General features: G+C 40.5%; 62 protein-coding genes, 6 tRNA genes and 2 pseudogenes (2 of these 70 running past the window's edge). 15 read left to right on the top strand and 55 right to left on the bottom strand.

Translation table 11 applies throughout. The annotated features are described in order from the left end of the window. From AC1D69_RS04565 to AC1D69_RS04555, 3 genes are all read right to left on the bottom strand, one after another. Positions 1-2,093 carry the 5' portion of a DUF8725 domain-containing protein gene (locus tag AC1D69_RS04565; RefSeq protein WP_495454965.1) on the bottom strand. It extends 274 nt beyond the left edge of the window, so the window shows 2,093 of its 2,367 coding nt (coding positions 1-2,093); the start codon lies at positions 2,091-2,093; its stop codon lies beyond the left edge, outside the window. Positions 2,094-2,327: 234 nt separating this feature from the next. Continuing rightward, positions 2,328-3,224, bottom strand: a complete 897-nt coding sequence (gene purU, locus AC1D69_RS04560) for a formyltetrahydrofolate deformylase (RefSeq protein ID WP_495454964.1) — start codon at positions 3,222-3,224, stop codon at positions 2,328-2,330. Positions 3,225-3,277: 53 nt separating this feature from the next. Further along, entirely contained in the window at positions 3,278-4,399 is a 1,122-nt protein-coding gene (locus AC1D69_RS04555; RefSeq protein WP_495454963.1) for a deoxyribonuclease IV, read from the bottom strand. A 150-nt stretch (positions 4,400-4,549) separates the two neighbouring features. Here AC1D69_RS04555 and AC1D69_RS04550 point away from each other — a divergent pair, with 150 nt between their 5' ends. Continuing rightward, entirely contained in the window at positions 4,550-5,020 is a 471-nt protein-coding gene (locus tag AC1D69_RS04550) for a DUF2621 domain-containing protein (RefSeq protein ID WP_495454962.1), read from the top strand. A 123-nt stretch (positions 5,021-5,143) separates the two neighbouring features. Beyond that, positions 5,144-6,040, top strand: a complete 897-nt coding sequence (locus tag AC1D69_RS04545) for a TIGR01777 family oxidoreductase (protein WP_495454961.1) — start codon at positions 5,144-5,146, stop codon at positions 6,038-6,040. On the opposite strand, the gene AC1D69_RS04540 is transcribed toward AC1D69_RS04545, so the two are convergent. The 13 genes from AC1D69_RS04540 to AC1D69_RS04480 form a co-directional block, all read right to left on the bottom strand. Next, the gene (locus AC1D69_RS04540; RefSeq protein WP_495454960.1) at positions 6,025-7,914 is read right to left on the bottom strand and encodes a DUF6382 domain-containing protein; all 1,890 of its coding nucleotides are present in this window, start codon (positions 7,912-7,914) and stop codon (positions 6,025-6,027) included. The genes AC1D69_RS04545 and AC1D69_RS04540 overlap by 16 nt on opposite strands. A 43-nt stretch (positions 7,915-7,957) precedes the next feature. Next, positions 7,958-8,467, bottom strand: a complete 510-nt coding sequence (locus AC1D69_RS04535) for an A24 family peptidase (RefSeq protein ID WP_495454959.1) — start codon at positions 8,465-8,467, stop codon at positions 7,958-7,960. 30 nt (positions 8,468-8,497) lie between these two features. Beyond that, the gene (locus AC1D69_RS04530; protein WP_495454958.1) at positions 8,498-9,469 is read right to left on the bottom strand and encodes a pilus assembly protein; all 972 of its coding nucleotides are present in this window, start codon (positions 9,467-9,469) and stop codon (positions 8,498-8,500) included. After that, the gene (locus tag AC1D69_RS04525) at positions 9,438-11,756 is read right to left on the bottom strand and encodes a TadE/TadG family type IV pilus assembly protein (protein WP_495454957.1); all 2,319 of its coding nucleotides are present in this window, start codon (positions 11,754-11,756) and stop codon (positions 9,438-9,440) included. The genes AC1D69_RS04530 and AC1D69_RS04525 overlap by 32 nt, the downstream gene beginning before the upstream one ends. A gap of 81 nt (positions 11,757-11,837) precedes the next feature. Beyond that, positions 11,838-12,503 carry a TadE family protein gene (locus AC1D69_RS04520; RefSeq protein WP_495454956.1) on the bottom strand — a complete coding sequence of 222 codons (666 nt, stop codon included), beginning with the start codon at positions 12,501-12,503 and terminating at the stop codon, positions 11,838-11,840. After that, a complete protein-coding gene (locus AC1D69_RS04515) occupies positions 12,493-12,687 on the bottom strand; it encodes a Flp1 family type IVb pilin (RefSeq protein ID WP_495454955.1) in 195 nt (64 codons plus the stop codon). Before AC1D69_RS04515 ends, AC1D69_RS04520 begins: the two co-directional genes overlap by 11 nt. 13 nt (positions 12,688-12,700) lie before the next feature. Further along, positions 12,701-13,573, bottom strand: coding sequence for a type II secretion system F family protein (locus AC1D69_RS04510; RefSeq protein ID WP_495454954.1), 873 nt, complete (start codon positions 13,571-13,573; stop codon positions 12,701-12,703). 13 nt (positions 13,574-13,586) lie between these two features. Next, positions 13,587-14,417, bottom strand: a complete 831-nt coding sequence (locus AC1D69_RS04505) for a type II secretion system F family protein (protein WP_495455291.1) — start codon at positions 14,415-14,417, stop codon at positions 13,587-13,589. A gap of 5 nt (positions 14,418-14,422) precedes the next feature. After that, positions 14,423-15,676, bottom strand: coding sequence for a TadA family conjugal transfer-associated ATPase (locus AC1D69_RS04500; protein ID WP_495454953.1), 1,254 nt, complete (start codon positions 15,674-15,676; stop codon positions 14,423-14,425). Beyond that, the gene (locus AC1D69_RS04495; RefSeq protein WP_495454952.1) at positions 15,669-16,829 is read right to left on the bottom strand and encodes a nucleotide-binding protein; all 1,161 of its coding nucleotides are present in this window, start codon (positions 16,827-16,829) and stop codon (positions 15,669-15,671) included. The genes AC1D69_RS04500 and AC1D69_RS04495 overlap by 8 nt, the downstream gene beginning before the upstream one ends. A gap of 201 nt (positions 16,830-17,030) precedes the next feature. Beyond that, positions 17,031-17,306 (bottom strand): hypothetical protein, encoded by a 276-nt coding sequence (locus AC1D69_RS04490; RefSeq protein WP_495454951.1) that lies wholly within the window; start codon positions 17,304-17,306, stop codon positions 17,031-17,033. Between the two features lie 19 nt (positions 17,307-17,325). Beyond that, positions 17,326-17,772: a thiol-disulfide oxidoreductase DCC family protein gene (locus AC1D69_RS04485; protein ID WP_495454950.1), complete on the bottom strand. Its 447-nt coding sequence runs from the start codon at positions 17,770-17,772 to the stop codon at positions 17,326-17,328. A 125-nt stretch (positions 17,773-17,897) separates the two neighbouring features. Continuing rightward, the gene (locus tag AC1D69_RS04480) at positions 17,898-18,176 is read right to left on the bottom strand and encodes a hypothetical protein (protein ID WP_495454949.1); all 279 of its coding nucleotides are present in this window, start codon (positions 18,174-18,176) and stop codon (positions 17,898-17,900) included. A gap of 259 nt (positions 18,177-18,435) precedes the next feature. Here AC1D69_RS04480 and AC1D69_RS04475 point away from each other — a divergent pair, with 259 nt between their 5' ends. Continuing rightward, a complete protein-coding gene (locus AC1D69_RS04475) occupies positions 18,436-19,779 on the top strand; it encodes an Nramp family divalent metal transporter (protein WP_495454948.1) in 1,344 nt (447 codons plus the stop codon). Positions 19,780-19,909: 130 nt separating this feature from the next. Here AC1D69_RS04475 and AC1D69_RS04470 read toward each other — a convergent pair. Further along, a tRNA-Leu gene (locus tag AC1D69_RS04470) sits at positions 19,910-19,992 on the bottom strand. A 301-nt stretch (positions 19,993-20,293) separates the two neighbouring features. Here AC1D69_RS04470 and AC1D69_RS04465 point away from each other — a divergent pair. Beyond that, a complete protein-coding gene (locus AC1D69_RS04465) occupies positions 20,294-20,932 on the top strand; it encodes an urease accessory protein UreF (protein WP_495454947.1) in 639 nt (212 codons plus the stop codon). An 85-nt stretch (positions 20,933-21,017) separates the two neighbouring features. Here the strand turns inward: AC1D69_RS04465 and AC1D69_RS04460 are convergent, their stop codons facing one another. Continuing rightward, entirely contained in the window at positions 21,018-21,377 is a 360-nt protein-coding gene (locus tag AC1D69_RS04460; protein ID WP_495454946.1) for a helix-turn-helix domain-containing protein, read from the bottom strand. Between the two features lie 168 nt (positions 21,378-21,545). Here AC1D69_RS04460 and AC1D69_RS04455 point away from each other — a divergent pair, with 168 nt between their 5' ends. The 3 genes from AC1D69_RS04455 to AC1D69_RS04445 all read left to right on the top strand — a co-directional run bounded on the left by AC1D69_RS04455 (position 21,546) and on the right by AC1D69_RS04445 (position 23,953). Then, positions 21,546-22,175 (top strand): nitrogen regulation protein NR(II), encoded by a 630-nt coding sequence (locus tag AC1D69_RS04455; protein ID WP_495454945.1) that lies wholly within the window; start codon positions 21,546-21,548, stop codon positions 22,173-22,175. A 105-nt stretch (positions 22,176-22,280) separates the two neighbouring features. After that, on the top strand, positions 22,281-22,736 hold the full coding sequence (locus tag AC1D69_RS04450; RefSeq protein WP_495454944.1) for a MarR family winged helix-turn-helix transcriptional regulator: 456 nt from the start codon (positions 22,281-22,283) through the stop codon (positions 22,734-22,736). Between the two features lie 14 nt (positions 22,737-22,750). Beyond that, the gene (locus AC1D69_RS04445) at positions 22,751-23,953 is read left to right on the top strand and encodes an MFS transporter (protein WP_495454943.1); all 1,203 of its coding nucleotides are present in this window, start codon (positions 22,751-22,753) and stop codon (positions 23,951-23,953) included. A gap of 139 nt (positions 23,954-24,092) precedes the next feature. On the opposite strand, the gene AC1D69_RS04440 is transcribed toward AC1D69_RS04445, so the two are convergent. From AC1D69_RS04440 to AC1D69_RS04415, 6 genes are all read right to left on the bottom strand, one after another. After that, positions 24,093-24,175, bottom strand: a tRNA-Leu gene (locus AC1D69_RS04440). An 11-nt stretch (positions 24,176-24,186) separates the two neighbouring features. Then, positions 24,187-24,259 (bottom strand) — tRNA-Lys (locus AC1D69_RS04435). A 45-nt stretch (positions 24,260-24,304) separates the two neighbouring features. Beyond that, positions 24,305-24,379: transfer RNA gene (locus tag AC1D69_RS04430), tRNA-Glu, on the bottom strand. 140 nt (positions 24,380-24,519) lie between these two features. After that, a tRNA-Ser gene (locus AC1D69_RS04425) sits at positions 24,520-24,611 on the bottom strand. A 10-nt stretch (positions 24,612-24,621) separates the two neighbouring features. After that, positions 24,622-24,697 (bottom strand) — tRNA-Asn (locus tag AC1D69_RS04420). A gap of 30 nt (positions 24,698-24,727) precedes the next feature. After that, positions 24,728-25,219: a SprT family protein gene (locus AC1D69_RS04415; protein ID WP_495454942.1), complete on the bottom strand. Its 492-nt coding sequence runs from the start codon at positions 25,217-25,219 to the stop codon at positions 24,728-24,730. 162 nt (positions 25,220-25,381) lie between these two features. Between AC1D69_RS04415 and AC1D69_RS04410 the strand changes: the two genes are divergently transcribed. Both AC1D69_RS04410 and cmpA read left to right on the top strand, forming a co-directional pair. After that, positions 25,382-25,732: a hydrolase/acyltransferase gene (locus tag AC1D69_RS04410; protein WP_495454941.1), complete on the top strand. Its 351-nt coding sequence runs from the start codon at positions 25,382-25,384 to the stop codon at positions 25,730-25,732. A gap of 81 nt (positions 25,733-25,813) precedes the next feature. After that, positions 25,814-25,945: a cortex morphogenetic protein CmpA gene (cmpA, locus tag AC1D69_RS04405; protein WP_495454940.1), complete on the top strand. Its 132-nt coding sequence runs from the start codon at positions 25,814-25,816 to the stop codon at positions 25,943-25,945. 97 nt (positions 25,946-26,042) lie between these two features. On the opposite strand, the gene AC1D69_RS04400 is transcribed toward cmpA, so the two are convergent. From AC1D69_RS04400 to AC1D69_RS04375, 6 genes are all read right to left on the bottom strand, one after another. Continuing rightward, positions 26,043-28,217 (bottom strand): Tex family protein, encoded by a 2,175-nt coding sequence (locus AC1D69_RS04400; protein ID WP_495455290.1) that lies wholly within the window; start codon positions 28,215-28,217, stop codon positions 26,043-26,045. 311 nt (positions 28,218-28,528) lie between these two features. Beyond that, positions 28,529-30,718: an alpha-galactosidase gene (locus tag AC1D69_RS04395; protein WP_495454939.1), complete on the bottom strand. Its 2,190-nt coding sequence runs from the start codon at positions 30,716-30,718 to the stop codon at positions 28,529-28,531. Positions 30,719-30,916: 198 nt separating this feature from the next. Beyond that, on the bottom strand, positions 30,917-31,267 hold the full coding sequence (locus tag AC1D69_RS04390) for a type II toxin-antitoxin system PemK/MazF family toxin (RefSeq protein ID WP_068527880.1): 351 nt from the start codon (positions 31,265-31,267) through the stop codon (positions 30,917-30,919). Between the two features lie 3 nt (positions 31,268-31,270). Then, entirely contained in the window at positions 31,271-31,552 is a 282-nt protein-coding gene (locus AC1D69_RS04385) for a CopG family ribbon-helix-helix protein (RefSeq protein WP_068528371.1), read from the bottom strand. Positions 31,553-31,774: 222 nt separating this feature from the next. Continuing rightward, positions 31,775-32,959, bottom strand: a complete 1,185-nt coding sequence (alr, locus tag AC1D69_RS04380) for an alanine racemase (RefSeq protein WP_495454938.1) — start codon at positions 32,957-32,959, stop codon at positions 31,775-31,777. A 307-nt stretch (positions 32,960-33,266) separates the two neighbouring features. After that, positions 33,267-34,364 carry a LolA family protein gene (locus tag AC1D69_RS04375; protein WP_495454937.1) on the bottom strand — a complete coding sequence of 366 codons (1,098 nt, stop codon included), beginning with the start codon at positions 34,362-34,364 and terminating at the stop codon, positions 33,267-33,269. Positions 34,365-34,561: 197 nt separating this feature from the next. Here AC1D69_RS04375 and AC1D69_RS04370 point away from each other — a divergent pair, with 197 nt between their 5' ends. Then, the gene (locus AC1D69_RS04370) at positions 34,562-34,816 is read left to right on the top strand and encodes a hypothetical protein (RefSeq protein WP_495454936.1); all 255 of its coding nucleotides are present in this window, start codon (positions 34,562-34,564) and stop codon (positions 34,814-34,816) included. A gap of 48 nt (positions 34,817-34,864) precedes the next feature. On the opposite strand, the gene AC1D69_RS04365 is transcribed toward AC1D69_RS04370, so the two are convergent. The 7 genes and pseudogenes from AC1D69_RS04365 to AC1D69_RS04335 form a co-directional block, all read right to left on the bottom strand. After that, the gene (locus AC1D69_RS04365) at positions 34,865-36,268 is read right to left on the bottom strand and encodes an NAD-dependent malic enzyme (RefSeq protein WP_495454935.1); all 1,404 of its coding nucleotides are present in this window, start codon (positions 36,266-36,268) and stop codon (positions 34,865-34,867) included. A 316-nt stretch (positions 36,269-36,584) separates the two neighbouring features. Further along, entirely contained in the window at positions 36,585-36,767 is a 183-nt protein-coding gene (locus AC1D69_RS04360; RefSeq protein ID WP_495454934.1) for a hypothetical protein, read from the bottom strand. Positions 36,768-36,862: 95 nt separating this feature from the next. Then, positions 36,863-37,081 carry a hypothetical protein gene (locus AC1D69_RS04355; RefSeq protein ID WP_495454933.1) on the bottom strand — a complete coding sequence of 73 codons (219 nt, stop codon included), beginning with the start codon at positions 37,079-37,081 and terminating at the stop codon, positions 36,863-36,865. A 156-nt stretch (positions 37,082-37,237) separates the two neighbouring features. Beyond that, positions 37,238-37,378, bottom strand: a pseudogene (locus tag AC1D69_RS04350) (ABC transporter permease); the annotation flags it as partial. Between the two features lie 15 nt (positions 37,379-37,393). Then, positions 37,394-37,882: a glutathione peroxidase gene (locus AC1D69_RS04345; RefSeq protein ID WP_495454932.1), complete on the bottom strand. Its 489-nt coding sequence runs from the start codon at positions 37,880-37,882 to the stop codon at positions 37,394-37,396. Positions 37,883-37,916: 34 nt separating this feature from the next. Continuing rightward, a complete protein-coding gene (locus AC1D69_RS04340) occupies positions 37,917-38,351 on the bottom strand; it encodes a MarR family winged helix-turn-helix transcriptional regulator (RefSeq protein WP_495454931.1) in 435 nt (144 codons plus the stop codon). Positions 38,352-38,533: 182 nt separating this feature from the next. Next, positions 38,534-38,821 (bottom strand): hypothetical protein, encoded by a 288-nt coding sequence (locus tag AC1D69_RS04335; RefSeq protein ID WP_495454930.1) that lies wholly within the window; start codon positions 38,819-38,821, stop codon positions 38,534-38,536. 121 nt (positions 38,822-38,942) lie between these two features. Between AC1D69_RS04335 and AC1D69_RS04330 the strand changes: the two genes are divergently transcribed. Both AC1D69_RS04330 and AC1D69_RS04325 read left to right on the top strand, forming a co-directional pair. Beyond that, the gene (locus AC1D69_RS04330) at positions 38,943-40,838 is read left to right on the top strand and encodes an alpha/beta hydrolase family protein (RefSeq protein ID WP_495454929.1); all 1,896 of its coding nucleotides are present in this window, start codon (positions 38,943-38,945) and stop codon (positions 40,836-40,838) included. A 35-nt stretch (positions 40,839-40,873) separates the two neighbouring features. Continuing rightward, positions 40,874-41,104, top strand: a complete 231-nt coding sequence (locus AC1D69_RS04325) for a hypothetical protein (RefSeq protein ID WP_495454928.1) — start codon at positions 40,874-40,876, stop codon at positions 41,102-41,104. A 54-nt stretch (positions 41,105-41,158) separates the two neighbouring features. Here AC1D69_RS04325 and AC1D69_RS04320 read toward each other — a convergent pair whose 3' ends face one another. From AC1D69_RS04320 to AC1D69_RS04280, 9 genes are all read right to left on the bottom strand, one after another. Further along, positions 41,159-42,073 carry a sensor histidine kinase gene (locus AC1D69_RS04320; protein WP_495454927.1) on the bottom strand — a complete coding sequence of 305 codons (915 nt, stop codon included), beginning with the start codon at positions 42,071-42,073 and terminating at the stop codon, positions 41,159-41,161. Between the two features lie 21 nt (positions 42,074-42,094). Further along, the gene (locus AC1D69_RS04315; protein ID WP_495454926.1) at positions 42,095-42,904 is read right to left on the bottom strand and encodes an ABC transporter permease; all 810 of its coding nucleotides are present in this window, start codon (positions 42,902-42,904) and stop codon (positions 42,095-42,097) included. A 4-nt stretch (positions 42,905-42,908) separates the two neighbouring features. Beyond that, positions 42,909-43,832, bottom strand: coding sequence for an ATP-binding cassette domain-containing protein (locus tag AC1D69_RS04310; protein ID WP_495454925.1), 924 nt, complete (start codon positions 43,830-43,832; stop codon positions 42,909-42,911). A gap of 95 nt (positions 43,833-43,927) precedes the next feature. Next, complete coding sequence (locus AC1D69_RS04305; protein WP_495454924.1) at positions 43,928-44,626, bottom strand: response regulator transcription factor; 699 nt, start codon at positions 44,624-44,626, stop codon at positions 43,928-43,930. Positions 44,627-44,756: 130 nt separating this feature from the next. Then, positions 44,757-45,449 (bottom strand): ABC transporter permease, encoded by a 693-nt coding sequence (locus AC1D69_RS04300; RefSeq protein WP_495454923.1) that lies wholly within the window; start codon positions 45,447-45,449, stop codon positions 44,757-44,759. Then, positions 45,442-46,365 (bottom strand): ABC transporter ATP-binding protein, encoded by a 924-nt coding sequence (locus AC1D69_RS04295; RefSeq protein ID WP_495454922.1) that lies wholly within the window; start codon positions 46,363-46,365, stop codon positions 45,442-45,444. The genes AC1D69_RS04300 and AC1D69_RS04295 overlap by 8 nt, the downstream gene beginning before the upstream one ends. Before the next feature lie 100 nt (positions 46,366-46,465). Beyond that, positions 46,466-47,401, bottom strand: coding sequence for a sensor histidine kinase (locus AC1D69_RS04290; protein WP_495454921.1), 936 nt, complete (start codon positions 47,399-47,401; stop codon positions 46,466-46,468). A gap of 1 nt (position 47,402) precedes the next feature. After that, entirely contained in the window at positions 47,403-48,053 is a 651-nt protein-coding gene (locus AC1D69_RS04285; protein ID WP_495455289.1) for a response regulator transcription factor, read from the bottom strand. A 214-nt stretch (positions 48,054-48,267) separates the two neighbouring features. Further along, positions 48,268-48,549, bottom strand: a complete 282-nt coding sequence (locus AC1D69_RS04280; RefSeq protein WP_495454920.1) for a YesK family protein — start codon at positions 48,547-48,549, stop codon at positions 48,268-48,270. Between the two features lie 174 nt (positions 48,550-48,723). Here AC1D69_RS04280 and AC1D69_RS04275 point away from each other — a divergent pair, with 174 nt between their 5' ends. From AC1D69_RS04275 to AC1D69_RS04265, 3 genes and pseudogenes are all read left to right on the top strand, one after another. Then, positions 48,724-48,942 (top strand): hypothetical protein, encoded by a 219-nt coding sequence (locus AC1D69_RS04275; protein WP_495454919.1) that lies wholly within the window; start codon positions 48,724-48,726, stop codon positions 48,940-48,942. A gap of 51 nt (positions 48,943-48,993) precedes the next feature. Beyond that, positions 48,994-49,806 (top strand): annotated as a pseudogene (locus AC1D69_RS04270) (glycosyl hydrolase). A gap of 267 nt (positions 49,807-50,073) precedes the next feature. Further along, a complete protein-coding gene (locus AC1D69_RS04265) occupies positions 50,074-51,489 on the top strand; it encodes a helix-turn-helix domain-containing protein (RefSeq protein ID WP_495454918.1) in 1,416 nt (471 codons plus the stop codon). Between the two features lie 127 nt (positions 51,490-51,616). Here AC1D69_RS04265 and AC1D69_RS04260 read toward each other — a convergent pair whose 3' ends face one another. From AC1D69_RS04260 to kduI, 9 genes are all read right to left on the bottom strand, one after another. After that, on the bottom strand, positions 51,617-52,381 hold the full coding sequence (locus AC1D69_RS04260; RefSeq protein ID WP_495454917.1) for a DUF6081 family protein: 765 nt from the start codon (positions 52,379-52,381) through the stop codon (positions 51,617-51,619). Between the two features lie 33 nt (positions 52,382-52,414). Next, a complete protein-coding gene (locus tag AC1D69_RS04255) occupies positions 52,415-53,341 on the bottom strand; it encodes a prenyltransferase (RefSeq protein ID WP_495454916.1) in 927 nt (308 codons plus the stop codon). A 207-nt stretch (positions 53,342-53,548) separates the two neighbouring features. Then, complete coding sequence (locus AC1D69_RS04250; protein ID WP_495454915.1) at positions 53,549-54,082, bottom strand: GNAT family N-acetyltransferase; 534 nt, start codon at positions 54,080-54,082, stop codon at positions 53,549-53,551. Between the two features lie 98 nt (positions 54,083-54,180). After that, entirely contained in the window at positions 54,181-54,288 is a 108-nt protein-coding gene (locus AC1D69_RS04245; RefSeq protein WP_495454914.1) for a YjcZ family sporulation protein, read from the bottom strand. A 99-nt stretch (positions 54,289-54,387) separates the two neighbouring features. Beyond that, the gene (locus AC1D69_RS04240) at positions 54,388-55,062 is read right to left on the bottom strand and encodes a hypothetical protein (RefSeq protein WP_495454913.1); all 675 of its coding nucleotides are present in this window, start codon (positions 55,060-55,062) and stop codon (positions 54,388-54,390) included. Between the two features lie 118 nt (positions 55,063-55,180). After that, complete coding sequence (locus AC1D69_RS04235) at positions 55,181-55,630, bottom strand: NanQ anomerase/TabA/YiaL family protein (protein ID WP_495454912.1); 450 nt, start codon at positions 55,628-55,630, stop codon at positions 55,181-55,183. 12 nt (positions 55,631-55,642) lie between these two features. Then, entirely contained in the window at positions 55,643-56,419 is a 777-nt protein-coding gene (gene kduD, locus AC1D69_RS04230) for a 2-dehydro-3-deoxy-D-gluconate 5-dehydrogenase KduD (RefSeq protein ID WP_495454911.1), read from the bottom strand. 33 nt (positions 56,420-56,452) lie between these two features. Further along, positions 56,453-57,100 carry a bifunctional 2-keto-4-hydroxyglutarate aldolase/2-keto-3-deoxy-6-phosphogluconate aldolase gene (locus AC1D69_RS04225; RefSeq protein WP_495454910.1) on the bottom strand — a complete coding sequence of 216 codons (648 nt, stop codon included), beginning with the start codon at positions 57,098-57,100 and terminating at the stop codon, positions 56,453-56,455. Between the two features lie 31 nt (positions 57,101-57,131). Further along, positions 57,132-57,671 carry the 3' portion of a 5-dehydro-4-deoxy-D-glucuronate isomerase gene (gene kduI / locus AC1D69_RS04220; protein WP_495454909.1) on the bottom strand. 291 nt of this gene lie beyond the right edge of the window, so the window shows 540 of its 831 coding nt (coding positions 292-831); the start codon falls outside the window, past its right edge — the gene reads right to left on this strand; it ends in the stop codon at positions 57,132-57,134.

The following is a 57,671-nucleotide window of genomic DNA, read 5'->3' as shown; positions in this document are numbered from 1 at the left end:
AATGAAGCTACCCCCTGAGACATGTTGATCATCCCATTAGGATCTTGGTTCCACGAACCCGCATTCACTTGTGTCATGTTCGGACTAATATAACCAAACGGAATGTTGACCGTACCACTATGAATCAGATCAATCGTCACAGGCTGTGTCCATAAGTTCAATTGATTGCTGGAAATGGTTATCCCATCATGCGTGTATGTTAAAATAGGATCCTTGCTCCAAGCAATAATGTACGAACCTTGCGCATACCAAGAGGTATACGGTACATAATTCGATAACAACTCTCGTTCACGATTAAAATTATCGCCGTTGTTGTTCGAATACGGAAATAGAAGAGTTCCGAGTCCCCCTCCCATTAAATTAAGATTCTTTCCGTTCGTTGATTTAAGAATGTTACTCTTCTCGTTCTTACTTAAATCTCCAAGTTCATATACTTTCGCTCCCACCACCAATACCACTTTCGTCAGATCACTCGTTGTTTCGTTAATGACCTCTCCTTCGACGGTACCTTGGTCATTTAGTGATAAAGAAACCTTTACTTGCCCGACCTGGCGATTGTCACTTTGCTCTGCCCACATTTTGGCAAGAGACCACTGTGGCATATTTAAAAGATCTACCTTTGTTTTTTCATTACTCACTTCTATAAAGCTATTATTCGCAGAGCTAGTCCCCAACCCGCTATCTCGTTGCAATCTGATGTGCGTATTTTTGGGAAACTCAAGTGTATAATCCCCACTACTTGGGGTGAAAAATGCCGTTGCACTTGTCGTTGTGGAACTACCTTTTCCATTTAATTCAAGAATGTTCAACGTATGAGCCAGCTCTTTCGTCTTATCTGCGGACCCTACGGTGTAGACTGTTCCACTCGCTATGATTGCTATTAGTGGAATGATCCACCAAGCCCATTCTCGCTTATCTACTTTTCGCAGTATCCAATACAATATGGGCGCGACAATTACAACATAGATCAATAACATCCATACTAATCCACTAAAACCAGGCATTTTGAGAGAAGGAAAATAATTAAGAATATATCCAAGATTATTTAATTGGTTCTCTGGTGACATGCCATACTGGTTGTTTAGTGGAAGATCACTTTTCAGAAGATTAGCCCATACTTTAGGATGTCCATTCCAAGATGCAATGGGTGTCATCGCTAGGTCATAAGCTGCATATAGGACGTCACCTTGCTCGATCTGACGAGATACGAACAAAGGCTTATCGTCAGCACGATATAAGACTTGACTCTCCTCTAATGGTATTGCATTTGATAATGTGAGATTTCCCTCTAAGTTAAGTGGTTTACCCCCAAGTGCAACGATTTCTGGAAGTGAAGATACGGAAAAGGTACCCTCATATTGAACAGGTACTATATCTGCAAATGCAGCCGCTGTCTTAGGATATCCAGCCCCACCGGCAAGAACCATTGTGCCTCCAGACTTTACCCAACCCGATATTCCACTAATCTGTGACTTACTAAGCGTATCCGATGAGAAGCGATTAATGACTAGTATATCCAACCCATCCAGTAACATCGGATCCTCTGAAATTTCAGACGCCTTCATCGGAACGATATTGAGATCATACCCATCACTACGGAGCACATTCATGAAATTCATAGTATCTGGATCGTCAGACAATACACCTATGATGGTACCACTCGCAGGATTACCCACTATATAGGAATTGTCTGATGCAAAAGGTATGATTTTCCCATCCTCGACAGAATCTTTATAGAACCTAATCTGATTATTATCCTTGGTATACATCATTCCTGGAATGCCCATAACCACTTCTTTAGGTGTGTCTTTAGGTAGTTCTACATGCTGTACGTAAGATGCAGCACTCATGTAATTATCACTGTTCTGAAGAACAATATCTCCAGAAATGTCAGTATCACTTGTTAACGTGATCTTAAGTGGATTCCACTTGCTTGCCTTCATTTTCCCATTGTAACCAATCTCCGTTTTTAAAGTGATGGACGGCCCATCCGCATACACATCATTTGGAACAACAATCCATGCCTGCAGGAGCAACGACAACCCTAATAAGGGCAGAATCAACATTTTTATGTACCTATTATTTACAGACAAAATCTACATTCCCCTCTCTTAACAATATATCTCTACTTATTGACGTGATGAGAGATCAAATAGTTTACACTTTTCCAAAAATGAATTTCACCAAACAATCATAAACGGCTCGCCGTCCTTTAGCGGTGAAGAAACGTTTAGCGGTGAAATACATAAATATGGTATATGTGTATGGTAACACAAAAAATCCCGCACCAATGGGTCGGGATCTCAGTTAACAAGGTTTCTTATTAATTAATTAAATACAACGGTTTTATTCTCATGGACCAAAATCCGATCTTCTATATGCCATTTCACAGCTCTCGCTAGAACTACACGCTCTATGGTTCGACCAATTCTTTTCAATTCTCTAACATCATCCCGATGACTAACACGCTGTACATCCTGCTCGATGATTGGACCTCCATCAAGTTCTTCTGTCACATAATGCGCAGTAGCTCCGATGATTTTGACACCACGTTGGTAGGCTTGAGAATAGGGTTTACCTCCTACAAAAGCAGGAAGGAACGAGTGGTGAATATTAATAATACGATTACGATAGTGTTGAATAAAGGTAGGTGAGATAATCTGCATGTAGCGAGCAAGAATGATCACATCTATATCATCCCCAATCACTTCTAGTTGACGTAACTCCGCTTCCTTCTTCGTATCTGCGGTAACGGGAATCAGATGATAGGTAATTCCGAAAGATTCAACGTATTCTTTCATATCTGGATGATTACTAATGACCATCGCAATTTCCCCATCTAGATCTCCGGCTTGCCATTGCCATAGAAGTTCAACTAAGCAATGATCCTCTTTAGATACAAAGATCGCGATCTTCTTCTTCCGATTCACATTATGAATTTGCCAATCCATCTCGAACTTTGAGGCAACCTCTTGGAATTGCTCTTCCAATTCTGGTAACCTCTGTTCCAGATCAGCCAAGTCGAATTCAATTCGCATGAAGAACATCCCACCCGAAGGATCCATCGTGTACTGATCCGATTGAACAATATTCGCTCCATGTTGATGCAAGAAATGAGAGACGGCAGCTACAATTCCTGGTCCATCAGGACATGAAATAAGCATTCTAGCACGTTGTTTATGTGGATTCTCTGACAAAGCAGCGCTTTTTGTGTGTACTTCCATGTGAATGACTAACCTCTTTTCCCCTTCAATTTCACATCTGTTATATCTGTAGACTAGCTCAGAATATCCTTACCTGCTAAGCATGCGATGATCCGCTGATTAATTGCTTCTTCAGTTAGATCAGGAAACAGATCTGCTTGAAGAACCATGTCATATAAACGTTCTAACGGTTCACGTGGATCCGCCTTTTTGGCCTTCGCATCTGTCTTCAACAAGTTCCAAATATCTAATACAAATTCACGAGGATTCAGATCTTGTGCTGCGAAGAACGCATGAAGTTTCTCTACTTGACTTAAAAATTCAATTCCAAAACGTTCAGTCACATTCCCACGTAACATAGCGATTTCAATTTCATACATTGGCCGTTGTTTCTTCACATCTTTACCAATCCAAGGTGTCTCCAGAATAAAAGGTAACCCTTGTAACCGTTCATGATGTACTATGCGGTTAATCGTATCAAAGCCAATAAACCCGCTACCCACAGGCGTATGGCGATCCTTGCCTGCCCCGCGTGGATTCTTACTATCATTTAAATGGATGACACCCAATCGGGATATCCCAATGATTCTGTCAAATTCATCAAGTACACCGTCTAAATCACCGACAATATCGTATCCTGCATCATGAATATGACAGGTATCCATACATATCGTTAAACGTTCATTATATTTTACTTTATCAATAATTCGAGCTAACTCCTCGAAGCTGCGTCCAATTTCCGTCCCTTTACCAGCCATGGTCTCCAAAGCAATATGAACATCTGTCTCATTCGTGCCTTCTAACACATCGTTTAACCCATCTGCAATACGTTGGATCCCGTAATCGGCATCCATATCTGTATATGCTCCCGGATGTAATACAATATTCTTCACACCAATTGCGTGAGTACGACGAATTTCTTCCTGTAGGAAGTTAATTGCCAGCTCATACGTATTGGCCTTGTACGATCCTAAATTAACAATGTAAGGTGCATGAACAACAATCTCTTCGACACTGTTCTTCTGCATAAGCTCCTTACCTTCTTCAAGAAACATAGAATCGATCGGTTTACGGCGTGTATTTTGTGGTGCACCCGTATATACCATAAACGAACTAGCTCCATAGGTATTTGCTTCTTTAGCTGCACTCAATAGACCCTTGTCCGAAAAAGATACATGGGAACCAATTTTCAACATGCTGAATCCCCCTTTATCACGAATAACCTTTATATTAACTTGAATATCGAAAAAAATCTAGAAATGGGTTATAATCATAAAAACGTAAACTTCTTATATTTTTCAAACTAATGATTAAAATAGTGATTAATTTCATTGAGGTGATCATATATGTACACCACACTTGTGGTCAGTTTGTTATTAACCAGTACACCTAACAGGTGGTTTATGAACTCCATTGCCTTCTGGACAGTCGTAATGTTGGGAGCCATGTGTATCGGTGGATTCTTCATGTTGCGTAAGTTTCTGAAGGTACTTCCCAAAGCAGATGGAAAGTCCAAATTGGATTGGCAGAATTATTGGGTGGAGCAAAGCCGTCCGATGTGGAACGACGAATCCAAGGCTTTTCTAGACATGTTAGTTAGTCCCGTACCCACGGCATTTCGAGATATAGCCAAACATTCCATCGCAGCTGAGATTGGTAAGATAGCTATTGAGAGTGACGCTACCGAGGTTACGCAAGATCATTGCATTCAAGGATACATAGTTGCAACACCTAAGCGAGACAATAAATTTCTCATGAAATTTTTAACGAAGAATCAGATTGATTACAAGAAGTATGAGCATCTCCTGAACAGATAATCATGATATCAACAAGTCACTTCGCCAATAAGACCACACAATTGAAATGATTCATTTCTGATTCATTTCAATTGTGTGGTCTTTGTGTATAAAAGATACATTAAACCAAAGGAGTTCATGTTCATGAAGATTGCTATTTGTGGAGGAACCGGCTTTATTGGACAATCATTAATTAAGCATTGGATAACACAAGGACATCATATCATCATCATTACTCGACAGGTCCCCTCTCATACTACAGTGACAAACAAACAACTAGAATACATCACTTGGAATCAAATAAACCAAGACCCCGAGATACTTGAGAACTTAGATGCACTGATTAACTTGGCAGGAGCATCTCTGAGTCAGAAGTGGACGAATCCAGCCAAACAGCGCATTATTGAATCTCGACTAACCACGGTCTCGGCAGTCAATAAATTAATCTCCCGTTTAAACACTAAACCGGCTGTCGTCATTCAGGCATCAGCCGTTGCAATCTACGGTACTTCACTAGAAGAAACATTTGAAGAGACTTCACCAACACATGTTATGGACTTTCCCTCAGGGGTTGTACAACAATGGGAAGAGACCGCAGATCTTATTGTTGGAGTACGGCTAGTCAAGTTACGGATTAGTGTTGTTCTTGGAAACGATGGTGGCGCCTACCCAATGATGCGGCTTCCCTTCAAACTCGGCGTAGGTGGGAGAATTGGTAGTGGCCAGCAATGGATGTCTTGGATTCACATCTTGGATATGGTGAGGCTAATTGAATTCTGCATCCTCAACCCTAATATCGAAGGAGCTGTTAATGCATCTGCACCAGATCCTGTCACGAACGACCAATTCGGTAGAGCCGTTGCTGCTATACACCATCGCCACTATTGGTTCCCCATTCCTAGCTTTCTCTTAAAGGGAATCGTGGGTGAGTTATCACTTATTCTGTTAGAAGGGCAACGTGTCATCCCAAGTAAAGCACTTCAGCACGGATTTGTATTCAGATATCCTGAAATCCAGGGAGCTATTCAGGATCTCAAATGATACGTATACTCACCCTTAATGATTGTAAATATATCCCCATCACGAAGAGGATACTCTTTGTATGCAATCATAGGCTCCTTATTCAATAAGGTACCATTCTTAGATCCCAAATCTTTAAGAACATACCCTTCATTCCCCTTCGAGATCTCCACATGGGCTCTGGATGTTCCTGATGTAACCTCTACAAACTGGGCAACATCAGCAGCCCTTCCAATAATGAAATGAGGAAGATTTAATACAATGGGTGTGGGCAATACTTCACCATAGGATGACTCTTCACGGAGTAACCCACTCTGTCCTATTTCTCTTCGTTCTAGATAGGGATATGATGATTGAGATGGACTCTTTCTATCCGCAGAAGAATGATGATCTGGTTTCAGTAGGACTGTAGCATTGGCCCTAGGAGAAGACAACATTTCCGTTCTTTGTCCTAGCTGGGCATAGTAGTCACCCCTATCATCTTCATTATTTTCAGTTGCAGCAGCGGTCATGGTCGAACTTGAAATCAGTTCCCCACTTAATCCCGATATAAATCTCGAACTCGAGACCGTGCCCGTGCCCGTGCCCGTGCCCGCTTGATTGTGTTCTGATGTTGGGTGATCTGGGAACTCCCATTTAGTACGTGAAGGCTCTGGTTCTCGATCCTTTCCTTCCCCTCCGAAGAATCCCGTTAATCGTTCTACTTGAAATGAAGAACCCACCTTACGAGCTGGACGATAATCTTCCAGTTCTTCAGAATATGGATCAAACAAGGGAACCGACTCGGATAAGATCTGCTCTCTCCTCCCAAGAATCCGGAGTTTACCCTTCCAACCCAACCATGCAATAGCTCCCAAGAGAGCGGTGATAAGAATGCAAACAACTAGCATGCCTGTCCCTTGATGAGTCATATAGAGAAACCGCCATATAATAGCACATGTTACCAAACACCCAAGTGCTATATAGGTAGTCATTGAGGAAGTTTCATGTTCTTCCTGTTCTTGATCGATATCATCCGATCCTCCATTCTTCATATGATCATTATTTCTCCAAGATTGCTCTATATCTATTGGAGATATTACTGGGGGCATTGCAGGAACCTTTCGAACGAGTTCTTGTTCTCCTCTTGATACGAATGGCGCACGGTGAACCATATCCTTCGGAGCAGCAGATGCCCTTCGTTTGTGATCATGATCTGGCGCATGCGAGGATCCTTGAAGGATGATATTAGACTGATGGCTTGGTGCACTAGAAGGATGGAATTCAGACAGATCGTTATTTATGAGTGTAGACTGATATGAAGCATGCTGCCCTACCTCTGAGATTAAGTTTAAGAGCAGACCTTTTAATCCAGTCCATGTAAATTCTTCAACTACACTCACATAATGAAGCAATGATTGAATACCATTACCTTGCAATTCAGATACAGATGCCATAAGTCTTGTTATTAACTGCTGTAGAGAAGCGTGAGTAGCCTCTGCATTCTTCACAGATGGAATGGGTATATAAGTCAGATATACTGCCCCCATATGGAAGGGCCCCTCGATAAATATATAATCTTCTTGAAGTATGTATTGCTCTGGATCTAACATATATAATTTACTATCTTCTAAAGTACTTACAATTTGCAATAATAGGCCGTAGTACTCATTCAACGTTAATTTATCGCTTTTAAGTAAATGGGTAAGCATTTTTTTATTGGTAATTTCATATTGGAGACTTACTTTGAAATTTACTTCCTTCATATGAAGAGGCAACAGATGTGGCACTTTGGCTGCAGAGATCATATTGGTCTGAACTCTACTTAATTCAGATGAAGGAATGCCCTCCGGACTGCTCAGAACCATATAATTGCCACCGTTTTGAATGAAATCACGACTTAACCCAAACAACATACTCACCTCATTCTATTAGGGTAATGTATTTAGATAGACTTAATTACAGTCTATATAGAAAAGCACATAGGATACCAGGAACAACTGCCAGCATAAATGGAAACCGAATCTGCTCCTTGTTCATCTTACTCAACAGGGCAGTATCCTTAAGAATAAATAAGCCTACAATGACATGGAATACCTTTCGGAGACGTACAAGTGTCTCTCTACGCCATAAGAGTATGGCAATTCCAATGAGCCCTGCAAATATTATTGAATACAATAAGGTCTGAATCGTGAACAATGTTCCTGTCCAAGCACCAATGCCGCCGAATAGTTTCACATCACCCGCTCCAACAGCTCCTAACCAATACATCACTAACAGGATGCCAAATCCGACTCCCAGTCCTTTCCCAGTGAACATTAACCCACTCCAACCAGCATCGATGAAGTGGAATAGTATGCCGCACAACATGGCTGGAATGGTCAACACGTTTGGAATTTTCATTGATTTAATATCTGTAATGAAAGCAGTAGCCACGAGTAATCCACATCCTGCAAAAGCAATCTCCATTCCTCTTCTTCCTCCTGTCCTTATGATGAATTATCTCAGATCAACGACGGTAAACATGACTTCAACTCGTTGTCCATCCTCTGTCGTTATAATAAATGGCCATGTACCCGGTGTTGTATTCGTACCGACGAACCATTCCCATTCAATATAACCATCTCCATCCGCCTGACTCCATCCCAGATACTTTGCTGTACTCTGACCAGTTTTATAAAATACAGATAATTGTGCCGTAGCATGAGGAGCTACCTTCACCTTTACCCTGGCTTTCTTCCCGACAATGGCCGGATCAGGCTTCTCTAGGACTTCAATAGATGTTGAAGTATCATCTCCATCTGTACCATCTTTTACGGATTCAGATGTATCTCCAATCCACAGACGTTCTTGCGCTTTCGCTTGTATTACGATTTTTTTATTGATGAATGGGACTTTCATGGGCAGTTCATAACTAACCTCAATGCCGAAATATGGATTGCTTCTAGTCTTCATATCAGGAAGATAAATATTAGACACATGAATACGATCAACGCTTAAGAATTCACTCTGTATGAAGGGCTTAAGCAAAGGTCTAACCACAGGATCAAGCACGGCTTCGGATGCAGCATTCTTTATTTTCTGTAATGGCTCATCTCCCATTGCTACAGCATCCATCATCCATTGATTGAATGGAGCTGGAAGTGAACTACTATACTGGGATGCCCAATCCGTCACAGACAATTTAGGTATGACCCAATTCCCCGTTAACTTAGAGTCTTGGCTCTCCTCTGACGAAGGATTTCCTTGCTCCACTACTAAGGAAATGGGATACATATAAGATGAGACCATCTTGACCGCATCGGATACGGTACTTTGAAGGGCCGTTGAGATCAATGTCATCTGAATCATATAAATGAGGAAAATAACGAAAAAGATAAAGAAGGGAAACACTAACGCAGCTTCAAGAACCATGCTTCCTTGTTCTTTGTTCCTTCTCCTAATAGGAAAAATCCGCTTTTTTGATAGCATAATAACGGCTTCCTTCCACTTTATCTTCACTCGAACCGAACATCTTTAAGATTCCTGGAAGGAACCATACCTGCATTCCAATCCGAACCTCTCCTGAGGAGTATGTCGCCCTCTCTGCGGGATTAATTCCCGTATTGAAGCGAATAAGTGAGAGCATGCGTGACATTTTATTCTCATTATTACTATGAATAAATAGAAATACCCTCAGATAATCGCGGTAAGTCATCTGCACCTTTAAGTATGCTGACAACTCTACGGATCCTTTCACACACAATTGAATCATGTCCGCTATTGCCAACTCAATTCCGTAGAGCAAGGAAGCAGCTAGAATTAACAAGGGATTTCCCAATTTGCTACTCTTCACTAACCCCTCCATCGTGCGTATCGCCAGTCTCGTACCAAATATTTCTGCATATGCGGCTGATACGTTACCAACCGGATTATGAAATCCATACAGAATGTACTCCAACTCTTGATTATGAACACTAAGCTGTTCTACTACATCATCCCCTACTGAACTATCAGGTTGACTGACTATGCTTCCTAATTGAGAAATATCAAAGTGTTGAAAATAGAGTGCCGCATATTCATTCTGGTAGAATTCATCTTGTAATCCAGACATCATCCCACCCATTGAACCAAACAACCCATCCATGTTATCCATAGCTGATGCACCAGCATCATAAGGATCATTATCCAATGGAGCTCCCTTATAAGAATCGCCGGCCGTTTGTCTATTGAAGGATATACTTTCATCGTAATATTGTTGCAACGTACGATATTCCTCCATATGGCCTTTGGCCTTGTCTTCTAATTCATTTATTTTATTTAGTACATTAGCAGCGTCCTTTAACTTCGCTTTCGATTTCTTCTCCGTCGCCTTACGCTCCTGATCCGAAGAGCGGTTCTCCTCCAATTCCCTCTTTTCTTCATCAAGGATGTTCCCTGAACCTGAAATAGAATATTTCCGTAAGTAGGTATCTGCTTGTTCACGTGTCTGAATAGCGATAGACTTCATCTGGCTGCTTGAAGTTCCTCCCATCACCGAAGTAAAGGATGTGATTTGCTTATCCAAAGATCCATATTGGTTTGTCTGAATCTCGATTTCATTCTTTAAATCTTGTAGAAATACTTCCGGTAGTAGTAATTTCTCAGTCTGTCCTCTAATCTGTTTAATAGTTTCTGAATCCTCATTACTTAATTCCTTTGCACTTCCTGGAGTCTTCTCACGAGATACTTGATCGTACCCTTCGTTCTGAGCACGATTCTCTGACTCTCTAATGACTTGTTTCATTTGTTCATTCATCTGATAAGCTTCTTCCCACGACTCTAGTGCTTGGGGCAACAGGATTTGATGATCTACACGCGAAGAATTCTGAATTCTAGAAACATTAGTTATTACACCAGAAGATCCCTGACGATATTCATGAATCATTGCTGCGTATGAGTCAATTAAATCGTCATTGTCGTCGTTATCATCATTGTCATCATTGTCATCATTGTCATCATCATTTTCTTCGTTATCGTCGTTTACACTTTTACCTGAATTGCTATTACTTTGTCTTTCCGCAATTAATCGTTCTAGCTCATCCACCTTATTAACATAATCATCATACTGAGCTGCTATATCCTCTCCAGAATGGACACCACCACCCAATGATTGATTAGAAATGTATGTAGAAGACTGACTCATAATTAGACTAGATAGCTGTTCTGTACTCTTTACCGCCTTTTTTTGCTTTACGATCATCTCATCTAAGGCATCTTCCCTTTTGTCATATAACTTCTGAAGTTTTTTCAACACATCCACAGTGTTAGATGCTTCTTTCATCGATTGAGACAATGGTTTAAACTTGTTTACTATTTCTAACGTGAAATCAATGGGAGCCTTGTATTTCATTTCTTCACCAATCTGGTGATTAAATATGTCATATTCCCCAAGCATCCGCTCCATATGTAAAGAGGACGTATCTAATTCTAGTGGAAGTATTGAAAAGGCATCTCCCCGATCACCATGATCCATACTGCCATTCAGAACCCCCGACATAATCTGATCTCCGTCACTCTCTCCATAAGCAAATAAACCGTATTCTTGCTGTAATTCTGGTTCATAGGCAGACATCACAGAGCGAACTGCGGACCGAACTAGACGCTCACTCTGAACCTTCATTGCAGCAATTCTCGCATAATCAATGAATAAAGCGACAAAAGTAAATACAATAGCTAAGATCAGTATGAGAAAAATAGACACCGAGCCCCTCTGATCCGTATGCCACTTACCGAACATATTGAATTCCCCCCTTTCCCTATCTAATTTAACTTGTGATACTGGCATATCGATTAGCGTTAACTCTGAAACCCTAATCCTCTACTTCTTCTTTGATCCGTACTTATTCAATACTTCAGCAGCATCGTCCTTATTTGTAGCAATTCCGCCTGATCCTTTGAATTTAGCAGCATAATATCGCATGAAATCAACCGTTCGTATAAATTCAACAGGTTCAACAATGACCGATTGTGCGTTTGCCTCTAACTTAGATCCCCCAGAGAGTATCTGCGTTATGGAAGGTAAATGAATCAATTGTTCTAATTCAGTACTCACTTTACGTTGCAATAATGTGTTCTGATACGTGACCTCACCCTGCATATTCCCTGTTACTAGCTTACTTATTTTCGATAATTTAATAGCTGGAAGTGCTCCAGAACTATCACTTCCAGGTAAAGAAATGGATTGCTTGTTCTTAGCACCTGCCCAGCCAAACATAGCATTCAGCATCTGATCATCGGTAAGTCGCCAATACAACGAATCATACTGCCCTTGTTGAAAGCCTCCATTAGACGCTTCTTTATGACTGTTATCCCAGTTATAAGCGGATCTCTCAGTTGCAGCTGATGCCACTTGTTGTAATATTGATTGTTGATAGATATACATACAGAAGAACATGAGAATAATCGTCACCATCAGCACAATAGGCATAACGAGGGAAGCCTCAAGCGTGAAGCTCCCCTCGTTACCTTTAAGTTTAATTCGCATCAATAAAGTCTTCGCTTTTCGTACCTACTTTGTTTAATAAATTTGAGACAATGCTTTTAAGTTGATTCTTAAAGATCACAGCTATCACAATAATTGCAGCGATAATCAGAATCATTTCAAGCATCCCAAGCCCTTCTTCCTCCTGCCAAAATCCCTTTACTTTTCCCCATACCATCGTTACCATGTCATCACTCCTCCTACATATTCATCATCATCATTGCGGGCGCACCGACCAGAACAACAACTACCATAAAAATAACGACCATCGGAAATACCAGCTTGGAAGATGCTTGCTCACCACGAGTACGAGTAATCATTTTGCGACTTTCCCATAACGTTCGCGATAGATCACGCAAGGACAATACAAAATCATTGCCTCCACGCCTGAAATTCAGGAGAACCGTCGTTGTAAAGATCGATACTTCTTGTAATGCACAACGCTTACTGAAACTCTCAAATGCCTGCTGAAATGAGTAGCCGCTATCCCAATCCCCAATCATACGATTCAATTCTCTATACAGGGGATGATCCTGTTCCTCTTTCTTTCGTCCAACACAATGAATGATCGCCTTTTGTACCGTCTCCCCAGCACCTACTAGTAGAACTATTTTATTTAGTAGCTCAGGAAGTTCCATCAGTATTTCTTGATCACGAGCTTGAACCTTTTTATGAAGGTCTCTCACAAGTACTACCGGCAAAACTACTGCTAAAGCACCACCTAATAATAATCCTGTCTTTTCACCCATTCCTATCGAAAGCACACATCCCAAACATAGAAGTAGCCAGCTGTAACACATCATTTCTCCTAAATAGAGGAGTGTCATCTCGCCACTGTATCTCATGCCGTGAATTTTCTGAATGGAACGTTGTACTTTATAGAAGAAGAATGGAAATCTTGTGGTTATCTTTGACTTATCCAGAATAATTAACATCGGGGGTACCATTTTGTTAAACCGTATACCTTCCATAGGTAACTTGCTAAGTTTCCGGTACTTCTCATCTTTATGCCAGTTCAGCACCACCCAACCTCCTACTAGCAGAACCAGCATCACGATGCACAGGATAATCATAGCCATCACCCTCCTACAATTTGATATTCATGATCTTGCTAATCCAGATCGCACATGCCCCTAATACTGCCAGTGAGAACGTTGAGATGATCACTCCAATACCGCTATACATCGGTGTCATATAATCGGGTGACGATAGATTCATGAATAATATCATGAGGACCGGCGCTGCAAGAATAGCCTTGGATTCGAATTTTTTCTGCGCAATCATAACCGTAATCTCCTGCTGAATATCTAATTTCTCACCAATAATAGTAGATGTTCGGCGCACCACCTCTACTAAATCTCCACCCGTTCTCTTACAAGTCGTGAATACATCAGCGAAATTCGTGATATCTTCCATAACCGCTCGTCTGCTAAAGTCTTGTAATGCTTCTTCAATAGGCTCACCGTATTCTAAACGCGCACAAATGATATTCAACTCGGTAATTAGATCGTTCTCGGCTTCCGGATCCAGCATTCGTAAATCCTGAACAGCTTCTCTAAATCCATTCTCTACAGATCGTCCTGCTGACAATGAAGATGATAGCGAGAAAAGAGCTTGTTTAAAGTGCAGATTCATGGCAGAACGACGGCGGTTCAACATATGTTGTCTCCAGAACCCAGGAACAAACCAAGCAGTACAGGATATAAGAAGAGACACCATCCATTGGTGATAAAATAAATATCCTACCCCATAAAAAAGAAATCCACCGACAGCAATACTGGTTACTCGTTCAAGGGTACTGAGATCATAGACGGTGTAGTCAGGCAGAACATGTCGTATCCGATCTGTCTGATTCGTTCCTTCACCTGCTTCTGCTCCCCTTTTCTGATTGTTTCTCACTCTCTTTACCTTAGACATTACCGTCACTCAAGCTTCACCTCCTCACCCTCAATCACTAGAACATCTTCAAGGCCCGCCATCCTCAGCTTCTCCACATGTTCCATGGCATGACCGCAGGACTCCAATTGTCCAACGATTCGCCCATCTTCCTCTCCTCTCTCCCGGAATTGAAAGAGTGGACTCACTTGTACTTCTCCGTTCTCCATGCCCAGCACCTCACTAATTTCCGTAACTCGTCTTGAGCGATCACGTAACCTAGATAAATGAACTAGAATATTGATAGCGGAGCTGATTTGTTGGCGAACAACGAGAATAGGAAGATTAGCACCACTAAGTACCATCGTTTCAAGGCGACTGATCATATCCTTCGTACTGTTAGCATGACCAGTAGAGAGGCTGCCATCATGCCCGGTGTTCATCGCTTGTAGCATGTCTAAAGCCTCACTACCGCGAACTTCTCCGACTACAATCCGATTCGGCCGCATCCGTAAAGATGACCGAATGAGATCACGAATCGTAACTTCTCCCCTTCCCTCCGTATTGGCATTTCTCGTCTCCAACGAGACTAGATTCGGAACGGTTACAATCTGTAGCTCAGCCGAATCTTCTATCGTAATCACGCGCTCGTCTACAGGTATGAACTGTGATAGCGCATTAAGAAAAGTTGTCTTCCCCGATCCTGTTCCACCACTGATAAAAATATTATATTTGCCTATCACTAACTTCTGGAGAAACATAGCCGTCTCTTCACTCAATGCGCCACGTCTTACTAAATCATTCATCGTCATGGGAGACTCCGGAAATTTCCGGATCGTCATTGTCGGTCCCTTCAGAGCGATAGGGGGAAGGACAATATTGACACGCGAGCCATCCTTCAATCTCGCGTCAACAATAGGAGATGACTCATTAACTACACGATTCACTCCCGCTACGATGGTCTGAATAATATCTTCTAAGCGATTCTGCGATTCAAATTGTTGAGTGAGACGTTTCACCTCACCTTCTTGCTCAATAAATATATCTTGATGGCTATTGATCATAATTTCCGTTATCGATGGATTATCTACTAAGGGCTGCAAGACATCCAATCCGCGAAAAGAGTCATAAATACGGCGGATGAGTGTACGTTTCTCAAGTGCTGTTAAATCCTCCAACTCCCCTCGATCCAATACGGTCCTCTCGATAACCTTCATTAATTCAGCATCATCTACCGCCGATGTCACATCTAGGCCCGATCGAACACTATTTCGAATAACTTTGAACAGGTCCTCATCCACGTAATTGTCCCCCGACACCATCAGGTAAGAGATCTCCCAATAAATCTTTGCATAGATTCAGAATATCTCTTTGAAAAATGGGTGAGCTCAATAGAATATCTTCATGGCTTACCTGTTTCCATGAAGGAATATAGGGGAGTACACCGTCAATATTCTGTATATGGACTGGTAGTTTATTCGCAAGACTTCCAACATAACGATTCAAGATAAATCTGCTCTTTAACAACATATCACTGAATATACTGGGGTTACTTTTCTCCATAAAAGAAAGCCATTGTTCGGTCTTGTACATACTGATTACATCATCAAGAAGTAGCCATACTAGACTCCCACAAGTCTCCATAACTGCTTCACAACGTTCTCCTGCACCCGTATCTGTATCCGCAATAATGACATCATATTGACCGCCATCTGCAATACATTTCATCAGTTGACAAGTATCATGCTTAGTCATCTGAATCCATTCCTTAAGATTATTCAGTGGTGCAAACATATCCGCTTTAATGCCTTCATGAGAAACTGCATAAGTTGAAATAGAAATAGATGAGTAATCTTTCAATTCTTGTGCAGCCTTCAACTCGTATAATAAACGTGAAAGGTCAGGCCCACTTTCTCTACTTCGCATCTGCCTAGGAAACACAGCACTGCTATTCATCGTCTCCAAATTAAGATAGAACACAGACAGCCCACAAGCACCTAATTGCTTGGCCATATTTAATGCGGTTGTTGTCTTTCCACTTCCCCCTACAGCAGATAACAAGCCAATCATAGCCGTCTCACCTGAGGTTATCGTGGCTGATCGCCCCATTGGACTTACTGATAAATCTAGAATAGCTTGGAGCAATTGAGGAAGTGGTTGATATTTCACAAGAACAGGACCTTGTAGTGAACTCTGTCCCACTTCGTCTAAGACGATCCAAGTTAGGGACTGATCACCTTGGTTCAACCAAGGCTTAAGAAATATAGCTTCTGCTACTACAACATCCGGTCTCTCATTTCCGTTCATGTACTGCAGAAATTTATCCGCTTCAGTAAAAGCAACAACTCTGATCTTCTCACCGAACTCACTACTGTGGACGTAGCAGAGTAATGGCTCAATATATTCGTTCTCCTGAACAGCCAGCACTACCAGCACTACTCTAGCAGGAATCATAAGTCTCCTCCTTTAACAATGAAACACCAAAAAGCACCGTTCAACAGCCGCAATTACGCGGTTGTTAAACGGTGCTTCCGTTTATGATCCATTAATTTACTGATAGAATATCACAGTTTATTCCAGCCAGCAAGTATGAAATTAACATACAGAACATTCATAAGTAATTTCTATTTATGATTATCATTTCTAATTCACACATTATAAAGGTAACATATCTCTTGCAATGGCTTTTGGTTTACATTCCTTACATACACCTACTACAGTTCCCTCTTCACTTGCATAGAAAATTAACTTATCCATTTTCTTGCAATATGTACACTTTTGCATCTTCTGATTTTGTTTCTTTTTCTTCACCTGCGCGAATTCAATGACATGACCGTTGACCGTTGTCTTCGGAGTTCTTAGCATTTTAAATAATAAGATTAATATAACGACAACAACGACCCCTATAATAACTAACCAAATATTATTCACGAAGTTGAATCTCCTCCATTTAGTCTAAGAATCTTTCCCTGTCCTTTGGCGACGGTATCATACATTGATCGGATTTCCCGAACCAGCGATAGCGATGTTTAGCTATAAATTGGTATACAGGATCTCTCATAAATCTGGGCACAATAATAAAACTATATATAAGCGACCATGGAAATTTTAAGTGTCTGGCAATACGTAAGACCGCCGTAGATTTCGTAAAATACATATCGTTTTCAACCAAGACGATCGTATTCATAGAATCTGTAGGTAGACCACCCTTTCCCAACACTTTCTTCCCCATCTCTGACTGTAAAGAAGCAAAAAAGAACCTTTTTGCAAGATCGCGTTGAATAATAAACTTCGTAGCCCCTTGACACATCAGACAAACACCATCAATAAGTACAAGGGGAGAAGGACTACCTGTTGGAGTGATTTTCGCAATTGGTTTCCCATTGTGTTCTTCCATTCCTAACTCCTCCTACTATTATTTATTTATGACACACAATCATCATAACATGACATACGGAAAGTTTGAAAATTCATAAAGAAAAAAGCGAAGGATAAGTTCCCACGCTTTTCTCAATTCTACATCTACTTAGCAATAGCTTTCTCAAGCCATTGATGTTCATCGACCTGCTCCTGTATTGCACCTTTAAAGTTCTCCATACATTTGCAAATGAAATCTTTGCGACATATAGGACAAGGTGTTTTGAGCAATCTGCTGATGGTGGTCATTTTCCATTCAGGATAACGGTTATAAAACGTGCGGCACTCTGTTCCGTCTGCCAAATAGATGATGAATTCATACAATCCATCTTTCTCATTATTGCTGGCTTCTTCCACGTTCGAAATTATCGGTCTGTAAGACATCAGTATCACCCATTATATTAAATTTGTTAATCCAAAGATGGCTTATCCAACAAGTACTTAGACATTTTAATGAATTTTCAACTTGATGTCAATTTTATTATACCACTACTCCGGCTAAAAGGAGAAATAGTAACCTTATTTCATAAAATTAAACAAGACAAGCAGCACTAAGTTTCCCTAGACAAACAAAATTGCAGGAGTACAATAAGTATTATATAAGGCAACTTTATTATGACAAAATTTACAGGATGTGATTCATATGAAGGGTTCAGATCGTACATTTACTACAGATGACGGTTCGAGAGTTAACAGAAGAACCTCTTTATCAGAAGTAAACCATTCCATGAAGGTGCCCATGACCGGATCATGGATTAAGAAATTTATGGCTTTTGCTGGGCCTGGCTATTTAGTGGCAGTAGGATATATGGATCCAGGGAATTGGGCAACAGATATTGCAGGAGGTTCTCAATTCGGTTATACGCTCTTATCCGTTATCTTGGTATCTAACTTAATGGCTGTTCTACTCCAATCTCTCTCAAGTAAGCTTGGTATTGTCACGGGACATGACTTAGCCCAAGCATGTCGCAATAATTATAGTCGTCCTGTCAGTATTGGTCTGTGGTTTCTGTGCGAGCTAGCTATTGCAGCATGTGATTTAGCAGAAGTTATTGGTTCAGCTATCGCGCTTAATTTACTGTTCGGAATACCTATTATGTATGGGGTTCTTATAACGGCAGTGGATGTACTACTTGTATTACTCCTTCAAAAGAAAGGATTTCGAGCTCTAGAGATATTAGTAGTTGTATTGATTGTTACTATTGGTGGCTGTTTTGCCATCGATCTGTGGCTCTCCCATCCCAATGTAGGAAGTGTATTTAAAGGATTTATACCGGATCCTGACATTATTCAGAATCCTCAAAAGCTATATATTGCGATTGCTATCCTTGGCGCAACTGTGATGCCGCATAATTTATATTTGCATTCTTCCATTGTACAGACTCGTCAATATGAGAATACGCTAAAAGGGAAACGAGAAGCGATTCATTTTGCAACTTGGGATTCTACGATTGCTTTAACATTAGCTTTATTTATTAATTCAGCCATATTAATCGTTGCTGCAGCTACATTTCATAAAGCAGGAATGACTGAAGTCGCTCAGATCAGCGATGCATATCATCTCTTAACACCTCTTGTAGGGACAACGCTAGCTAGTATTCTATTCGGAGTCGCACTTTTGGCTTCCGGACAGAACTCTACACTTACAGGAACACTTGCTGGACAGATTGTGATGGAAGGATTCCTTAATATCCGCCTTCCTCAATGGTTGCGACGGTTAATTACTCGATTGATAGCTATCATTCCAGCTGTCATCGTAACAGCCGTTGCTGGCGAACAAGGTATTGAAAAACTACTGATTCTTAGCCAGGTCATTTTATCACTACAACTTCCCTTTGCAATTGTTCCGCTAGTTAAGTTCACCAGTGATAAGAAAATCATGGGGGTCTTTGTCAATCCACTATGGGTGCAGATATTAGCTTGGTCTGTGACTGTCATTATTATAGCTTTAAATATATATTTGATATTCCGCACCTTTACTGGATGAGATCCATAATAATCACTACACCTGATAAACTCGAAGTCATTTCAAGACCCAGAAAAGAAATACCAAAAAGGCAGCTCAAGGATAAATCACCTTGAGCTGCCTTTTTCCTGCACGTATAAGACTTAATTAATGCGGTCGAGAGGACTCGAACCTCCACGGGGTTGCCCCCACTACCCCCTCAAGGTAGCGTGTCTGCCATTCCACCACGACCGCGTAAAAATAAAGAGGAATTTCCCTTAGCAACACAATATATTTTACATGGCAGCCTATGAAAAGTAAAGAAAAAAGACCTATCCATACCGCACTTCACTTATGTAATACAACATAACATATTGATGATAGTATTTACATTTTTTTCATTATTTAAATTGACAACAATGTGACTATTCAGTATGATTAGTTCAATAAATTCAATATAACTCTAACACAAGTACAGATACGTCAATTTATATAACATATAACAATTCAAACAATTCCCATAATAGCGAAATATATTACATGGAGGTGTCATGACATGGACAAAGGCAGAAAGTTACTTGATTACGTACAAATGTTAGATTCCTCCTTGTACGTAGGTGGATTCAGGCATTCATCTGGGTTCGAAGCTGAAATATCAAAGGGTAACATTCATAACCGCGATGAACTCGATTTATTCTTAAGATGCCAACTTGAGAATGTGTTACTTCACACAGAGATTAGGGCGCTCAAAGAGGTATATCACGCTACTGAGAGTAACGACCTAGAACGAATTGCAATAATTGATAAATCCGTTCACGATCGCAATCATAATCCGATCGATAAACATACGGCTCAGAAGAACGGAAAACGCCTTTTAAAATTAGCTCGGGCTCTTTATCCATGGATGGACTTCGATGAACTGGAAGAAACGCTACAGAAACACGAGGCTGTAGGTTGCTTAATTACGGTACACGCTTGGATTAACCAAAAACTAGGCACAGACTGTGATCAAGCGATACAAGGATACATATTCTCAGCAGTATCCTCTTGTATCCATAGCGCTTCGGTCGTTATGAACATTTCCAGTGAAGATGAGAAACGATGGATCCAAACCTCTCTTGATCTCTTAGCACCAGAGTGGCATTCCGTTACAATGCACTCTAAGGATGTTCATGAATTTTCCTCTACTGCCTAAATCACCATAACAATCATGACAACAATAGAAACGGGTACCCTCCATAAATATGGAAGGTACCCGTTTCTAATGAGCACAAGCTTTTTTATTCGGAAAGTTGATTTCTTCTGTAATCTGTAAATTCAATACATTCCTTAATAAACCCCAATTCCTGTTCACTTAATTTAGAAGAATTACGTTGTATTTGCCGTATTACTTCTGTTGAATATTGTTCTTGCTCTTCTTTCAAGAGTTCGCCCTGCGATTCTCTGCCCACAATGAGCCAATCCAGACTAGTATTGAAATAGGCACCAATCTCAACCAGCTTATTTGTACTCGGTGTAGACTTTCCTCTTTTCCAATCACCGAAATTCCCTGTACTAATTCCTAACTCTTCGCAAAATAACTTTTTAGTCATTCCTTTGCTCTTAATTAAAATTTCAATTCGCTGGTAAATTGTCTGCATCTTATGACCGCCTTCCAATGTTGTCGAGAAAAGTGACGCATGTAAGTATTATATATTGAATAATTACGTAAAAAAGTATATACTATCCAGTATGTCTCCATTGAATTATATCACAGAATTTCCATCTATTTGTTCATAATCTACTCATGTTGCAGGGAGAGACCACTCATGTCAAATTTCACCGCTACACTACATCACGAAGTCCTTCATTCATTACAACAAAGTATTGTAGTCCTAAATCGTGAAGGTCGTGTTATTGCTGTAAATCCAGCCTGGGAAGCATTATCTATGTATCATAACTATCCTTCAACATTCCAATGGCTAGGTGTTAATTTTTTTCATATTAGCGAAATCCGTGGTGATGAACTAGAATTACACACATTATTAACATCATCATTCCACTGTATTATTCAAGGACATCTTCAATCCTTCACTCACGACTTTAGTATAAAAATAAACCAAAAGTTAGAGTGGCTTATGATAGAAATCTCTCCACTTTTAGCGTATGGCACTAACTCCGTTAAGGGAGCAAACATATTGATTACGAATATCACTAAAAGGAAACAATTAGAGCACGATTTACAAGAAGCTATTTCGCAGGTCAGAACAATACGAGGCCTCATTCCCATATGCGCTGTCTGCAAACGTATTAAAGATGATAATCTCCTGTGGAATGCCATTGAACATTTTTTGGAGAAACATACACATGCTGAATTCACCCATGATATTTGTCCTGATTGTATACGTACGCTATATCCTAAATACTCCTCTGCACTGGATAACCCATCCGAAGTATAATTTTCAAGCTGCCTTAGTATAGGTCTCAACGTACCTTTAATCTTATTGTCGTTGACAACCATTATTGTTGTACTTATAATTGTTACAACAACTAACTCTAAGGGAGTGTTTAAGCTGTCTAGATTTCCTTCCCCTGAACAGTCCATCGGTTTCAGATATGCCCATATTTTTCGCAAGTTAAGCACCTTATTCTCGATTCAACTCAAACCCTATGACATCACCCCTGAACAATGGTCCGTTCTCTATCAGGTATACCTTGAGGAAGGGATTAATCAGAAGAAGATTGCACGACGAACAGAGAAGGATCAACCCACCGTTACACGAATCCTAGACGTTCTGGATAAGAAACAACTCATTACAAGAAGCACAGACTCTACAGATCGCAGAGCATTTTTGATCCACCCAACGGAATCTGCAAAAAAACTCATCCTAGCTACGATTCCAATCGAAGTAGAATTGAATGACAATATAATATCTGGCGTCACGGATGAACAACTACAGTTATTACAACAGATCATGCAACAAATCCAACATAATATCGAACAAATTCATCAAGATTAGAGGTTATTGTTAGAATGACAACCATCAAAGAAAAGCTGTGGACCAGAGAGTTCATCATGCTGACCCTATGTAACTTATTATTATTTTTAAATTTACAAATGATTCTCTCGCCACTACCCGCTTATGTTAAGGATCATTTCCATGCAAACGACCTTACGGTTAGTCTTTTCACAACTATATTTGCATTATCAGCCATCGCTTCACGTCTATTCTCTGCCAAAGCATTAGAGAAAGGCAAAAGAAACGCGATTCTGTTCACTGGACTTATCCTGATCACACTCGCTACATTCGGTTATCTATGGAGCGGAACGTTAGCGTTATTACTACTTATGCGTGTTCTATTTGGAATTGGTTTCGGGATGGGAAGTACAACGTTGCCTACGATGGCTTCCGGTGTAATTCCTATAAGACGATTAGGAGAAGGTCTAGGTTATTTCGGGTTATCCACAAGTATCGCCTTATCGCTAGGACCGGTTATTGGGAGTACCCTATTGAATCAGAGCGGCTTTCCTACATTAGTATATGCAACATTGGCAACAAGCTTATTGATTCTTCCAATTATCTATCCATTAAGTAAAAAGGTAAAATCTCCGACTGCAGCACCTAAAGATCTCGCAGCCACATCTCAAAAACAAGGTTTCAACAAGAGTCTGATCATCCCAAGTTTACTTAACATGCTCATGTCCATTACATATGGCGGTTTATTAAGTTTCTTAATCTTATTTGGAAAAGAAGTTCATCTTGCGAATGCATCGTTATTCTTCTTGTTTAATGTCATTTCCGTGGTCATTGTCCGTCCGATATCTGGCAAACTTTATGATAGTAAAGGGCATATTGTGTTGATTATTCCGGCAGCACTATTCCTAATCACGGGACTCCTCTTACTTTCATACTCAACATCTACTGCTTCCCTTGCAGTTGCTGCGTTATGTTATGGTGTAGGATTCGGTACAGCACAACCTACCCTTCAATCTTGGATGGTACAATCCGTATCACCACATCAGCAAGGAATGGCGAATAGTATGTATTTCAACTCACTTGATCTGGGCGTGGCCATCGGTGCTCTGCTCTTAGGGCAAATCGCTTCCCATTCAAGTTATGCGGTAATGTATCGCTCCTCAGCTATATTCCTAGTATTGTTCATAGCGATCTACGCGATTTATATGATTAAGCGCACGAAGAATAACACTAGTAAGGAACAAGCGGTTGGAAACTAAATTTCTTATATTTTAATAAAAGCCATCAAAATCGTTTATGAATGGTTTCGATGGTTTTTTTTCATACACTGATAAGATGATCATTATTCAGCATACAAAAAGAAACCTTACAAAAGTAAGGTTTCTTCAAAAACTATAATGCGGGCGAGAGGATTTGAACCTCCACGGGGTTACCCCCACTACCCCCTCAAGGTAGCGTGTCTGCCGTTCCACCACGTCCGCAAACATAAAAGTGAGCCATGAAGGATTCGAACCTTCGACACCCTGATTAAAAGTCAGGTGCTCTACCAACTGAGCTAATGGCTCTCGGTGACTGTACAATGGTACGCCATAAGTGAGGTAAAATTAAAATGGTGACCCGTAGGGGAATCGAACCCCTGTTACCTCCGTGAAAGGGAGGTGTCTTAACCGCTTGACCAACGGGCCAGAAAGCATCACTTCTTGTGACGACAGGATTTATTATAACAAATAACAAACGGCATGACAAGCACTTTTTTTGAAACAAAAAAAGGAACCTCATCGGCCCCTCCATTTATCAAAATAAATGATAGCTATTGTTAATCATATGGCGGAGAGAGTGGGATTCGAACCCACGCACCGCTTACGCAGTCTAACCCCTTAGCAGAGGGTCCCCTTATAGCCACTTGGGTATCTCTCCAAAAAAATAATGGCTCCCCGAACAGGACTCGAACCTGTGACAACTCGATTAACAGTCGAGTGCTCTACCAACTGAGCTATCAGGGAACAGTAATTACAATTACTTTCATTAATATATCATCCCTGGATATTAGAGTCAAGATGAACTAATCGTAATTTCCCACTGCATTTCCCACATCGGTAACGGTTAGGATCAACCTTGCGTTTACGAAGATACTCCATGCCACATTGACTGCAAGTCAGCTTATATTTGTATGCCTGGGGTTTTCTCGCCTTGGCTCCTGGTAGGGTCTGACAGAATCTACTCCCACCTACTCGCTTCAACAATTGCTTGAACTCAGCATCACGGTGTCGGTACCCTCTGCCTCTCAGATGAAGATGATAATGGCATAATTCATGTTTAATGATTTTCTCCACTTCTTCGTTACCAAAGTTATCGAGTTGATGAGGATTAATCTCTATGTTATGTCCTTTTAGGAAATATCGCCCACCTGTAGAAGATAATCGACCATTAAACATAGCTTGATGTTGAAATGGCACCCCGAAACTTCGAATTGAAATATCCTCTACCCATGCCTGCAATTCCTCATTACTCATGTTTTCTTTCATTGAACGTATTCGTTTCCTTTCTATGTATCTTTTAATTCAATCTATCTACTTGAATTTTAACTTCACCTTAGGCTACACTGTCAAGTATACCGATAGAAAGAATTAATATAGCAGCAGCAACACTTAACTAAACCATGTTATAAAGGGGGATTCCTACAAGCTATGCCACAAATGAGATACGTTATTTTACAGAAACAGCAGGAACTTCAGTTCGTCGAGATGCCTGCAGACTATGCTTATCAGTTAAGTGCCCTTAACTTGCGACTCAACAAAGAGATCGACAAACTGACAGCACTAGATGTTCCAACATTACCCTTAGCCATTGCTGAATGTGATGGTCTAGATCTTTTGCAAGAACAACATAAAATACACGGCGGGTTAGATTATATCAATGAATTAGAGCAATCTTTTGCGTCTATTGATGAGACAAGCTACCCTATTATATCGCTACTCACAGAGATTCGTGCACTACAAGCTCAACTCGAACAGTGGTACGAAGAGGAATTGCAATAGATTATATGTAAACCTGCACATGACGGGCTTCTCTTCCATATGTTAAGAATACAGATGGAATTGCAAGAGGAGGAGATACCCTTGCCGCAGTGGCTAAGCAACCAATTAATGCGTGCTTTCAGTAAAGGTGACCGCCGTCAGATTAAACTGCTTAATGAATGTTGGTTTTTCTATCGCAATACTCCGGATAATAACAGTAGTCGATCTTCATAAATAACATCATCCTTATCAGTTTGTATACAAAAGCTTCGCCTCCCTTCGTAATAAGGGGGCGAAGCTTTTGTATATTATTGATGGATGAATCAGGTTATTAGTTCTGATCTTTCCGAGGGTTTCTCATGGTAAGTCCCACACGACCCTTTTTCTCATCTATATTTAGAACCCATACCGTCACATTATCTCCGACAGAGACAATATCCATTGGATGCTTCACATAACCGTTGCTTAACTGTGAGATGTGTACTAGGCCATCATTCTTAATTCCGATATCCACGAAGGCACCGAAGTCAATGACATTACGAACCGTACCTTGCATTTCCATACCCGGCGTTAAATCTTCCATCTTCAATACATCTGTACGGAAGATCGGAAGTGGAAGCTCTTCACGTGGATCGCGTCCTGGACGTTGTAAGCTTTCCATAATATCACGTAACGTAGGTACACCAACATCCAACTTGGTAGCTAAGTTCTCAACATCTTGTTGTTCTAAGATCTGGCTAAGTTCTTGGCTTCCCAATTTCTCAAGCTCCAGATTTAATTCACTGAAGATACGACCTACAACGGTATAAGATTCGGGATGGATAGGAGTACTATCTAACAAATCCTTACCTTCTGAAATTCTCATAAATCCAATACATTGCTCGTACGTTTTCGCTCCTAAACGTGGAACTTTTTGCAATTGTTTACGGGAAAGAAACTTTCCGTTCTCCTCCCGATACTTCACAATATTCTTGGCTATTGTCGCGTTCACACCTGCTACATATGACAATAACGATGGCGAAGCCGTATTTACATCTACGCCAACATGGTTAACTGCTGATTCAACAACTGCCTTAAGGCTCTCTTCCAAATGTTTCGGGCTAACATCATGTTGATACTGACCGACACCAATGGCTTTGGGTTCGATCTTAACCAACTCTGCTAATGGATCTTGAATACGGCGAGCAATGGATACAGCACTACGCTCAGCTACATCTAGATCAGGGAACTCCTCTGCAGCTAACTTAGAAGCAGAATACACACTTGCTCCAGCTTCATTAACAATAAGATAGGCTAGTTCTTTATCATGTAGATCACTAATAACTTCAGCGACAAATTGTTCTGTCTCTCTAGAAGCCGTACCGTTCCCAATAACGATCAACTGAATCTGATATTTAGTAATCAATTCTTGGAATTTCTCCGTTGCTTCCTTCGTTTTGTGATGTGGAGCAGTCGGATAGGTAACCGCCACTTCAAGAAGTTTACCTGTATCATCTACTACTGCTAGCTTACACCCTGTACGGAAGGCAGGATCCACACCTAATACGCAACGTCCCTTCACAGGCGCCTGCAAGAGCAAACTACGCAAGTTGCCAGAGAAGATAGAGATCGCTTGATTCTCACCTTTCTCCGTCAATTCTGCACGAATCTCCCGCTCAATAGAGGATGCAATAAGACGCTTGTATGCATCTTCAATAACAGATTCAAGCACTTTTTTCACGATAGATTCATGCTTAATCACCTTTGTACCCATAAAAGTATGAATGGATTCAATCGGTACTTCGAGTCCTACCTTCAGGATATTCTCTCGTTCTCCACGATTAATCGCTAGAATACGGTGAGGAGGCATCTTCTTAGCCAATTCTTTGTAACTATAGTAGTTCTCGTATACGGATTCTTGTTCAGTATCTTTCGCTTCCGACACTAACATGCCATGATCCATCGTATATCGACGTACCCATGCACGTACCACGGCTTCATCTGCGATATTCTCAGCAAGGATGTCCATGGCTCCTTGAATCGCATCCTCAGGTGTATCAACACCTTTCTCAGCATCCACATAGGTTGCTGCCTCTGCAGTTAAATCCCCCTGCTTGGGCTGATCCCATATCCAGTTCGCCAAAGGCTCCAAACCTTTTTCCTTTGCCATACTCGCACGGGTTTTGCGCTTTTGGCGATATGGACGATACAAATCTTCCACTTCTTGTAGTTTGACCGCTTGTACAATCGATGCTTTTAATTCAACAGTAAGTTTACCTTGTTCATTTATAATTCGGATGACTTCTCGTTTACGCTCTTCCAAGTTCCGCAAGTAGCCAACTCGTTCTTCAATATCTCTTAGTTGATTCTCATCCAACTCTCCTGTCATCTCTTTACGATAACGAGCGATAAATGGAATGGTATTCCCCTCATCTAGCAATCCAACCGTTGTACGAACTTGCTTCAAGGAGATATTTAATTCTTTAGCGGTTTGTTTAACAATGCGTTCTTGTTCTTCCGCTTTCATCTCAACTTCATTTATCTCTACAACTGCTTCATTCTCTAACAATGGTATCCCTCTTTCCAAATACGGTATGTATCATATTATCACAAACTTTCAGTCATTTTTCCAGCGGAGGGTATAATCAACGAAAATAATCCCCGTTATATAACCGAGAAAACGGTCAAAGTATAATCAGAAAAAAAAGGTATTCTCCATGGTTTAGAGTCTGACTAGCTAATGTTAGCCCATCTGATGCTCTCTTCCAAAGGAGATACCTTTTCTTTATTTAGAAATATTTCTTAGGTTACGCGTCTTCAACATTATTGAAACAATCTTCACACTCTCTTGAATCTAAAGAACTCGCTGTGGTAATCTCCTGGCTGCATGCCAACCGAAATACCTGCATACATCATAGCATCGCCACTAAAAATCTGAGATTCACCCATTAGACGATAATCTGCATTAGGATCTAATCCCTTTAATTTCAAGCGATTCAGCGGAGCATTCGATTCGGATAAGACGCGGAAGTAGAATACAGCTACTTCGTTTCCATCTGGCGATACAAACATCCAAGCCGTCTCATTTCCCTCGAAAGGACTGAGCAAGCGGTAGAAGTGTCCGAACTGTACCAAGCTACGAATCTCTTTATACAGGGAGATCTGTTGCTTCACTGTCTCTTTCTCTTCATCACTAAATTTCGTTAAATCTAGTTCATATCCGAAGTTCCCTGACATCGCAACAAGTCCACGCATCTCTAGCGGTGTTGTACGCCCTACCTGATGATTAGGAACATCAGAGATATGCGAACCCATCGAACTAATCGGATACACAAGGCTTGTGCCATATTGAATCCTCAGACGTGATACGGCATCCGTATTATCGCTTGTCCATGTTTGCGGCATATAATACAGCATACCCGGATCGAATCGACCGCCACCTCCTGAACAACTCTCAAACAAGATTTCAGGGAAGGTTGATGTAATACGCTCCATCACATCATATAACCCCAACATATAACGGTGTGCGGTCTCCTGCTGTCTCTCAGGAGGTAACAAAGCAGAACCAATCTCCGTCATGTTACGATTCATATCCCATTTCACGTAAGTAATCGGGGCACTTTTCAGAATATCACTGAGCATCCGTACAATCTCATCTTGTACATCTCGGCGCGAGAAGTCGAGTATGAGTTGTTGTCTTCCTTCTGTACGACGACGATCAGGTACATGCAGACACCAATCCGGATGTTTACGATACAGATCACTGTCCGGCGACACCATCTCAGGTTCGAACCATAGCCCGAAGCGCATCCCTTGATCCGTTACTCTACTTACTAAGTCTTCAAGTCCATTAGGAAGCTTATTCTTATCTACAATCCAGTCGCCTAACGACGAATTATCGCTATCACGGTGGCCGAACCAACCATCGTCAAGAACGAATAGTTCGATACCAAGTTCTTGGCCTGCTTTTGCAATATCCTCTATCTTGTCTGCATTAAATTGGAAATAGGTAGCTTCCCAGTTATTTACGAGTACAGGTCGTTCCGCATCACGATATTTGCCACGTGCCAACCTCTCACGATACAACGTATGATACTTATGCGACATTCCTCCAAGGCCATCAGCTGAATACACCATAACGACTTCAGGCGTCTGAAAGGATTGTCCCGATTCTAGTGTCCAGTTAAATTCAAAAGGATTAATTCCTATAGAAAGACGCGTTGTTCTGAACTGATCCACTTCAGCCTGTGCAATAAAGCTCCCACTGTACACTAAGCTGAACCCAAATACTTCACCATGATCTTCATCGCTTCCTGGAGATAATAATGCTGCGAATGGATTCTGTTGATGACTACTAGAACCACGACGACTCTCTACGCTCTGCATCCCATAAGTTAATGGGCGACGTACAATATCCCGCTCTCTAGTCCAAGCTCCAGATAACTGTAGCCATTCGTAATCTGCGTGAGGGAAGTCTACACTGGCGCTAAGCACTCGTAGCAATTGTACAGATTCTTTACCCTCGTTGATGATAACCATAGAGCGAGTAATGACATCATATTGTTCAAATGCCGTATACTGCAATTCAATACGTAGGCCTGATACCTTATCTTCTAGCTCAACCACTAAGGTCTCTGCTTCGTGTTCTCCTTCAACATATGTTGCGGGTAGTCCTTCTAAACGAGGTTTTCCACGTTCCACACGGTGGGTGCAATATGTAAATTCAGTAATCATTGATCCATTGCTAAGACGACATTGTAATAACGGGTGGCGGAAATCGCTCGTACCGTATACAGGTAGTTCTTGCGGGAGTGTATCAAAAGAGATCGTACGATCCTCAGCCACTGGATTCGGGCTGAACGAAGCACGTTCTGTTCTTACGAGTAACCAACTTAGGTCTCCTGCACGTAGTTTCTTACCATAATAAAGGTGCGCTAAATATCCTGAAGGTAATACTTGAAACACATAACTAGCACTGGCTGTTTGCAAATGAAATAATTGCTTATCTTGATCAATATAGATGCTCATTTGTGTCCTCCCCTTAAGCTGATAAATGTATCATATCTTCAAATGGTTATGCTTACAATCATACTTTAATATAGCCTGAAGGCAATATGGGAATATGGAGATATGACCTAACGACAATATAGCAATACGGAAGTAAATCTTGAAAAAAAGACGCACCGTAGGTGCGCCTTGTAGTCCCTATATCATTCGTAGTCATCTTTAAAAATCGATTAAACTTAAAGAGATGAGCAGAGCTTCATCTACTTTCTTCATGGTTTCCTCGTCAAGATGAGTGATCTTATCTGTTAGTCTTTGTTTGTCAATCGTCCGTACTTGTTCCAGCAAAATAACAGAATCCCTGTCAAATCCATGGGAGATTGCATCAATCTCCACATGGGTAGGAAGTTTCGCCTTTTGGATCTGCGCGGTAATCGCCGCTACAATGACCGTAGGGCTGAAACGGTTACCGATGTCATTCTGGATGATCAAAACCGGCCTCACCCCTCCCTGTTCAGAGCCAACCACAGGTGAAAGGTCCGCGAAAAATACATCACCGCGTTTAACAATCAATGTTTACACCCCGCTTACTGAGCGGCCTAGAGTGCTGTCTGCATCTTCCTCTGCGTGGAAAGCCTCAGACGCCATAGTCAAATTAATCTTTGCCATTTCCATGTAACCACGTTGCATAGACTCACGGATATATCTCTTCTTCCGTTCTGTCAAATACAGTTTCATGGCTTGCCTAATGAGTTCACTACGATTGGAATTCTCCAGCGCAACGATCCCATCCACTTCCTGCAAAAGATGATCTGGTAAACTGATCATAATTCTCTTCGTGTTCTGCAAATTAGCCACCTTCTCTTCCACCCCCACAACACCTTATCACCTGAGCACCAGTATAGCTTTTTTTAAGGAATTTTATACAAATGAATATATATGCCGATCGTATATCATGTATGCTACATTCCATTATAAACTACAATCAGCATTTTAGTAAGACAATCACTAGGCTTAATTTAATTTAGATCCTGTCCCTTTTCCATTGTTACCATAAAAAAACATCTGATATCAGATCTCCTACCGTAATAAGGGGTTGACGATATGTTGAAGGACTCCATCTAACATATAGTAGCGTGGAACTCTTGAGGATAAAATACAGATCAGTTCGTAATGGATGGTACCTAGCTTGGATGCCAACTCATCTGTGCTGATACATTCACCAGATTGTTGGCCGATGAGTACAACCTCTTCACCCACTTGGATTTCTTGTGCTTCCTTACCCAACGATTGTAGTGACACCATACACTGGTCCATACAGATTGTTCCGATGACAGGAATCCGGCGTCCGCGGATCAGCACTTCTGCTTTACCACTTAGCATACGGGAATATCCATCAGCATAACCGATTGGAAGTGTTGCAATCATTTCATTATCTTCCGTCACATATCTGCTTCCGTAGCTAACTCCCCACTGAGGAGGGAGCGTCTTAACAAAGACTATTTTCGTCTTCAGCGTCATGATCGGGTTCAGTACAATCTTCTGACAATTCACTTCATCTGTCGGATAGAGCCCATATAGGCTAATGCCTATACGCACCATATTATGAGAAATAAGTGGCATATCAATAGCAGTCGCACTGTTTCCCGTATGTATAATAGGGATATTACAGCCCCTCTCCTCTAGTGCATCAGCAACAGATCGAAACCGTCGGTATTGTTCCAGTGTATAGCTTTTATCTTCTTCATCTGCCTTGGCGTAATGAGTGAACATTCCCTCAACTTGAATTCCTTGAATGGAACAAGCTTTCTCTATAAAAGAAAGTGCCTCTTCCCCAGGTAATAGTCCAAGTCGTCCCATTCCACTGTCGATCTTGATGTGTACTTTTAAAGGTTTAACAACACTTTGCACAGGCAATTGGATAATAGCCTCAAGTACTTCCTGAGAAAAAAGTGTTATCGTAATGTCATTTTCCCATGCGATCTGAATTGCTTCAGGTGGAGTATAGCCCAGAATTAAAATGGGGAGTTCTATTCCTGCCTGACGAAGTTCTAACGCTTCATCTAAGAAAGCAACACTAAGATAATCAGCACCCATTCTCTCCATTTCTTGAGCTACTCTCACCGCGCCATGTCCATAAGCATTGGCCTTTACGCAAGCTAATATCATCATTTCTTGTGGTAGTGCTGAGCGGAAGGCTTGATAATTCGAACGCAAATGGTTCAAATTAATTTCCGCGATTGTAGGTCGATAGTTTACTTGCAATTCCAGTCACCTTCTCTGAAGTTTGAGCAATCATCATTGATGTTTGTATTTACCTAATGGTAATGTTCTGGAAGGCGTCTGTCAATTGTTCGCAAGCCATCTTTTACTAGTCATTATTCCCCATAACCACAGCAGACTAGCATAAACGATCTCGTCGTCCTTTTAATGACGAAGAAACGTCTAGCGTTGAAACATAAGCCTATTTATAAGTAGAAATACTTATAAATTCTTATATTTTAAAGAAAAGACGGAATTCGTTATCGTAGAGGGAGAGTTCCCCATCAATAACGGATTCCGTCTACAATTATTATTTACCCGTTTGTTCAGCTAAAGACGCTGCAATATTCATCATTTCGCTATTTGGCAGATTAGCACTCGTAATTCGGAACTCAATTCCATTATCCATCCATTTCAATGTCCGCTGTTCATCCCCTGTTAGTAACCCTACAGTAAACCCTAGATCTATCACTTCTCCTGGAGCAAGCGAGACTGCTCGATCTAAGGGGCGGGCTTCCATAATCGTATATTGATACGTACCGTCATATCGTAATACGACCGCGTGATCTTTGCTATTAGCTATATTATTCGAATAATTTAGAGAAACGCCCTCTGGACTATACCCCGGCTCAATGACACCGAAGCTACCTAACTCCTTCTCAACAATGACAGGCTCAACCTGCGATTCACCGGATAGATCTGTCACAATCGCATTCCCAAATTCATCTACTTCAGCTAATGTACCTACAGAAGGTTGATCCATTGCTGTCATGTTACGCTGCATATCGAATGAATCTTTTTCGAATTTAGTATTGAATGCAAACTCATTAAATTTCACTTCCACAACGACATTCGCTTCGGAATCGGACACTTGTACCTGTTTCGGTGCATAACTATCTTTATTCAGCCAAATCTTTTGTCGTACAAGAGATTGACTGTGATAATTGGCTACTACATCAAACACATAACTATCTTTGTCATCTACGAATTGACGAGTGTTATCCGTAAGGATGCCGCGGACCAGGGTCTGATACAAATACACCTGCCCTTGATTCTCTGGCCAATCACTTTGGAATCTAAAGCTCTTATTGAGGCTTGGCGTAAGAACGAACACGCCATCATCATTACGTAGAACGATTTGAGTGATATCCTTCTGAGCATTCTTCAAGCTAATACGATAGTACGAAGGATTCTGATACCATACCTCTACATCATACTCCTGAGGCTTCTCACCTGTGTACAATGTCATAACACCTTTTCCTTGATAAGAACCGTCCTTACTTTGCAACTTGTCGATTACGTTGTTCAAGTCTTTGACTACGGAAGTGGCATCCTTCTTTCCACCACAACCAGCCAACACGACTGTCACACATAATACCATAGCGAGCACCCATACATACCGGCGCATGACATCATCCCCTTTTTCCACATGTATTGAATTGATTAGTACATGTCTATGAGGGACTTGGTCACAATATGCAGACTAGCATGACAAGCTTGAGATTAGATCTAAGACGTTGCAGATATGACAGCTGTTGGAGTCTTGTTACATGCGGGTGTAGGCTACCTCCGTGAGCTTGGAAGCACGACTATACGATCTATTTGTTGCTAAATACTCTAGAAGTTACGTGGCTCTCTCTGATCGCAAACAAACAAGCCGTTCCGAGGATGATAAGTAGTGTCAATAACGGTCTGAAAGCTGCCGTTAATCGATTATACGTCTTCACTCGGATACTGCACTGTCATTTCATCACAAAAAAGAAGCTCATCCCTGAGCTTCCTGATTACCGCTTTGATGGTGAGAATGACCAGCTAATTCTTCACCATTTCAACGATCAGATGACCGTTATAATTCTCTAGATGTTTTATTGTGAATCCCGTTTCCAATTGATAACGCTCTCAATAACTTTATCTAAAATCAGGCGGAATACGTCTTGCCACACCCGTTAAGATGGCTGCTTCAATAATGGCTTTACGTACGGCTGGAACAACTTGCTCGTTGAAGATGCTCGGGATAATATATTGTTCGTTTAATTCGTTTTCTGTTACAACAGAGGCGATGGCACGAGCAGCCGCTAATTTCATGGGTTCATTGATTCTTTTGGCTCGGCAATCAAGTGCGCCTCGGAATAATCCTGGAAATACAAGTACATTATTGATTTGATTCGGATAGTCGCTTCGCCCAGTTGCAAAGACCGTTACATGCTTAAGGGCTTCATCCGGATTTATCTCAGGCTCTGGGTTAGCTAATGCGAATACAATGGATCGCTCATTCATATTCTGAACGTCTTCTCCATTTAACACACCGCCACGTGACACGCCGATAAAGACATCTGCTCCGCGGATAACATCTTTTAATGAACCAGATTCACTCTCCACTTGTGGCTGATCTGCTAACCACTGCCACATGGGATGATCGTACTTCTCGCCATGGACGATAGCGCCTTCCTTATCCACTGGCACAAGCCGTGTAACACCTGCATCTAATAGCATTTTACATATGGATACACCCGCAGCTCCGATCCCGTTAACGACGATGCGAACCTGGTTAACCCGTTTATTAACGATCTTCAGCGCATTTAACAATCCAGCGATTACAACCACGGCAGTTCCATGTTGATCGTCGTGGAAGATTGGAATACCCAATTCCTCGGTTAGTCTTTGCTCAATTTCAAAACAACGAGGTGAGCTGATATCTTCAAGGTTAATACCGCCAAATATCGGACTAACCGCTTTGATAGTTCGAATAATTTCTTCGGTATCGCTCGTATCCAGACATAGAGGAAATGCATCTACACCCGCTAGCTGTTTGAACAACATGGCCTTCCCTTCCATGACAGGTGCTGCTGCATAAGGACCAATATCGCCAAGCCCTAATACAGCTGTTCCATCCGTAATCACAGCCACCGTATTCCGTTTAATCGTTAACGAATAAGCTTTTTTCGGATCTTCATGAATAGCTTTACATACTTTGGCTACGCCAGGTGTGTAAACTTGCGATAAATCCTCGCGATTCTTAATCGGGAGCGTCGGTTGGATGACGATTTTGCCGCCAAGGTGAACTAGAAAAGTACGATCAGATACGTTAATTAACTTAATACCACTTAGCTTTTTTAAAGACTCGACGATGATGGCTTCACTATGATCCCCTGCGTCTACTGTTATGTCTCGTATGGATGATCCTTTACCTGAACTTATGACGTCAATTGACGTGATATCACCGCCTGCCTTACTCACAACTGCGGCAACATCCCCGAAGCTAACTTGGTCATGATCCAATTCTAACCTAACGATAATACTCGTCTGTGCCATTGGTTAAATCTCCTCTCCCATATCAGTAGTGTAATCATTTTCCAAATAACGTTGTACACACAATATACAATATTTAAAATAGTTGAACAATCCTATTACTAAATTCAATGAGAGAGTCATAAAAAAAGCACCCTCCGAATTTCATCAGACAAACCAGAAGTTTATCCAATGACTATTCTATGGGTGCGTTTCTACTAATTATTCATATATTGTAAGTATTACATATCTGTTCGCGTTCCATTTATCAATGATACTCCCGCCACTTACCAACGCTGTCGCTTTGGCTGAAGTGGGGGTTTCTGATGTATCATCCAACTTAATTCAGGATGCTTAACACCAGTGGAGTTGACACGTTGATGGTCTGGTTACCATCCAACCCCTCTATCCCATTCGCTCCTATGGCGGATACGTTTGGGAATACTTTTCGCATAATATTGGCTGCGCCGTTTACATCGGCATGTACTAAGCCCTTACAATTCTTATACAGACCGCGATACATCCGTTTGCCTGAGAAGGTCCATGTCCCCTTTTCGCCATAACTCGGCAATGGGTCTAGATCTTGGAAGCTAGCTTTCGAGGTATACGCCTCTTCGGTCAGGATAACGAGGACGCCAGCGTGTCCAGAACTTCCTGTTGCAACGGCTGAAGAGGCTCATTCTTCCCAAAAGCGGTAACGATCTGTCGGATGTAAAAATTGGTCGTGTTATACAGATTCTTGGCATCCTGACATGCTTGATCGAGGTACGCAAACAAGTGATGACCTGGTTTAATCCACACTTGATGGGTTCTGTACATTGACTTTGAATCTGACAAAGATTCACCCCTTTACAGTCGCGTAATGCGAATGTATGTTCTACCTTTATTGTACCTCTTAAGATATAAGAAGGGAAGAACATCTTGTGGAATTATTCAGGAGGTCGCCGATTCACCTCACTACTTATAGAAGTGGGAGTCCTCTCGGAGAAAAATGATAGATTCCCTATTCAGACTTTGCAATCCCGTAGCTAATCCTGATAGAAAGAACACTAAGTAAGACACGAGCATCAATATACCCATGATCATGATAAAGCGTAATTTATTCTTCTTTATCTCATTCCAAGCTAAAAACATCTCTTCACATCCTAATTATTGTGTCTTGAAATCATTGAGTACTTTCTGAATATCTTTCTCCAAAGATTCTGTACTATCGGTTGGAGCGTATCTTCCCACAACATTTCCTTCTCCATCAACCAGGAACTTCGTGAAGTTCCATTTAATACTTTTCATTAGAAATCCTTTACTGTTACTAGTCAAATAATCAAATATGGGATGCGCATCTTTGCCATTCACCTTCACCATGTCATGCATAGGGAAAGTAACACCATAGCTCATTCGGCAAGATTGTTCAGCTTCTTCCCCATTACTAAGTTCTTGACGGAATTGATTCGAAGGAAATCCAAGTACAACTAATCCTTCTTCTTTATATTTATCATATAGCTTTTCTAATCCATCAAATTGGTTGCTCAACCCACATTTAGTCGCTGTATTAACAATCAACATCGGTTTCCCTTGATATTCTTTCAACTGATATTCTGACCCATTGGATCTCGTTACGATAATATCGTATATACCCATTTCCAATCACTCCTTCAATGATCAATTTAGACAATCACACTAATTTTCCCAAAAAAGCATTCAAACTTTTTAGATTTTCCATAACCAATTCAGCATTTAGATCCATAAAATTACAGCTGGTAATTTTCTCAATAATGGCTTCTTCAATCGGTTTCCCATTGACCTTTGCCTTCTCTGTCAACGAAATAATCGTTGCTCTTTTGTCAGTCTCTGACGGTTGTTTAATGATCCAACCTCGATCCTCCATTCGAGTAATAAGGGGATTTAACGTCCCTATTCCAAGTTCCAACCGAATACCAATATCCTTTATAAGCAGACGATCTTCTTCCCAAAGAGCTAGCAATACGAGGTACTGCGTAAATGTTAAATCAAATGGTTCTAACGTACGTGCATATAATTTCGAGAAATTACCAGCTGCTTTGTATACCTCAAAGCATATTTGTTGATCGAGTTTTGACGGTTTGTCCACAAAATCACACCTAAATCTAAATTTGAATTACACTACAAATCGCATTACATCGTGTACGATATATATATTATTAATTACATCGCGTACGATGTAAAGTGTGTATTATTATTCCTCCCTTAAATTTCAATAATTAACAACCCAGCTTGGTCATGCGCATGGTACAATGATAGGGTTAAATTACTTTATTCTACTTGAATTTTATAGGGAGACCCCATGGAACTCGAAACTACGATATATACACCATTGAAACCTTCATTTCGCTCACGCATGAAGCTAAGAATCAAGTCACCCACCGCTTTGGACACACCCTTTTGGAGGATCGCACAAAGTGGTGTTTGGACATCATCTTGTTTTATGTTCGCTATTACATCGCTTAGCATACCTACTGGATTAAGCACTACACTTAATATGTTGATATGTATCACTATAGGCACATTAGGATTCGTATGCTCAGCGATCTTACTTGCCATGCTACTCTCGCTTCTACGCATTCCTATTCCACGTCTATACGCAGGTGGGGTTTTATTTAATTTAATCGCTTTTTATTTCATGTTCTGGATTCCGGGGTCTGGCATAGTTCCATCGATAATCATGTCCATAACCCTCACTTTCCTAGGTGTAGTTCTAGGATATTGGATAGCACTTGTTACTAGCTGTCATATAAAGAAAGTCACCAAATGGGTATTCACAATGACACTTTGCATCTTGTCAGGTATCGCTATCGGTATCTTCTCTCACGGAAAATCAGATATCACCCTAGTGCAACCTATATCGGACGACAAGGTTTCTACCATTTCCCTATCGAGTCCAGCTGATCCAGGAGTATACGCTACTAAATATTTCACGTACGGGAGCGGTAGTGATCTACACAGACATGAGTATAATTCTAATGTTGCACTCCAATCGTTATCCGTAGATGCCTCTTCTTATATTGATAAATGGCCGCGGCTACGCACTCTCTTCTGGGGATTTAACCAAAAGTCACTTCCTGTAAACGGGAGAGTCTGGATGCCTACAGGTGAAGGACCATTTCCACTCGTGCTCATGGTTCATGGAAATCACTTAATGGAAGATTACTCCGATGCAGGATATGGTTATATTGGGGAATTGCTAGCTAGTAGAGGATTCATTGCTATTTCGGTAGATGAGAACTTTCTAAACTATTCCGTATGGTCGAATATACCTAATAATGATATAAAAATCCGTGCTTGGCTGCTTCTCAAGCATCTACAACAGATTGAGTCGTTCTCTGAACAATCTGATTCTCCCTTCTACAACAATGTCAATCTAGATCAAATTGCTCTGATTGGGCATTCTCGAGGAGGACAAGCCGCTGCGATGGCTGCAGATGCGAACAAATGGTTTCTATCCGATTCGGATCTTAAGATAGATCTTAAGAATAAGACCTTTTCAATCAAGGCTGTAGTCGCTCTCGCACCCACAGATTCCAAAGTTGATGGGATGCAAGCGAAACTTCGCAATGTTAGCTATATGGTTCTTCAAGGAGCACGAGATGGGGATCTGAATGAATATTTCGGAGAACGTCAGTATGCTCGAACTAGCTTCTCATCCCATGACGAAGGATTTAAAACTTATCTTCACATCCCTAATGCAAACCATTCCCAGTTCAATACGTCATGGGGTGGATTGGACACAAGCTTGCCGAAAGGGTTATTCCTTAACCGAAATCAAATGATGCGCGGGTCAGATCAAAGGGAAATTGCTAAGGTGTATATTTCCTCTTTTCTCGAAACTGTCCTACATGGTTCAGATGACTACGAACCGTTGTTTCGTGATTATCGTACAGGACTGGATTGGCTACCTAACTCTATCTATTACAACCGATTCGAGGATGCTACATTCACGGCCCTAGCTCAATTTGATGAAGATGATGATCGAACCACTGTGTTACAGGATGGGACAGCTAACGCAAGTGATGGGTTACGATGGAAGGAAGAATCTAGTGTTCCACAGAATAAAAGAGTTCTCTTGGAGAATACCGATCAGAAAGATCAAGAATTATCCTACTCACTAACGTGGGACGATGAGGATATCAAAGATGAATTTGCTGAAGCTGACGGGTTAGCCTTATCGATTGCAGACCAAGGAACAATTGCGGATCTAGAGGAGATTAGAGAAGACAATTTAGAGGATGTGCTAGAACAGCGTGATATTCCTCTAGACTTGGACATCGAGGTAGAGACAAGTGATGGTGAATCAGTAACCCTCCCCCTATCTCAATTCATGGACTTGCAACCGATGGTTGTCCCTCAATTCACTAGAAGTGAATGGCTTGAGAAGTATTTTGATAATGGGAAATATGATCTTCCAGAGAAAGCTATACTACAGACGGTTGAATTACCTTTCGAAGAGATTCAAGAGATCAATACGAACTTCAACCCAGCTCTAATCAATAGAATCACACTGAATTTCAATCATGGGCCTAGTAAAATCACTTTAGATGATGTGGGGCTATACCGTTATTAACATAAAAGTGTACAATAGTTGAGGAGGTGAACTACATGGACAACGAAATACTACGTTATACTTTTGCATATAAAGTCATATCTACAGGGAATGAAGAACAAATTAGCGTATTTGCCGATAGCAAAGAAAAGGCTTCTGAGCTTGCTTTGGAAACGGCATATGATTATGAGTTTACTTCCATGGAAGATATTGAAATGGGACAACTCCTTAGCATATCTAAAGCCGTTGGTGATAATTACGTAGAATGCGCAGGCTGCGCATCATAAACAGTAAAAGAGGCTGTCCCTTAAGTCATAAATGACTGGGACGCCTCTTTTTTATTAGAACGATGGGGGTGAATACTCCATCCATTCGCATATTATTCTAATCTCCCCATTCTCACATTCAGCTCTAATGGACCCTCTCATTTTCTCCATCAAACTCTTTGTGATCGAGAGTCCAAGCCCCTTCCCCCGACCTGCCCGAATCTGATCTGCCGTGTAGAACCGATCGAAGATCATGCTCGTGTCGATTGGCATATCTACTTCGTTAGAAATAACGAGTCTAACATGTTGTTCGCGTCGTTCAAGAAAGATAGACACGTTACCTTCACTATGTGATATAGCATTATTTATTAAATTCTCTATCACTCGCTTAATAGCAGATTCATCTGCGATAACATAGAGAGCATCCTCTGGCAAGCTGACGAATGGCACCCTGTTCTGTTCAGTAAAAGAATCATAAAATCCTAGTAAAGTCTCTATGACTAGATCATTCATACTCACTTGTTCGAGTGATAGTGATAGTTCATAATCAACAGACTCTATCACAGACAACTCAAAGAAATCGTTTAGAAGAGTCCTCAACCTGTTCCCACGTCGGATGGCAACACCTTGATAGTCCATTCTTTCTTCCATCGTTAAATCCTGCCCATTCAATAACTGTAAATATCCAAGAATGGATGTGAGCGGGGTTCGTAGATCATGCGAAATGTTGGCAATCGCCTGTTTCAATTCTTGTTCAGTACGTCTCTGATCCGCCTTCACTTGACTGATTGTATCCATCAGCAGATTGACTTCCACAATGAGCTGTTCCATATCTGGATCTATAAGAGATACATCAACTTTTTTTAAAGAGTCAGAACCTCGATAATGTGTAAGCTGAGCAGTCACATTTCTAATATCCTTTTTCAAAAAAAGCCAGCGAGTGAACATCCACCCAAGTACGAGTAAAGTTACCACGTTAAAGACTAGCATGAATGCCCACCCCCTATTTAACTATTTCACTTCTTTGCGACCAAATGCCCCTATTCCTCCAAAAATAAACACAATCATCGTAACGAATCCTACACATAAACAGCGGACAATCTCTGATGTTGTGAGCGTAGGGTCAAACACAACACCGAACATCTGATATAGTATCGTATATTCATAAATGCTACGAATTACGTTAAAGGAATTCCCTAATATGACGAAAAGTAAAGTTACCCCTGTAATGATTCCAATAGATAAAATGATCGCCTTACCACTCTCTTCCACCATAACACCTATAAACACGAGAAGGGCAGAGAATGCTGCAAGTTGTACTAAGGCTAAGCCAAGGAATCTAACGATAAGCATCCACGTTATGCCATCACTTGCTTGGTTGAACCCATTAGCTACCATCGCTCCCCCACCCGATATCAAGGGGAATATCAGCCACATCACAATGACACCGAAGAAAAACACGACACATTTTGAAATAAATATATCTACACGCCGTCTACCACAACTCATCACATTCTTAATAACACCTGTCTTATATTCATTCGATATAAAGAACCCTGCAAATATGCCAAGTAATAGGGAGAGAAATATAGGATTGCTTGCTGATCGTATGGTAATCAAAAAAGTTGCCATACCTGTCTCAATATATTTCGGTCCCTCGTCAGGCCCCGCAACCATTAATCCCCCGGTAATATCAAGAGCAATCAACCCCTTTGAAGATAAGGCAATTAATGTAGCATACAGAATCCCCCATAATGCCATAAGCAGAAAAAGGACCCAAAATGTCCTGTTATGCTTCAACTTATAAAACTCTGCTCTCATCAAATTACGCAACAGGTTCACCCCCGATCAATCTCGTGAAATAACTCTCCAAGTTATCGCTTATCGGTGTAAGTTGCTCAACGAGAATGCCATTGTCTATAAGTAACTTAGAAATATTTCCACCCTCATGAAGATAGTCATACAACTGAATCATGCCATCTTGCATAACCTCAAAGTTCGTGGTCCCAAGATCCCTCTCCATCACGGCAACTGCTCTTTCAACGTCATTTACCTTGATAAGCAAAAATTTACGCAAATGATTATTTAGTTCTGTCGCAGTTATTTGCTCTAGTAGTTGCCCATTGTGAATGATGCCATAGGTGGTAGCCAATTGATGAAGCTCTTCTAGAATATGACTTGAGATAAATACAGTCATTTCCCGTTCTCGATTAAGCTTTTTTAATAGGTCTCGTAATTCAACAATCCCCATTGGATCAAGTCCGTTCGTGGGTTCATCAAGAATAAGAAACTCAGGATCACCCAGAAGAGCAATTGCTAACCCCAATCTTTGTTTCATCCCTAACGAGAAGTTCTTTACTTTCTTACGACCGGTCTTATCAAGTCCCACTAGAGATAGTGTCCGTTGGATACATTCTTTACCTGGAATTCCTTTCTGGAGACGACAGACTTCTAGATTCTGTTCAGCCGTCATGTGTAAGAACAATGCTGGCGTCTCGACAATAGCTCCAATACGTTTCCTTGCTTCAACCAATCCCTGATCATCACTGGTTCCGAACAATTCTAATTCTCCGTCACTCGGCTTTGCAAGCCCAGTCACGATCCGAAGTAACGTGGACTTTCCTGCCCCGTTTTGTCCGATGAATCCATAAATATCGCCTTTTTTTATCGTCAAATCAACTTGGGTAAGCGCATAATCTGACTTATATCTTTTGCTGATTTGTTTGGTTCTCAATACATATTCACTCATGGCTACAGCACCCTTCTCATGTGATAACCTTATTCTATTAACTAAAGCATAAGAAACGTTTAAGAAAACTATTAAGAAAACCTTAAGTTTAATTCCTAATATAACCGATAACCCATGCCCCAGATCGTCTCAATATAGTCACGTTCCGAATCTAACTTGGCAAGCTTGCTACGTAAATGACTTACATGTACATTAACTGTGTTCATATCCTCATTCATATATTCTTCACCCCAGACACTTTCGAACAAATTTACCTTTGAGAACACTTTACGGGGATTCATCATTAGAAGCTCTAGAATGGCAAATTCTCTAGCCGTCAGAATCAACTCACAGTCCTTAAAGAACACCCGCTTCGATTCCCTGTCCAATGATATAGAGTGGTATGTAAGCTGTTGGTTCTCCGAAGGTTCTGCTAATCGTTGATATCTTCTTAAAAGAGAGTCCACTCTTGCCGATACTTCCTCAACATCGAATGGCTTCGTAATATAATCATCCGCACCTGCCCGAAGAGTGGCTACTTTGGTTGATTGTTCGCCCTTCGCTGAGATTACGATAATAGGCACAGACACTTTCAATTCACTGATTTGTTCTATGACCTGTTCCCCATTCAATCCAGGAAGCATCAGATCAAGTAAAATTAATTGCCACTCTTGAGAATTAAGGTATAACAGTGCCTCTGTCCCAGAGTAAACAGGCTGTACCTGATACCCGCTATTCCTCATCATCCTACATAATAATAGATTTATATCATTATCATCTTCTGCTACAAGAATATGTATAAGTGGTTTCTGCACACGTTTCAATCTCCTTAAATAGATCTACTATAGTTACACCGTTAGAATATAATATGTCGATAATAATTAAGATGATTTCATTAGCAAGGACCGAACTTTAATTCTAAAGTTCGGTCCTTTTGATTCCTACTTATACAATATCCACTCTATCAATATTTCTGAAAGTGAAGTAGGCGACGCACACACCTATCACAGCTAGCGTAAGGGGAATCGCGATAATAGAACTAAGTGAGAAATCATTATTATTAGAGTTAACCAATGAAACAATGATAAGGGATGACACTATCGTTGTTGGAACTGATTTCTTCCTCATTCCAAAATATAAGCAGATCAAACTCATTCCTGTTGCTGCTAACGACTGAACCACATTATTGATTAAGGCTGTAGTTAGCCAATCATTTGATAGATCATTTGGAACTAAGTTAGCGTAGTTATTAACCACAATGAAAATCCCCGATACAATTACATTTGAAACGATGATCACGACGAATGTTATCCCCGTAATGAGTAGGATCTTAGCAAGAATGATTTTTTTGCGTGGGATCGGGTAAGTGAATAGTACTGAAATGGTATTCTTCTTATATTCATCAATGATTAATTTAGAAAAGAGTACAGCAGCAAAAATAACAAACGTCACTCTTACGAAAGTTCCAATGATTGAGAGTGCTTCAGTTACACCTGTAAAGGCGGGGTCTACCTCTGTCCCATCCATATAAGGTAGTAAGCACAACAATATAATGATACTTAGGTTCGCAATCACTACCCCTCTAAAATACCATCCCATTTTATTCTTCTTCAACTCAAGCTTCATCAAGTTAAGCATACTTCTCAACCTCCTCTATTTGTGTTAAAAAGTATTCCTCTAGCGACGCCGTTTTTTTGTTAATCGATTCGATGGCAACATCATTAAGGATCAATGTTTTGGAAATATCTGATTGCGCGATACCCGTCTCGTAAATACGAATAACTGAATTATCCATCACCTTAAACTTTGTGATATGAAGCTTATTCTCCAGAACGAAAGTAGCCTTCTTATAATCAGGCGTCTTGAGTTCTACATAGTCCGTATTCTGACCTCTTATGGTGTCCATCGGAATCTCTTGAATCAGCCTTCCGTTCTTAATAATGCCTACCGTATCCGCTACCAGTTCAATCTCTCCCAATAGATGACTTGAGATTAACAATGTCATGCCATATTCTTTACTCAACATACTGAATACATTTCTCATGTCTTTCATACCCACAGGATCCAGCCCATTAATGGGTTCATCTAGAATTAATAGCTCCGGCTTCGTGATAATGGATCTAGCAATACCCAACCGTTGCTTCATACCTAGAGAGAAATCTCGAACAGATTTGTGATCGACATTCGTTAAATGTACTAATTCTAACGCTTCTTTAATCGCCTTTTTATTATAAAATCCCATATAAGCACAGTGTAATTCAAGATTCTCGAGTGCTGTCAATTTGTCATAAAACACTGGGTACTCAATGATGCTACCGATCCGCTTCAAGTAGTCTATAGACGATGGGGTTAAAGGCTCTCCGAACATTTCAATATCCCCACTGGTTGGTTTGACCAGGTTCAGTAACATCTTCATCACGGTCGTTTTACCCGCTCCATTGGGACCTAGAAATCCGTAAATCTGTCCTTGATTGACTCTCATACTCACATCCGTTACAACATCTTTCCCTTGAAATGATTTGGTTAAGTGACTCGTACTTAGGATAACACTCATTTTTTTTGGCTCCTTCAAATGTTCTTATCTAAAGAATAGAGCATAACCTTTTCTTTTTTATTTCATAAATCTTAAGAAATCCTTACGAATGAACAGCATACTAATATGTAGCTCGTCGAAGTTGCACGGTAAATGTTGTTTTCTTAAAAGGACTACTATGAAGGTGTATTTGCCCGCCCAACTGCTCAACCAATCTTTTCGTTATGGTTAGACCTAGTCCGCTACCCTGAAATGATTTATTCCTAGAGTCTTCGAGCGTGTACATTCTTTCAAAAACAAGATCATGGTGTTGCTCGTGAATCCCCTTCCCTTGATCCCACACATCGATATATACGTATGCTTCATCACTTCTTAAATTAATACCTATCACTTTCCCATCGGATCCATATCGAATGGCATTCTCCATTAAATTATTCAATATTCGTTCCAAAGCCTCTTCATTCGCGTAGGCATATATCGGTGCTTCTGGTATTTCAATAACAGGTTGAAGATGATTGGATTGAATCACGTCATAGAATGACAGAATACTATTCTTGCACACCCCATTCATGTTCACACGCGTGACTACCCAATCTTGGTCGTCTGACTCTAGTTTAGCCAAGTCAAAAAAATCATGAACCAATTTAACGATTTCTTGCGCCTTTTGATGAAGCATTTTTAATAGGCGTTCTTGCTCTTCCTTATCTAAGTTAGGGTCATGTAGAATCACTTCGATCGTCCCGAGAACGACGGTTAATGGGGTCTTAAGATCGTGGGAGACATTAGCAAGCATTCGTCTCATTACCAGTTCTGTTCGCTTATAATTTGCCGTTAACTCTTGGTTAGCATCCAGCAACAAGTTCATCGCCGTTAATAGCGATTGGATAGTTACATCGTCCGTCACTCGCATGAGCTTCTCTGATGAGGCATTCTCCACTATAGACGTTAGTTTACTGTAACAGTATTTCAAGTCATCTGTTCTTCTCTTCGCAGTTATATATTGAAATGTAATGATTATCACTAATATAAAAATAATACTAACAAGTAGAATTATCATACTAGAAATCTCCTAATCTATAGCCAATTCCCCACAATGTCTTAATATATTTTGGCTCTGAAGGGAGGTCTTCAATCTTCTCTCGTAATCTTCTCATATGTACGTTAATGATATTCTCATCCCCATAATAGGGCTCATCCCACACCGATTGATAAATGTGTTCTTTGGTAAATACCTTTTTGGGATTCGCCATAAGAAGCTTGAGTATGTGTAACTCCTTAGAAGTTAACTTTATTTCTTGTCCATTCTTGCTAAGCGTTAGATTATCCATATCCATGGTCAACTCATGAATCTCAACAATATTTACTCTTTGATCAACAGGAGTATTCTTATGATAACTCGCCCTTCTAAGCGCAGCCTTGACTCTAGCAGAAAGTTCTATCATCGAAAAAGGTTTAGCAATATAGTCATCCGCTCCAAAACCAAGTCCTAATGCTTTGTCTACTTCACCATCTTTAGCAGATACAATCAGAATCGGAATTAGACTCTTATCTCTAATGATTCTTAAGAAGTCCATCCCACTTAATTTCGGAATCATCAGATCAAGAAGAATCAAATCGAAAGGTTGTTGGGCAAAAATCTGTACTGCCTCTTCCCCATCCTGTGCATGAACAACGGAGAACCCTTCCTTCTCCAAGTAACTCACTACCATTTCAGCTATTGAAGGCTCATCTTCTACAAGTAATATTGATTCAGTCACTTCATCCCCACCTCTCTATGACTTGTTATATTCAAGATTGTATCTCACTTCTAACACATTAGCACCCCATGATATGGAATGTTGTGTGATGATCGTATCAATACCCTAACTTGTGAAAATCAAACAAAAGCCTTCCTAATCGAAGGCTTTTAGACAATCACGGAAGCTATATATTTTTCCGACGAAATTTCTTTATTAATACATCAGCAAGTAATGCACACAACGAAGTAACAAATAAGTAAATCCCTATCATACTTATTCCAAGACCTTCATATTGTCCTACTAATATACCTATCGGGACTAAGAATATGGATACAATCAAAATTACTACGAAGATGTACTTACTTGGATTCTTTTTAACTATTCCCTTCACTTCTAGGTACTCAAACATAAAGACAATTAAGATTGCGACTACAACTGTCACTGTATATATGAACCCAAATTCCAACCCATCACACTCCTCACTTTGAATTATTAACATTATATTGTATTTTATGGTAATTAGATAATTTAAAGTTCATTACCCAAGTATTATGCCATCTAAAGAATAATCCCTCCATATACTGGTTAGGTTCGTAAGGATACGATTAAACCATTGCATATTTATTATGGAGGTCAATTTATGAAGAAGTGGACCATCATTACAGCGACAACTCTTGTCGTTATCGCCTTAGCAATCACGAGTTATTTATTAAGTAACCGAGAAGCGCCTATTTTTAAGTTTGAAGCAGAAGATGGCATTCTCAATGGGGTAGAGAAAAGTCAACAAACAGCTAACTTCTCTGGTCACGGGTATGTGACTAGCTTCGATCAACCTGAAGATGCTCTATCCATGAAGTAATTGCCCCTAAGGAGGGAATGTATCAGTTGAGGATTGGTTATAACGGCCCTAATGAAGATAAACAAAGTACGATATCTTAACGATCATCCTTTTGGTGATATTAGATTGCCCCCTACGATGGGATTCACAGGAATGAAATATGGAAGAGTTAAATTAAAAGAAGGAGATAATGTATTCACATTAACGACTGGATGGGGTTGGTACGATATTGATTACGTCAAAATTCAAAAGACATCTTCCAAACCAGAGCATCAAGCCATCGATACGCTTGTTAACCCCGATGCTTCATTGGAAGCATTAACATTACATCAATTTTTAATAGATAACTATGGTAAGCGTATATTATCGGGACAGCAGAACCTTATAGATGCTCTAGAACTCAAAGCTGAATATGGTAAGCTTCCAGCTATGGTTGGATTCGATCTTATCGAATACTCCCCTACTAGAGTAGCTAATGGATCTAAATCTTGAGAAGTGGAGAATATCATACAATGGGATGAACTTGGCGGAATATCGACGCTTGCATGGCAATGGAATGCACCTACAGACTTGATCAATTCGAAAGAACAACCTTGGTATAAGGGTTTCTATACGGAAGGGACAACATTTAACATTGAACAAGCTTTAGCTAACCCAGAGTCAGAAGAATATAAGCTTATTCTGAGTGATATTGATGCTATTGCTATACAGTTAAAACGTCTTCGAGATGCTAATATTCCTATCCTCTGGAGACCCTTACATGAAGCCGAAGGAGGATGGTTCTGGTGGGGTGCCCAAGGTCCAGAGCCTGCCAAAAAGTTATATAGACTTCTATATGATAGATTAACAAATGTTCATCACATCAATAACCTCATCTGGATATGAAATTCTGAATCACCAGAATGGTATCCTGGTGACGATGTTGTCGATATTATCAGTGTTGATTCGTACCCTTCCGCTTCAGAAAGTATATGATCACCCCTATGTCATTACACTTGACAAGCTACGCGACGTATACACGTATAGGTAGACTTAAACATACCTATGATCAATTATAAGAGGTTGACCCGTATCCTAATAAAACTTATAATTCATATATATACTAAAATATGGTTTATTACTAGAAGGTCTTACCATGGGAGTGTTAAGTTGATGGAACATACCACTACGATCCGATCAAGAATAGAAGAATATATAAGACAATCAGGAATTGACCTACACATGTTCTCCGAAGCCTCCAACATGGACCCGAGAATATTAAGTGCTTTATTGACTGATAACTCTCCAATATCTATATCCGTTGGACAACTAGATCTCATTACTTCTGGTATGGGACTCACTGAAGGTGACTTATACGACTTATATGTTGAGTCTTTTGTAACTACTCCTCCGCACTATGATAATCTAAGTGTGTTTATGCTACGTTGTGCGGAGCTAAAGAATCATAGTTGTATCACTAAAGTTATAGGTTATCTAGTAGATATAAATTTGAAGTCATCTATATTTGATATAGCCGAATTCTTGTTTGAGCACGGTCAGCACGATGCTGCTGCTCTCATGTACGAAAACGTTATTGAACATGAAGAATTGAGTCATTCGGAACGCTTAGCAATTAGTTATTATAGACTCTTTCAGATTTATAGAAAAGATGGACATAAGAGCTTCATGATTGCAATGCAGTTCATTCCGTATCGTCATCGATTGCCCGATGACTATGCTCTAGACGGACTATTATTGCTCACTCAACTGTTTGCAGTTAAAGAAAAATGGGATGATGTCGAGAATTATTCTGATGAACTGAGTCAATTGGCTGATACGGTATACCAAAAGCAGCTGCAGTGGAAAGATCCTGAATTCAAACCTGCTCGTCCTCTAATATATTACTATGGACAGGCTCATTTGTTTAAGGCGGGTTCTTATGAGCATCGTGGAATGTTCGAAGAATCAAAGAATTGGATTCCGAAGTATGGAAATATCCAATGGTCTCAAGGATTAGATGAAAAGGATGCCCTGGAAATAGAACAATTTAGTATGTTTGCTAAAGCTAACTTATTATCCATTGAAATTAAAGAAGGAAATCTAACAAGAATTGTAGAATACTTAAATTTCCTCCAACAACAACCTAATGAAATTGTATATGGTTTGACCACTTTACTTGAATCCGCTAATCGAGTTAATCTTTCAGTTGACGAATATCTCGATATATTTACAGATCAAATTGCACAATATCGAATTGATCATAAAAAGGGTATGTGCCATGAATCCACTTCATATTTCTATATGGAGCCTTTTTACACTTATCGTTATCATGTATTTTTCCAAACATATGCTTTATACTGTTTTAAAAAAGGGCTTCCTAGAGAAGGTCTAGAAAATATCCTGCAGAGTTTTAGACTTTCATTCACTATAAATAACAAAGATGGTATGGTGAACAGCATGTCGTTATTCGAAATGAATCGTCAACATGCAACCGAAGAACAAAAATTAATCTATAGTGGAATATGTAAGGAGGTGTGGGAACATGAAGAAAATTTACGTCCGTATGGCGACGCAAGTAATGATGTTTAGCTTTCTAGGAGCTGGTCTAATAACATTATTCTCTCACGGAATGGGAGTTTAAACAAACTAAAAGCTGTCCACGAAGTCTTTAAAGACTTCGTGGACAGCTTCTTTTATATATACTATTCTTTTCTACTTATTCATTTAACTCCGCTTTTTTGGACGCCTTTGATTCTACCGAAGTAGTAACGGTTATAGGCGACCATTCTGCAATAACGGTCTGTCCATGGACAGATACACTTCCCTCAGGCGATAAATCCTTCTCTGTCATTATCCCAAGCGCAATCGTGAACTGATTTAACTTGATTGGAATGTTCTTTTCGCGTCTGATCTCTACGCCATTTAGATAGAATACCGCTTCATCCTTAGCACGATTGTAAGTGATTTTATAGGTATTAAATTCTCTTGGTTTAAAGTTAGTATCTTCTTTAAAAATGCAGAAGTATCGTGTCTTGTCAGACGGAGGCACTTCAACACCTGGAAAAGGAAGAATACCAAACACACTAGCATACTTATCATTTCCAGCAAAGAAGTCAAGCGCTGCACCGGTTGTGAAGTCCAACAAATTCAGAGAGACATACCCATCGTATAGGTCATTCGGAGCTGTATCCTGTGTACGAGCACGGATATCCAGTTCGAAGCTCACTTCACCCGTCTCAGGTACTTCTACTGGATCCACGGAGTAATACATATGTTTGGCGTTATCCAGAATCTGAATGTGATCGTTTTGTCGACTTAATGTAGCTCTTGCATACAGAATCCCATTACGTACAATTACGACAGCATCTGGCTCACGATACTCCCAGAATGTTCCGTCTGGAAGTGGGAATCCACCCATTTTCCATACTTGGCCTTCATCCAGAATCGTATGAAAGTCACCAATGACACGTTGTTGTTCCATCTTAAGTCCCTCATCTCATATGATTTGATATTTCTAATATTGAACAATAATCCCTTGAATAATCATGACCACAATAAGGATGAAACCGAATCGAGTAGTTGCTTGTACGGAGCCCCCCATTAATGGCAGATAAGCTCTTGATGGATTGTGATCCTTCAACTTACCATAAACACCGTATATCGGTATCAGAGCCAACCAAGCGATTAACGCATAATAGGGTAATGCTCCCACTAGAATAGCTAATATTAGAGAAACAGCAGCGATGAGTAGGAGTATCTTGGAGAATCGAAGCGCTTTGGCTTCCCCCCATACAACGATTAATGTCTTTTTACCGGCTTGGAGATCTAGCTTCCAATGTAAGAAATGATGATTAAATAATACTAACGTGGTAAGGAGTCCTATCGGCAATGATAGAACAAAGGCACGGACATCCATATGTGACGTCTGTACATAGTAAGCTCCCATCACGGGTAAGACACCAAAGGAAATCAAAATGGCAATTTCACTATAACCCTTTCCTCTATATCCTAATCGAAGTGGCGGTGCAACATAGAAATAAGCGATCAACCCGCCGAGAAGACCGAGAACTAATGCCCACCAACCACTAAAGAGGCTTAGAATAACGCCAGATAATATCGCTAGCCCGAATAACGCCCAAGTTACGATCGTATAGACACGAACACTCCACATGCCATTTGTCAGGTAGCCAGAGTGACTAGTTATCGCATCTACCTCTTCCTTCGCAACGGTATCTGCACCATTCTTATAATCCCACAAATCATTAATCATATTGGAAAATAGGTGTGCAAGACCTGATCCTAAGAGTGTTAAGAGGAACAACCAACCATTAAACATGCCATCCCATACCCAGCCTCCAATCGCCCCTAATGCAACTGGAACCAGCATAACCATAACAATCGAAGCACGTGATGCTTTCAAGAACTGTCTGAACTTGTTCAAACCATAGCCTCCTTCTGTTTAAGATACTGTCCAAACTAGGTCAGCTTGTCCATTTATCTTCTTTACAATCAACTTGAAAATACCGCCTACACAACATATCGTAGACGGATCTTTGAATTATTATCTTCAATTAAAGAATATCATATATTGTTGAATTTTGTCTTGTTGCGATATTTTTCCACATCAACATGATGGTTATTATTATGACTACAGAAGTCTCTCATATTTACTAAATCCGTTGACTTCACCCTTATATTCGTACCCACATTGGCTATAAAAGGAATTTAGAATTGCATTATCACTCACACAGTCGAGTCTAATTCGATCCTTACCAGCAAATTGGACTCCACTTTCAATCCAACGCATAATATCTGCGCCAAGGCCTTTTCCAGCGTAACCACGATGAATAGCCAGTCTATGTACAAACACAGCAGTGTTCGAATGTGCTTCGTTCTTTCCCCACAAACCCCGATCCCATTCGCTTACTCCCTGCTTAAGAATGACAGTAGCGACGCAATTCCCATTCTCTTTAAAAGCATACACCTCACCACGCGAAATCGACCCCACCATGTCATGACTATCTTCTCCCTGCAATAGACCACTCCATTGCGTGGAACCTTTACTTTGCAACCATTTAGCGGTCCCAATGAGGATATCCATGATATCTTGTGTATCCTTTAATTCTGCTTGAGAGGCTAATACCCTCTCATTTACTGATTCATTCATTATCATTGCATTCATGTCCTCCATCGAAAGTTAGTGAAAATAGAGCTAGGCAAAAAACTTCGGTCGATATCCATATCGACTTCCGTTTTTCGCCTGTTTATCTAATGGTTTTATTATAAGATAAATGCTTTTGAGATAATAACTAATAATATAAAGAGGACTAAAATCGCACCTGTAGATCCGCCTAAACCTAATCCTCCGAACCCTCCAACTCCACTCATGATTCATTCCTCCTCTGAATTAGAATACATCATAGCATATTCAGAATGTTCATGATGGAGAGGGCTAATCGGCAATGAATTGTTGCAAATGTCCCGTAATTAGGGCTTATGTTTGTCCAGTTCTAATTCATTTACGATAGCCGAAACTAATGGTTCTAATGGATTAAGAATCGTTCGTGAAGTCATATGTTTCATTTGTTCAGCGGCTTCCACCATGGACAATTGAGCAACGGAGATGACCCTCTCCTCATTCTTAATTACCTCATGTAAGTACTCCGTTATTTTAAGATTATACTCTTCATTCTTACCTTGCATGATGTAGTCAAAAGCATCTTGAATGACGATCACTTCCACATCCAGCGTTATCCCTACACGGTTAGCGTAGTCATGAAGGCGTCTCATAGTTCCCTCTACTGTTGCTGGATTCGTAAAAAGAATCATTTGAGATTGCTCGATGTCGCAAATTTGATGAAAGAAGGGTTCATCAATTTTAATAATAGGTAATGATATCGACGATGTGTCTTCTGGCAACATGGCAATATAATTTGTACAAGTCATAAGAATAGCGTCCACTTTGCTACGTGCAATCCATTCTAGTTGCTCTTTCACCTTATCCTCGGCATCTGCACGTTGGAAACTCTCATCAACTGTAACACGATACATTAACGCAGGATCTACAAAATGAACTAATTCAACGTCATACTCCGAAAGTGCTTGTTCTACATATTCAATATTGGAATAATGCGCATGTAAGCAGCCGATTTTCTTCCTCAATTATATCACCCACCTTTTGTTAATCTAGATTAGATCATTATATCATCATACAACCTCGTATCACCTTTTTATAGCAACAAAAAAAACAGCGACACCTAAGTGCCGCCAATCATCAAAACTATATCTTAACCTTTAATATTACTTTTCTAACTAGGACTTTCTCCTGAATAGCAATCCCAGTCATGTGTCCATCTTGGGGGTAACATACCAATACATCTCCTGCATATACAGCTACAGCAGAGTTGACTTCTCCCGTGAAGAATACAGCATCTTTATCTTCATTGTAGGCTTCTTTTACCGTAAGACGATCAATCTGCTCATAGCCGATCTGCTCGCTACCCTCAATTATATAATGAAAGTCCAGATATTTCTGATGGGCTTCCCAGAAGCACTCTTCTTCATTCTTCGTCTCATATTCAGCAACAACATAGAAGATATCATCATTAACTTGATGAACACCAACGGACTGTTCCGAGAAATCCGTTTTTTTAAGGAATTGCACTCCTTGATGAATCTTTGAATCCAATGGATTCTGTTCCAGAAGATAACTTAAGCGATCAACAATCATCTTATATCCCCCTTAGCGTACCAGCCATCCGCCATCCACAGCTAGAATATGTCCATTCATGTAATCGGATGCTTTACTCGACAAGAAGACAACAACGCCCATAAGGTCAGATGGATCTGCCCAACGGCCCGCAGGAATGCGAGATAGAATTTCCTGATTACGAACCTCATCACTACGAATAGGTGCTGTATTATCTGTCTTGATGTACCCTGGTGCAATCGCATTGATCTGAACGTTATGAATCGCTAGTTCATTAGCGAAGGCTTTGGTAATCCCTGCAACAGCATGTTTGCTTGCTGTATAAGATGGAACGAATTTGCCACCTTGGAAAGATAACATAGAAGCGATGTTGATAATTTTACCGCTCTTTTGCTCCACCATGATTTTAGCTACTTGTTGACTCAAGAAATACACGGAGTCTAGGTTAATTGCCATCACAGCATCCCAATCTTCTTCTTTGTACTCCAGTAGAGGTGCTCTACGAATCGTTCCTGCATTGTTTACTAGGATATCAATCGTGCCGAAGGCCTTTACACATTCACTAACAACAGAAGTAATGGCTTCTTTCTGCGTAAGGTCTGCTTGGTGAAAAACAACTTTACGACCTTCCTTCTCGATCATTTCTCTCGTCTCATCCCAGTTCGTATCATAAGTAACTACGAATAGATCTGCCCCCGCTTTCGCTAATGCCACTGCATAACCTTGACCTAGACCTGTATTTCCTCCTGTAACAATCGCTATCTTACCTTTTAAATTGAAAAAATCCAGTGAAAATTCATTTAAATTCATACTATGTTCCTCCTAATGGCTAATGGTGATATTTCATTTATTTGAAGTTGTGATCTCTTGAAATTTGGCTACATACTGTGCAGCTAGTTCAGTTATAAGGTCATAACGATCATCTTTGGCAGGTGCTGTTAAGTTCCCACCAATACCCACTGCGATACAACCATTACGAATCCACTGTTCCATGTTGTTCAGATCTACGCCCCCTGTTGGCATGATCTGGACATGAGGCATAGGTCCTTTAATAGCTTTGATATAATCAGGTCCGAAGGCGCTACCTGGGAATAATTTAAGAACATCAACTCCCAGCTTCAACGCTTCTTTCATTTCATTTAGAGTCAAGCAACCTGGCATATAAGGAATACCATACAGATTACACATCATAGCTGTCTCTTCTTCAAAAGAGGGACTCACCACAAATTCAGCACCAGCCAATATAGCAATTCTAGCTGTTAATGGATCAAGTACCGTACCCGCTCCAATTACCGCCTTATCTCCATATTTTTTAGCAAGAATCTTGATAGCCTGATCTGCATCAGGTGTTGTGAAGGTTACCTCGATGTTATTAAGGCCTCCCGCAATACAAGCCTCAGACATTTGCACCGCTGCTTCGGCCGTATCTGCTCGAATAACAGCAACAACTCCAACCGATGAAATATTTTGTAAAACTCTGATTTTCTTCATTTCGTGTACGTCCCTCCCCTATTCAAAAAGATTAGCGAATCTCGTCCATCGCTACGGCATCCATATCTTTGTACGTGTAGTTCTCTCCTGCCATTGCCCAAATAAATGTATAATTGTTCGTCGCTGTTCCACAATGAATAGACCATGGAGGAGAAATAACAGCTTCCTCATTCTTCATAACGATATGTCTTGTCTGCGTCGGCTCGCCCATCATATGGAACATTCTCGCTTGTTCGTCCAATTCGAAGTAGAAATATATTTCACTACGGCGATCATGAACATGTGTCGGCATGGAGTTCCATACACTACCTGTTTGAAGTGCTGTCATACCCATACACAATTGACAACTCTGAATACCGTCTTCATGGATATATCTGCGAAGAACACGACTATTTGCGGTCTCTGGTGTACCTAAGGTTTCTGCTGGTACATCCTTGAACGATTGTTTTTGAGTTGGATATGTCTTATGTGCTGTAGCGGAAACCACATAAAACTTAGCTGGGTTTTCACTTGAATCGCTTTCAAACATAACCTCTTTATTCCCTAATCCGATGTATAAACAGTCTTTCAG

The organism is Paenibacillus sp. Y301 (genome assembly GCF_059445505.1).
Note: the sequence above shows the minus strand (reverse complement) of the source record. Positions and strands in the feature narration are given on the sequence as shown.

What these genes read in the sequence shown, in the direction of transcription:
- AC1D69_RS04275 (WP_495454919.1), top strand. Translation starts at nt 48,724, where the DNA reads ATGAAGAAGTGGACCATCATTACAGCGACAACTCTTGTCGTTATCGCC.
- AC1D69_RS04320 (WP_495454927.1), bottom strand. Translation starts at nt 42,073, where the DNA reads ATGCTAGTCTTTAACGTGGTAACTTTACTCGTACTTGGGTGGATGTTC.
- AC1D69_RS04250 (WP_495454915.1), bottom strand. Translation starts at nt 54,082, where the DNA reads ATGAATGCAATGATAATGAATGAATCAGTAAATGAGAGGGTATTAGCC.
- AC1D69_RS04285 (WP_495455289.1), bottom strand. Translation starts at nt 48,053, where the DNA reads ATGGTAGTGAGTTACTTGGAGAAGGAAGGGTTCTCCGTTGTTCATGCA.
- AC1D69_RS04295 (WP_495454922.1), bottom strand. Translation starts at nt 46,365, where the DNA reads ATGAGTGTTATCCTAAGTACGAGTCACTTAACCAAATCATTTCAAGGG.
- AC1D69_RS04330 (WP_495454929.1), top strand. Translation starts at nt 38,943, where the DNA reads ATGTCCATAACCCTCACTTTCCTAGGTGTAGTTCTAGGATATTGGATA.
- AC1D69_RS04335 (WP_495454930.1), bottom strand. Translation starts at nt 38,821, where the DNA reads ATGGCAAGTAAGATCGCTGAGCATACGAATCCTAATGTGCCTATAGTG.
- AC1D69_RS04235 (WP_495454912.1), bottom strand. Translation starts at nt 55,630, where the DNA reads ATGATTGTTGATCGCTTAAGTTATCTTCTGGAACAGAATCCATTGGAT.
- AC1D69_RS04475 (WP_495454948.1), top strand. Translation starts at nt 18,436, where the DNA reads ATGAAGGGTTCAGATCGTACATTTACTACAGATGACGGTTCGAGAGTT.
- AC1D69_RS04225 (WP_495454910.1), bottom strand. Translation starts at nt 57,100, where the DNA reads ATGAAGAAAATCAGAGTTTTACAAAATATTTCATCGGTTGGAGTTGTT.
- AC1D69_RS04375 (WP_495454937.1), bottom strand. Translation starts at nt 34,364, where the DNA reads ATGCGCCGGTATGTATGGGTGCTCGCTATGGTATTATGTGTGACAGTC.
- AC1D69_RS04455 (WP_495454945.1), top strand. Translation starts at nt 21,546, where the DNA reads ATGTCAAATTTCACCGCTACACTACATCACGAAGTCCTTCATTCATTA.
- AC1D69_RS04485 (WP_495454950.1), bottom strand. Translation starts at nt 17,772, where the DNA reads ATGGAAGAACACAATGGGAAACCAATTGCGAAAATCACTCCAACAGGT.
- AC1D69_RS04525 (WP_495454957.1), bottom strand. Translation starts at nt 11,756, where the DNA reads ATGTTCGGTAAGTGGCATACGGATCAGAGGGGCTCGGTGTCTATTTTT.
- AC1D69_RS04540 (WP_495454960.1), bottom strand. Translation starts at nt 7,914, where the DNA reads ATGTTGTTTGGGTTAAGTCGTGATTTCATTCAAAACGGTGGCAATTAT.
- AC1D69_RS04395 (WP_495454939.1), bottom strand. Translation starts at nt 30,718, where the DNA reads ATGAGCATCTATATTGATCAAGATAAGCAATTATTTCATTTGCAAACA.
- AC1D69_RS04505 (WP_495455291.1), bottom strand. Translation starts at nt 14,417, where the DNA reads ATGTCTAAGGTAAAGAGAGTGAGAAACAATCAGAAAAGGGGAGCAGAA.
- AC1D69_RS04410 (WP_495454941.1), top strand. Translation starts at nt 25,382, where the DNA reads ATGCCACAAATGAGATACGTTATTTTACAGAAACAGCAGGAACTTCAG.
- AC1D69_RS04495 (WP_495454952.1), bottom strand. Translation starts at nt 16,829, where the DNA reads ATGATTCCTGCTAGAGTAGTGCTGGTAGTGCTGGCTGTTCAGGAGAAC.
- AC1D69_RS04535 (WP_495454959.1), bottom strand. Translation starts at nt 8,467, where the DNA reads ATGGAGATTGCTTTTGCAGGATGTGGATTACTCGTGGCTACTGCTTTC.
- AC1D69_RS04530 (WP_495454958.1), bottom strand. Translation starts at nt 9,469, where the DNA reads ATGCTATCAAAAAAGCGGATTTTTCCTATTAGGAGAAGGAACAAAGAA.
- AC1D69_RS04260 (WP_495454917.1), bottom strand. Translation starts at nt 52,381, where the DNA reads ATGGAACAACAACGTGTCATTGGTGACTTTCATACGATTCTGGATGAA.
- AC1D69_RS04360 (WP_495454934.1), bottom strand. Translation starts at nt 36,767, where the DNA reads ATGTATCGCGGTCTGTATAAGAATTGTAAGGGCTTAGTACATGCCGAT.
- AC1D69_RS04510 (WP_495454954.1), bottom strand. Translation starts at nt 13,573, where the DNA reads ATGATTATCCTGTGCATCGTGATGCTGGTTCTGCTAGTAGGAGGTTGG.
- AC1D69_RS04345 (WP_495454932.1), bottom strand. Translation starts at nt 37,882, where the DNA reads ATGGGTATATACGATATTATCGTAACGAGATCCAATGGGTCAGAATAT.
- AC1D69_RS04415 (WP_495454942.1), bottom strand. Translation starts at nt 25,219, where the DNA reads ATGAAAGAAAACATGAGTAATGAGGAATTGCAGGCATGGGTAGAGGAT.
- AC1D69_RS04315 (WP_495454926.1), bottom strand. Translation starts at nt 42,904, where the DNA reads ATGAGAGCAGAGTTTTATAAGTTGAAGCATAACAGGACATTTTGGGTC.
- AC1D69_RS04545 (WP_495454961.1), top strand. Translation starts at nt 5,144, where the DNA reads ATGAAGATTGCTATTTGTGGAGGAACCGGCTTTATTGGACAATCATTA.
- AC1D69_RS04445 (WP_495454943.1), top strand. Translation starts at nt 22,751, where the DNA reads ATGACAACCATCAAAGAAAAGCTGTGGACCAGAGAGTTCATCATGCTG.
- AC1D69_RS04300 (WP_495454923.1), bottom strand. Translation starts at nt 45,449, where the DNA reads ATGCTTAACTTGATGAAGCTTGAGTTGAAGAAGAATAAAATGGGATGG.
- kduD (WP_495454911.1), bottom strand. Translation starts at nt 56,419, where the DNA reads ATGAATTTAAATGAATTTTCACTGGATTTTTTCAATTTAAAAGGTAAG.
- AC1D69_RS04400 (WP_495455290.1), bottom strand. Translation starts at nt 28,217, where the DNA reads ATGAAAGCGGAAGAACAAGAACGCATTGTTAAACAAACCGCTAAAGAA.
- AC1D69_RS04265 (WP_495454918.1), top strand. Translation starts at nt 50,074, where the DNA reads ATGGAACATACCACTACGATCCGATCAAGAATAGAAGAATATATAAGA.
- AC1D69_RS04365 (WP_495454935.1), bottom strand. Translation starts at nt 36,268, where the DNA reads ATGGCACAGACGAGTATTATCGTTAGGTTAGAATTGGATCATGACCAA.
- AC1D69_RS04550 (WP_495454962.1), top strand. Translation starts at nt 4,550, where the DNA reads ATGTACACCACACTTGTGGTCAGTTTGTTATTAACCAGTACACCTAAC.
- AC1D69_RS04460 (WP_495454946.1), bottom strand. Translation starts at nt 21,377, where the DNA reads ATGCAGACAATTTACCAGCGAATTGAAATTTTAATTAAGAGCAAAGGA.
- AC1D69_RS04465 (WP_495454947.1), top strand. Translation starts at nt 20,294, where the DNA reads ATGGACAAAGGCAGAAAGTTACTTGATTACGTACAAATGTTAGATTCC.
- purU (WP_495454964.1), bottom strand. Translation starts at nt 3,224, where the DNA reads ATGGAAGTACACACAAAAAGCGCTGCTTTGTCAGAGAATCCACATAAA.
- AC1D69_RS04245 (WP_495454914.1), bottom strand. Translation starts at nt 54,288, where the DNA reads ATGAGTGGAGTTGGAGGGTTCGGAGGATTAGGTTTAGGCGGATCTACA.
- AC1D69_RS04555 (WP_495454963.1), bottom strand. Translation starts at nt 4,399, where the DNA reads ATGTTGAAAATTGGTTCCCATGTATCTTTTTCGGACAAGGGTCTATTG.
- AC1D69_RS04515 (WP_495454955.1), bottom strand. Translation starts at nt 12,687, where the DNA reads ATGGTAACGATGGTATGGGGAAAAGTAAAGGGATTTTGGCAGGAGGAA.
- AC1D69_RS04480 (WP_495454949.1), bottom strand. Translation starts at nt 18,176, where the DNA reads ATGTCTTACAGACCGATAATTTCGAACGTGGAAGAAGCCAGCAATAAT.
- AC1D69_RS04310 (WP_495454925.1), bottom strand. Translation starts at nt 43,832, where the DNA reads ATGAGTGAATATGTATTGAGAACCAAACAAATCAGCAAAAGATATAAG.
- AC1D69_RS04520 (WP_495454956.1), bottom strand. Translation starts at nt 12,503, where the DNA reads ATGCGAATTAAACTTAAAGGTAACGAGGGGAGCTTCACGCTTGAGGCT.
- AC1D69_RS04325 (WP_495454928.1), top strand. Translation starts at nt 40,874, where the DNA reads ATGGACAACGAAATACTACGTTATACTTTTGCATATAAAGTCATATCT.
- AC1D69_RS04290 (WP_495454921.1), bottom strand. Translation starts at nt 47,401, where the DNA reads ATGATAATTCTACTTGTTAGTATTATTTTTATATTAGTGATAATCATT.